The sequence below is a fragment of the Rhodoluna sp. genome (genome assembly GCF_044239955.1).
In the GTDB taxonomy this organism is placed as follows: domain Bacteria; phylum Actinomycetota; class Actinomycetes; order Actinomycetales; family Microbacteriaceae; genus Rhodoluna.
On sequence record NZ_JBIIAL010000003.1, the window covers coordinates 1 to 57,671 of the forward strand.

A 57,671-nucleotide genomic window follows, 5' to 3' on the forward strand; every position below is an offset into this window, starting at 1 on the left:
GCACGAGCTTGCAGCAAGCTACCGCAAGCAAGCGTGGGACTTATCCGCAGCTTTTGCAAAGCAGGTTCTGGCCTTCCATAGCCGGTAGCCCAGGATTCGTTGCACTGGATTCCGTATGAACAGAAAAGCTCCAGTTAATGAGAAAATCCAGCTCTCGTGAGAAGTAGCTGGATTTTCCGTGCACCCCCCGGGACTTGAACCCGGAACCCACTGATTAAGAGTCATGTCTGCCGAAAATCAGTATTTCTTACTTAAATATTACTCAGTGAGTCTGACATGTTGGTTGCCAGATTCAGAATCCCCAGCTTTTATTAGATGTCCATTCAGTTCTAGAGCTGACCACCAAAATCCATATTTTTGAAACCACCCGTTGTTCGCAATTGATCTCAAGGAGAACTCTCTCGGGTAATCCTATCTAGCAGTCTGGAAAGGTAGTGACTTGGGTTTGTGCGAGATTGGCCAGTTCATTAATGGTTTCAAGATCGTCAGAAGTTAGCATCCAGTTGTTGCTCTTGATAAATTTAAAATCTGTTGCAGTTCCGTTGCAGCTGAAGTTAGTGCCCTTCGCAGCCTCGTCTGTTCCACTGGCGTTTTCAAAAATAAATACTCCAATCTCTCCAGTATTTGGTGTGGGGTAACACCAGCTCATCGAATTCAAGCCATACAACTCGGAATCTTCTTGAAAGTCCCCGCTGGGCCTTTCTTCAAAGATGTCGCACTCAAATCCTTCGCTCGAAAGAGCAGCCAGCAGGGCGTCTGCAGAAGCAAAATCTCGATTGATTCCATCCTGAGGGCCACATCCCGTTAGCGACGCAGCCAGAATTGCAGTCAGTGATAATGACAAAATAGTTTTTGATGCTGTATTCAATGTGTCCCCCTTTTAAAGAATTTAATGAAAGTTGTAATTCTTTTGAGATTCAGCTTACGGCCATCTCTCTTCGATGCTATGCATGAAATCTACACAACCCTGAACCCATGCATCCCGGGCGGAACCGGCTGGAAATTCATCCTCGAAGTTGGACTCCACAACCGTTCTGCATCCAGACTCGAAAGTGCCATACAGCTCTTTCATGACGGTAGCCGCTTCGACATGTCCTTCTTCTCGAGAGTTTGCCGATCCTGAAGCTTCTGCTTCTTCTGCTAATTGAAAGGCCAGAGACCCTGCCCACATGAATCCAGATTCATAGTCAATTCGGTTAGGTGATTCGGAATCGCTGTAATCAGATGAACACCCACTCAGCGAAAGGCTTAGAGATGCGGAAACTAATAAAACTGTTGTTTTCTTCAAACTTCCCCCTTGGAATCATTAATCATTGTACAGACGATGCCAAAAGTGCCTTCTTGTTGAAAGTGATGTCTGACGAAAATCAATATTTCTTGGCGCAGTGAGACTGGCAATTCAGCTTTACCCTAGGGCAAAAATTTTAGAATGCGAAATCTCTAATGTAAAATTGGGAATCCCACCACTGAACATCTAGTCCTGGGCAGAGCGCCTTTGCCTGATCTACTGCCTCTTCTTTCTTTGAATCCTCAACAAAGTCTTGAATTTTTACCGCATCATTTGTTTGGGATTCTGGATCATAAGTTATTACTCTCCCAAGGGCTGGTGGCTCGTACAAGTTTTGGGAGTATTCGATTCGTCGTAATTCCATTAGAGCGTTAAAGCTGGGTTCATCAGCGTTCGATAGCTTTGTCCACAACCCCTGTTCAAGGTATTCGTAGAACTCGTAAGTATTCCAACTATTTTGAACGTGCAGCATGTTTGGGTCTGATTCAAAAAAGCTCTCGAGTGTTGAGCAATTAACAGATCTAGCACTCAAATCTTCACCCTCCGCTGAGCAGCCCGACACGATTAGGACAACCCCAAGTGTTATGGCAGCAATACCAAGTCTTTTCATTATTCCCCCTAAATTGAGATTCCAATTGACTTAAATTTTAGTGAAAAAAGACATTTTTCTCAGAAGAACACCGACTCATTAAGAGTCATGTCTGCCGAAAATCAGTATTTCTTACTTATATACTACTCAGTGAGTCTGACATTCTCTGTGCATCTGTTTCAAAGTCCCTAGTGGGTAGAAGCTAATCGGGAGGTTTGAGAAGTTGACTGCCCAGACCCAAATGTTTTGACACTCTCGAGTCTGAGCCTCAAATCACAAAAGAACTCTCTTGGGCAAAGGTATCTAGCAGTTAGGAACAGCTACCACTTGGGTTTGTGCGAGATTGGCAAGCTCCACTACCTGCTCTATATCACTAGAAGTTAAAAGCCAATTACCTTCCTGAATAAACATCTCATCTAGCCCAGAAGCATTGCATGATGCAGTGCGGGACCTGGCAGATTCCTCCGCTCCACTGGAACTCTCGAATATATGGATGCCAATTTCTCTAAAAGTTATCTGCGGGGTAGCACCAGCTAAGGGACCTGTATCCAAAAGATTGCGACTCTTCCGGTAAGTCCGAAATAGGCCTCTCTTCAAAGATGCTGCACTCAAAACCCTCGCTTGAGAGAGCAGCAATCAAGTCATCTGCAGAAGCAAAATCTCGATTGAGTCCATCCTGAGGGCCACATCCAGAAAGACCCAAAATTACCAAAGCCGAAGCCAATAACCCTATGATTTTTTTCAATTTTCCCCTAATTTCAATTTTCTCAATTCTAGTGGCTGACGGTTAAGTTCTAAGTCACTGATTCCGTATCAATCAGATGGTCTGACAATTATTGCCTTGAAAGATATGTTGGCCTCAGGATGTTTTCTTACGAAATTTGCTCATAATTTTTCCAGCTATAGCCCTTGATGACGACTCCCTCAAAGTCAGTTGATTTCAGTTCTTTAGTGGATAGTTTTTCCCCGAAGGATCCATGGCGAACCCCCCTTAGAACTTGGAGAAAGTACTTCCTAGATTGCAAGTATTCATTGATCTTTAATTCAAGGGATTCACTCACTTAGCGGCCACGAGTCCTTTTTGCACCAGAATCCTTGCAGGTCTCACTTGAACTCCCCCTGCTTTGGAATTTTGCAATCTAGGAAAACTATAGGTTCTAGAGGCGACATTGATCTCCAATTTTAGGTCACTACTGAAATTGGAGACCAGATCTATAGGTGGGAAGGCCCGATATGTAAGAAAATCCAGCTCTCGTGAGAAGTAGCTGGATTTTCCGTGCACCCCCCGGGACTTGAACCCGGAACCCACTGATTAAGAGTCAGTTGCTCTGCCGATTGAGCTAGAGGTGCTTGTTTGTGACCTAAGTGGCAACAGTTCTAAACAATACCACTTGCGCTAAATGGTTCAAAACCTAGCGAAGGTGTGGTTAGGGGGAGGTAATGGCGCTGGACATTCAAGAAAACTGGGCTTCAGGAAAGACTTAGACTTAACTCATGAAGACACTCAAATCCAACCAAAACACCATTCTTACTGTTGCTCTAGTTGCACTTGCCGTAGCTTTTGGAGGTTGGGGTTACTCATTAGGCGAGCCAGCTTCCTCACATACCAACCTCACTGAAGAAGTGGTGGTGTTGGGGATCTTGGGTGCAATAGTGCTTTCCTTGCTGGTGGGTCTTGGAATCAAAGGCAAGCCAACTGCGCTGATCAACCTCAATAGATTGCTTGCTTGGCCGATGGCCTTTGGATATATCTTTGTGCACTTCGCCTATCACATGGAGCATGGTCAAGCAGGCGGGCTTATGGCGCTAGATATTGTCCCTAGGGTGTTTTTCCTAGTTTCATTTGTTTGGATTGCCTTCCACGCTGGTGTTGCATATAAAACCTATGGGGCTCCTTGGAAGCTAAAACTAAGAACAGCTAACGACTACTACATTGCCTCCGCGTGGCTAGTGCTAGTAATCACCATTCCAGTTTTCTCGATACCAGCACTTGGTGCCATGCCAATCGCAATGGCGTTGGCCTGGGTGGTTTTTGCACCCCATCTATCAGTAAACGTTTTTCACATGTCCAAACGAGTTCCAATTTCCAGTATCTCTGAGGGCGTTGGTCCCTGGGTAGTAAGCGGTGTCTATTTGATTGCGATCGTAAGCTCCGCAATCAATAGCTTTCCAAAGAGCTAGAATTCACTAGCTCGCTAGATAGAACTAGCTCAGGATGCTTGGTTTAGAAGAAGTGAGTCAAGATCTGTTGATTCGTTACCGATGCGCTTTAGAAGCTTCTCGGTAGCAATTAGTGATCCACCAAGTACGGCAGGGATACCTCCGCCGGGGTGAGTTGATGCCCCCACTCGCCAAAGCCATGGTCGAAGAATCGATGCATGCTTGGGTTGGTGTAGCGGTCCTGACTGCCAAATCTTTCTTGCTTCACCGTATAGCGCTCCCCCGGTTGCTCCCCAACCAGAGAAGTACTCAGGATCTAAAATCTGGAATTCACCAAAAAACTCTTTGATGTTCTTTGGTAATCCCATAACTTTGCTTACGCGCTCTAGCTCTCGCATAGCGAATTCACTATCTATTCCGTAGTGCTTGCCATCGGCTGGAGCGGTAATCAAGACAGCCACCGTTGATTTCTTGTTGGGGTAGATGTGCCCGGCCTTGTAGTAATTCACAAAGACCATGGATTGCTCAGGTAGTTCTTTGTTGCCCAGAGACTTATGGAGCTTGGCTGGGTCATCGGGCATGATCACCGAGTGGGTCTTGGTTTGCTCCGGAAGGTCTTGATCTAGCACGGCATAGATCGCCACACCGCTGCACGACATCTTGCGGTTTTGTTCCTGGGTTTTCTTGCCAAGTAAACGATCTGTGACTTTAGCGTCCAGGCTGGAAATCACAATATCGGCCTGGTAACTAGCGGAGCTAGTTTTTACCTCTTTCTTGGATATGGAAACCACTTTCTGGTTCAAGATGATCTCCGCTCCGGCGTGACGAGCTAGCTTTTCCAAAGTAAGAGGAATCTCGTTCACGCCGCCCTTTGGAACAAGCACCTGTTGGGTTGCCATTACGGCTGGCATGGTTGCGAACAGTGCAAGTGTGGATTCGGGGGCAACACCTGCATTCAAAGTGTGAATCGAGATGACTTCTTTCAGGCCTTCCGGTAACCACTTCAAGCCATCGAGGTAGCTTTTGGTGGTGAGCCTAAGTCCGTAGTTGGAAACAAGCTTGCTAACAGCGGGCACTGCCTTAGGGCTCATGGAGGTGTTAGTTAGCAGGGTTGTGATCTCTTTATCGAGCTTGCCGTGAACAGCTTCGAACCTAGTCCAGCTATCGTGCCACTTATTGCCTGGTTCAACAGGGAGCAGGCACTTATCCCCTTTATAGAAGTACTCGCCCACCTCCGATAGCGGTTCGAACTCTATTGGAGCTATTTCAGATGCAGGTATAGAGGTATCGCCAAGATTGTCGTACCTGCGAAGAAACTCTTTCCAGACCCCTGGAAAAGTTACCAGCGCAGGACCGGTGTCCATCCGTTGGCCATCAACGATGATTCGCCTCGACTTGCCACCGATCCAATCGGATCCTTCGATGATCTTTACCTTGTGTCCGGCTTTTGCAAGTAGGGCCGCGGTTGCCAGGCCACTGATACCAGCACCGATTACAACAATAGATTTCTGGCTCAAGGGTAAAGACCTAAGACCATGGCAGAAACAAGCTGCACTCCAGCAACCGCTCCTGCAATATATGGGAAGGCAATCGAAAGCCGGTATAGCTTTCGACCGGTTTCAGGAACTGGCTTTCTAAAGATTGCAACAGTTAGGTATCCGGCGATAACGGCGTTGACTATTGCTACCGGGATGTTCACCAGCGCAAACAAGACCGTGGAGATAAGCCACCCGAAACCAACCCAGTAAGCACTGCCTTTGGTGCCAAGCCACACAGCGGTTGTCTTGATGCCAACGAAGCTATCTTGGGGGATGTCTTGCACGGCATCAAAGGTGTGCTTTGCCATGGACCAGACCATAAGGCCGATAGCTGCAAACCAAAGGGGCTCATGTCCAAAAGCCAATGGGATGAAAACTAATGGGAAGGCGTAGTCGGTATTTGATACCGAGTCCCAAACCGGTCTGGCCTTGAACCTAAATGGCGGCGACGAATAGAAGTAGAAAAAGAGTCCATAGGCCAGTATCCAGGCCATTGCGGCCGGCGGCACAGTGAAGGCGAAGTAGATCAAGAATGGAATGTTGGTAACAGCTACCGCCACAAATATTGGCACCACTTCGCGGGAGCTAATCTTGGCGCCTTCCATGCCACCCTTGCGGGCATTTATATTGTCGGTTTCCTGATCAAAGATGTCGTTGATTCCATAAATCAACAGGTTGAAGGGGAAAGTGACCCAAATAAGGAAAGGAATAATGTCCCAGCGCCATAAGTCTCCGCCCAGCCACATGGCAATGACCGAGGTGCCTATGGTGTTGATCCAAAGCACTGGACGAGAGATTTGAATCAACCGCAGCAACATTCTTCAAGCATAATCGCTGGTCACCAAACCCCATTTGGGTGTGGTTTAGACTTTAGTCAAACCCCGAATTCACCCCACTGGAGGATAAATGGCTGAGGCAAAGAGGCTAGAGGTTGGCAACAAGGCCCCTGATTTCACACTCGTCAATCACGACGGAACCAAGGTAAAACTCTCCTCGTTCAAGGGCAAAAAAGTCATTGTTTACTTCTTTCCAGCTGCACTGACACCTGGTTGCACCAAGGAAGCAGAAGACTTTAACGAGAACCTAAAGGCTCTAAACAAAGCCGGCTACGAGGTGCTTGGAGTCTCGCCAGACAGCGTCGAAAAGATGCAGAAGTTCCAGAAGGCTCACAAACTCAAGTTCGCTCTGCTGGCAGATCCTGACCTGACTATTCACAAAAAGTACGGGGCTTATGGAACCAAGAGTATGTATGGCAGGGCTTATGAGGGCGTGCTGCGATCAACTTTTGCAGTGGATGAGACTGGAAAGCTAGAGCTAGCCCTTTATAACGTAAAGGCAACCGGTCACGTCGACAGCCTTCGTAAGCAACTAGATATCTAGAAACTTATATCTAGTTCGGTAGATCGCCTTCTGTTTCCTCATTGGTGGCGGCAACCACTTTTGAATTAAACAAAAGTACAACTGTTATTCCTGAGATTAGAACAAGTATTGCTCCGATTATTCGACTGGTCCCGGTTTCTGCAATTGCACCAGCGCCGACAACAGCTTGAAGTAATTGCCAAAAGAATGCTGCGCTTCTTGCCCAGCGTTTTTTGTTCAATAGGCCTCGAGAAAAAGTCAATACCCAGACCGTCGCACCTGCTGCTAGCACCAGTAGGAAAACTTCTGCGTAAACACTTTGAAATTGACCGGAGAATAATTCAAAAAGTAGTGTGAAAAAAACAGCCGCTAAAACTAAGGCTTCGACAACCAGCATAATAAGCACAATTTGCACCAGGGCTGGGGCCTTGCTAAAGGGTGTCATTTTGGGCTCCAAAGTTGGGTATTTACAAACCGCTACCAGTATGGAACGATTAGATACAGAACACGAGTTACGCACATAAGCGTAAATCACAATTTTCGACCTCACCAACCTAAGTGAGAGTTTGTATTGCCCGTCTTGGCTATGGGGGCCAACTGATAAAGGATTATTCGCATGGATATGCAGTGGCTAAACCAGTCTCGATGCCTAAATGAAGACCCAGAACTGTTTTTTCCAGTTGGAAACACAGGTCCTGCGGTAGATCAGATCGAGCAGGCTAAGGCAGTTTGCCGCCAGTGCACCGTGACAACCGAATGTCTAGAGTACGCAATCAAGGAAAACCAGGACACCGGAGTTTGGGGTGGCTTGAGTGAAGACGAGCGTAAGTCTCTAAAGCGCAAGTACGCCAGGGCTCGTCGCGCTAGCTAAATTGGAATACTTATGGCGACCTTTGTGCCGCCATCTTTGGGTGAAAACCAACTAATCTTTCCCCGCAATTCACCTTCTATAAGGGTCCTTATAATCTGAGTTCCAAGGCCTTTGCCGATGGCACCTTTTTCAAATCCCACCCCGTTATCTTCGACCTCAATAGTCAGCTGCTTGGCTGTTTGCCTAGGAGTTATAAGGATGCTTCCGCCGTGCTCACCCAGTCCGTGACTGGCAGCATTGGTGACAACCTCGGTTAAAGCAACTGCCAGCGGCGTGGCAAATTTGCTGTCCAGCTGGCCAAACTTGCCATCAATTCGAAGCTTGATCTCTCTCGATGAGTCGGTAGCCAGCTCCCCAACTAGTCGCATGCTGGATTCAAATATCTCGTCAAAGTTCACTTCGTCGGAGAATCCTTCAGCCAGTGTGTTGTGCACGAGAGCTATCGCGGAAACCCTTCGGATTGCTTGATCGAGCGCCTCTTTAGCTTCGTCGCTTGTTGTTCTACGCATTTGAATCCGCATCAAACTTGCAACGGTTTGAAGGTTGTTTTTCACACGGTGATGGATTTCCCGAATGGTGGCGTCTTTGGTTAGTAGCTGCTGCTCTTGCCTTCTCAGTTCTGTAATTTCACGACACAGCACGATTGCTCCGGTTCGAGCTCCACTTTTCATAAGTGGAATGGCTCGAACCGATAGTGTCACGTCAGTTGATTCGAGGTCTGCTCGCCAGGGAGCTTTGCCGGTAAGAACCAAAGGTAGAGACTCATCAACTGTGGATTGCTCTTTTACGATCTTTGTCGCAACCTCAGCTAGTGACTTACCTTCGATTTCACCTTCGATGCCTAGGCGGCTAAATGCCGATAATCCGTTAGGGCTAGCGAAGGTAACTTTTCCATCTACATCGAGTCTGAGTAAGCCATCGTTGGCTCTTGGGGCACCACGCCTTCTACCGGTGGGCGATGAGTAGTCGGGGAAGGTTCCTTCGGTAATCATCGTGAGTAATTCTTTGCCACAACTCACGTAGTTGAGCTGTATCTTATTTGGGGTTCTGCTTTCAGAGAGATTAGTGTGCCTAGTGATTACCGCAATTGGGGCATTTGTATCCGCTGCAACCGCGCTTTCTTTTTGCACCGGAATGGCACTAAATCTTGTTGGTAGGCCGGCTACAGTGTCTGCGCTTTTTTGCTCAACTATTTGACCTGATTCGAAGGCTTGCTTGACCGTTGCCAGCCACTCTTTGCGAATGGCTTCACCACTGATGTCCCGATAAAAAACCGTCGCCGCACTCGAGGGTCTAGCGTGACCTGCAGCAACGAAGCTTCCATCTTTAGTGGGGACCCAAAGAACTAGGTCTGCAAACAATAGGTCTGCAACTAATTGCCATTCCGATTGCAATCTGGTTAGCCAGTCGATATTCGCCTTATTCGGAACACCGTAATCGCTGATTAGTTGAGAAAGTGTGGACACCTAACCGAGTTTAGCCACCCTGGAATCAAGAGCGCCCTGCCTACCAAGGATTGAAACCCTGGTAAAGATTCCAACCGCGGAGCGAAAGCTTCCCGATCGAGCGCCAGTTATCATCCCCAGTCTCGTCGCCTGATCAACGGACGCCTGATCGTCAGGCAAGAAAGCTGCTGCCTCGATTTCACTAAGACCTGCAAGGGTCGTCTTGATTTCAGTCTTGGCTTGCGAAATAACTGTATTTCGCAGGCGATTTATCACCAGCATGGGACGCTCGGTCAGTGACAAAAGATTTGTCTCAAACCTGAGCAGCCTAAAGATTCCGATGGGGTCCGCAAGCGCCACCACAACAATTTGGTCACTTGCGCGAACCACCTCCCGGGTTAGGTCAAATTCCTGACTTGGCTTTAGTGGGCCAAGGTCCACAAGCACAAAGTCAAAGCTTGCTTTGGCAATTTCTAGAATTGCAACAATGCTCTGACTCGTCGGCTCCAAACTTTGGTCTGAGATAACGCCAGGGAGCAAAGTGATGGAGCTTTTAGGAATCTGAATACTAAGCCTTTCAAGCTGTGCTTGATCAAAGCGGTTCTGGCTCGCAATACGTATTGGCGCCACCAATCCTGCAGGTAACTCCGATAGGCAGAGGTAGTTGGCGACACTGGGGCCATCGAGGTCCGCGTCAATTATTAGCACTCGAAACTTTTCTGCAGCTAGCTCTAAAGCGATGTTTATCGCAACTGTTGTTTTGCCAGTTGAGCCATGGGGGCTGGTGACTGCAATAATCTGCGGTTCGGGTTTGGTGTTTTGTTTTTTAACGGCTTGGATTGATCGAACAATTGATTCCAGCATTATCTGGATCCCCCAGTTGATGTGAGGGCAATCAAAGACTGACTTGAAATTGCTCCCAGTAGGTACTGAATCGATTCAGTTGGAACCCGAAGTTCTAAAGATTGCTGTTGGCCAGCAAAGCCGCCAACGGGTTCGATAATGGCTACCACCTCGACATCAACTGCCAATAAAACCGGTTCGCCGTAGGTTTGGAACTCAAGCAAGGGAGAGGCCCAGACGCTAACCCGGGAACCAACTCCGACCTGGCTGCTTACCGGCACTTCTGGTGTGAGAACCAAGTTAGACCAGTTGTTTTGATCCCGGGTTGTAATTGCTGAAAGTGGAATAGCTTCTCCAGAGCCAATGGGTCTTTGTAGATATGCGCCTTCCAAAAGGGACTCTGGCTGAAGGTAAGCGCCAGCTAACCCAAAGAGGGAAAGCTCGACCCTGTCGAGATTTGCTATGTCTAAAGGTGCGCCAGAGGCAAGGTCTTGCTGGGTGACAAGAAAGACTTCGGTGGTTCTGTTGCTTTCAATAAAGAGCCAGCCGCCAACTACTGAACTAACCACCACAACAGCGGAAACTGCAATTGACAACGGGCTCCTGGAACCCGACTTGGGTCTAGGGATTTTCATTAGATGTCCTTTCGTTTGGGTTAGCGGGGGGAAATCTCGAGGGAGCTAATTGCCTGGAGGGGTACAAATGCCAGTAGCGCACTATCGGTTGCAACTAGCCCCCTTGTTACACCCAAGACAACCAACCCCACTTTTTTGTGAGGTTCTTTTTGAAACCAGAGGTTGGCTGGAGCGGGAAGCGGAAGTAAGGCAAGCAGCTCACCGGCGCTCTTGCGGGTCCAGATAACCGCGGGTGAGGCTTCTGGATCTTGTCTTTGAAACTTTAGGGCCAAGACATGACTTAGCTGGATTAAGCTCCAGGTCGACTTGTCTTCAAGCAGGCCAAACGCAAACGACCGGCTGATTCTTACCTGTGTCAGCTCGCGAGTAAGGCCATCGGCTAACTCGAGCTGAAGGCAGGTGGCACCTTCTGGGATCAGATCCGACTGTAATTGGCGGGTTTGAAAATGAGGTTCGTGGTTGGTGAGTGTGGTCATGGCAACATCATTTCGCACCGGCCGACATTCCTAAATAGTTATACACAAGTGACTAATGGCAGCTAAAAGCGAAAGGATATTCAATTACCCTGAAGCAACTCAAATTGAGCCTGGCTACTAAAGGGAGTGAAGTGAAGAAACCAGACATGCGAATCGATAGCACTATTCACTCGAGGGGGTATGAGAACCAACGACACCTGGAATTTGGTCCTGATTTACCAAGGACCCAGCCGCTTCGTCGGCCGCAGCTGTTTATCGCGGCAATTGCTACTGCTGTGAACGAAGTGATCTACGGGGTTCGATCGGTAGATCAACTACAAGATGTCCTAAACGAACACGTCTATGAGTCCTTGAAAAGAAGGGCTGTTTCAAGAGCCCAGTACCGCTTGGCGCATGGAAGAAAGGCTCAGATTCAACCAACCGATGTGGTGCGGGTTAGATACCAATACCCAGCAGAGGGTGTCATTGAATCGGTGGTTGTTCTAAGTTCAGGCAGAAGATCGAAGGCAGTTGCTATCCGGCTTGAAGGGACCCATAACATCTGGCGTGCTACGAATATTGGATTTATCTGAGCTTCGCGTACCTCACCTTTTCTTGCGGGGCAGCACTGGGAGTTGTCACTCTCGCACCTCTCTAATAGAGGCAGGCCTAAACCCCAGCAGCATCCTTGATTCGATGAAGGAAATTCGTTTGGATTTGGGTCTATGATAAAACTGTCAATTTTAACTTAGGGGAAGTAAATGCCAGAAAAGTCATCCAAAAGCGATAAATTTTGCCCAGCCTGCGGAAATGGCTTGATAGTCACAGCCGTTATATGCCCAAAGTGTGGATCGCCTGTAGCGGGTGTTGCCACTAAGGGTAGTCGCGAGAAGTCGATAGCGGTTATCATGGCCGTGTTCCTGTCTTCATGGGCGTACCTATATACATACAAATACGATGCCAAGAAATTCTGGATTTCAACAATTGCCGGAACTGCTCCATTGATTATTTCCGTTATCGCCTTTACGGTGTACGAGATCTCATATGACGAGGACGTCTACATACCAGCAGAAGCGATAGGTGAGCTGTTCTCTGTTGTTTGGTTCTTTGCGGCTCTCGCGATATGGATAACTGCGATCGTAGTGACGGCAACGCGGGATGACAGCCAGTACAAGAACTACTAACGGATGCCAGTCAGATTACTTCAATAGATGCAAGGGGGAATTAAATGATTTGTAATAACTGTGGCAGCAAAAGTAAGGCTAGTGCTTTGTTCTGCGTTGGTTGCGGGACATCACTTGCCCTCAAGTCTCAACAAAAATTCAAGGGCGGAGTGGCCGATCCATTATTAATGCCGGCTAGTGCCATGCCACGTAAGTCTCTGAAAACAGGACAGATTATTGCAATCTCCGCCGCAGGCTTCGTTGCTCTTGCTGGGCTTGTCGTGGGGTCAATTTTCCTTCTCTCCAGTCTTTCGGGCGGCGACAGCCAGGTTTCCCAGCAAGATTCTCCAGAGCAGTTCGTTCCTGATGGGGACTATGGCAGTAACGCCTATCTTGACGCTCTTTGGGACAATTGTGCGGACGGTAACTTCGAGGCTTGCGACACACTCTTTATGGATTCTCCAGTGGGCTCGGAATACCAAGACTTTGGCGACTCATGCGGAAATCGAAATGAGCCAGCCGGGTATTGTGTAGACATATACGACTCGTCAAGCGGTTCCTCCTCTGCGGCTTATGGATCGTACGGAAGCGATTCTTACCTTGATGCTCTTTGGGACAATTGTGCGGACGGTAACTTCGAGGCTTGCGACACACTCTTTTTGGATTCTCCCTCTAGCTCGGAATACCAAGACTTTGGCGACTCATGCGGAAATCGAAATGAGCCAGCCGGGTATTGTGTAGACATTTACTCGTCATCTGGAGGTTCTAGCTCCTACGGGAATTATGGATCTGACTCTTATCTGGATTCCCTTTGGGATAGTTGCTCAAATGGCGACTTCAGCGCTTGCGACGACCTGTTCTTAGAATCGCCTTCAGGTTCAGAGTATGAGGAATTTGGAGACACTTGTGGGTACCGAAATGAGCCCTCAGCGTATTGTGTGGACCTTTACAACTAGCTAGGAATCACAAGTTCCTATATTTAGCTCCGCAAAGAAATCAGCAGTGGATATCAGTAAGTCGTTTCGAGTAAGTCAGTAACGTCGCTACGCTAATTTCCGGCGCGCCACCAATATTTGACTTATCTAGCCTTTGAAAAACGAGCTTCCTTTTTCAGGCTTACCTGTTTTTTTCGCCTGAGCTTGCTTTCTAGCTGCTGCACGGTTTAGTGGAGCTCGTTCGATAACTGCTTCCGCGTCCTCTTTTGGAGCGCCCGGTGCGCTGTAGCTCAGGTTGGCCTGGGGCCTAATCTGATCCACAGGTGACTGGTTCACGCTTACTTCAACATTGAATAGGTAAGTTATAACTTCCTCGCGAATCGATCCCATCATCTGCTGGAACATTACGAAGCCTTCGCGCTGGTACTCAACCAGTGGGTCGCGCTGAGCCATGGCGCGAAGTCCAATACCTTCTTTTAGGTAGTCCATCTCGTAAAGGTGATCGCGCCACTTTCTATCAATTACCGATAACACTACGCGCCGCTCTAGCTCGCGCATACCCTGCTCGCCAATTGACTCACTGCGCTTTTGGTAGGCAATCTTGGCGTCGCTAATGATTTCCTTGGCAAGGAAGTTAGAGGTTAGTCTCGATACGCTTCCAGCTTCTGCCAAAACCTCGTCTATCTCAAGCGAGATCGGGTAAACACCCTTTAGGTCTGTCCACAAAGTCTTCAGGCTTTGGGTTACGTCTTCCTTGGTGGCAAGGGCTGATTCAACCAGGTAGGTAATAGTTTCTTCTAAGAACTGGTCAACACGGGTCGCGATCTCATCGCCCTCTAGAATTCTGCGGCGGTCGCCATAAATGGCTTCACGCTGGCGATTCAAAACATCGTCGTATTTCAAAACGTTCTTACGAATCTCTGCGTTTCTTCCCTCAACTTGCGACTGAGCGCTGGCGATAGCTCTTGAAACAACTTTGGATTCGATTGCGGTATCGTCGGGCACACCAGATCGGTTCATCAATGCAGACGCTGCACCGGAATTGAACAGGCGCATCAAGTCATCGGTCAACGAGAGGTAGAACCTGGATTCTCCAACGTCACCTTGTCTACCGGAACGACCACGAAGCTGGTTGTCAATACGTCTGGACTCGTGGCGCTCAGTTCCCAAAACATACAAACCGCCAACAGATAGAACCTTTTCTGCCTCAACCGCTACTTCTTGCTTGATCTTCTCAAACTCAGCTGCCCAGGCAGTTTCATACTCTTCTGGATTTTCTTCAGAATTCAGACCCTTTTTAGCTAGCGCCTCAACAGTAAGGAACTCCGCGTTTCCTCCGAGCATGATGTCAGTTCCACGACCTGCCATGTTGGTGGCAACAGTTACCGAGCCAAATTGACCAGCCATGGCAATGATGGCCGCTTCGCGGGCATTGTTTTTAGCGTTTAGAACTTCGTGCCTTATTCCTCGCTTGGCTAGCAGCACCGAAAGATACTCGCTTTTTTCAACGCTGGTGGTTCCAACCAGTACTGGCTGACCTTTGGCGTGACGGTCGACAATATCTTCGACCACCATGTTGAATTTAACTTCTTCGTTTTTGTAAATAAGATCTGACTGATCTTTTCTGACCATCGGCTTATTGGTTGGAATCGGTATCACGCCGAGTTTGTAGGTAGCCATGAACTCGGCAGCCTCGGTAGCCGCGGTACCTGTCATACCCGCTAGCTTGCTGTAAAGACGGAAGAAGTTTTGAAGCGTTACGGTTGCCAGGGTCTGATTCTCGGCTTTGACCTCAACGCCTTCTTTGGCCTCAATTGCCTGGTGGATACCCTCGTTGTATCTTCTTCCCGACAAGATTCTTCCGGTGTGCTCGTCAACGATTAGCACTTCACCCTTAATAACTACGTAGTCCTTGTCTTTTTTGAAAAGAGCTTTGGCTCTAATTGAGTTATTCAAAAAGGAAATCAATGGGGTGTTAGTGGATTCATATAAATTGTCGATACCAAGGTAGTCCTCAACCTTGGTGATTCCTGGCTCCAAGATTCCAACGGTGCGCTTTTTCTCGTCCACTTCGTAATCAATTACAGGCTGAAGCTTCTGTGCAATTTTGGAAAACTCGGTGAACCAACGATTCGCCTCTCCTGACGAAGGTCCAGAAATAATCAACGGAGTTCTTGCCTCGTCAATCAAGATCGAGTCAACCTCGTCCACCACGGCAAAGAAGTGACCGCGCTGAACTAGATCAGCTTTTTGCCACGCCATGTTATCGCGCAGGTAGTCAAAACCAAACTCGTTGTTGGTTCCATAGGTGATATCTGCTAGATACTGCTCGCGACGAACGGCAGGTTCTTGTCCGGAGATAATGCAACCGGTGGTCATACCAAGAGCCCTAAAGACACGGCTCATTAGCTCACTCTGGTAGCTGGCCAGATAATCGTTTACGGTAACAACGTGAACCCCGCGACCTGCGATTGCGTTTAGGTAAGCCGGCAAAGTTGCAACCAGGGTTTTACCTTCACCGGTTTTCATCTCGGCAATATTGCCAAGGTGTAGAGCTGCTCCACCCATGATCTGAACATCAAATGGTCGCAAACCGATAGTTCTGCTAGCTGCCTCGCGAACGGCAGCGAAAGCCTCTGGCAAGAGATCATCTAGGGTCTCGCCCTTGGCAAAGCGCTCTCGCAGAGAAGCTGTCTCGTGTTTTAGTTCCTCGTCGCTGAGCTGCTGAAAATCTGGCTCTAGGGCGTTGACGGCATTGGTCAGGGACCTAAGTTTTGCCAGGGTCTTACCCTCGCCGGCACGAAGAACTTTGTCAAAAATAGACGCCAAAATGCGCTCCAAATCAATTGGGAAGTAATTACCTTCAATCTTAGAGCCTTGGGTAGGGCCTCGCCCAGGGACGCTAGTTAGCCCTTCGAATAGCTAAGAGCCAGCACTCCTGGCACAGTGGCGCCCCCAATTCTTAGCACTCTGGCTGCTTCTAGAGCGGTTGCACCGGTTGTGACAACGTCATCAAGTAGGTAGCAAATCTTGCCTGCCACCTGCTGATTTAGCCTCATACTCTCTGCAAGATTTGCTAACCGCTCATTGGCAGTTAGCCCCACCTGGTCTTTGACATCGCGAGAAAAGTTCAGAGCGTTGAGAACTTTTAGGCTTGGGTTTCGATTAGAGATTGCTTGAGCAAGTAACAGCGTGGGTGTAAATCCTCTATTTGCAAAGTTTGCAGGTCTACTTGGTGCGGGCACTAGGAACACTGTCGATTCACTGCTTGGAATCTTCTTGAGAATTGGTTCAAGCATGATTGCTAGCTCGGAGACAAGCGCGGACTGCCCCTTTTCTTTTAGTGCCACCAGTAACTTGGAAGTTTCCTCTTTGTAATTGGTGACAGTGAAGACAGCTAACCCTGACAGGTTGAACTCTTTAGGTTCTATCCAAATCAATTCCCGACAGGGATCGCAAAGATTTTTGCCGGAGCTATCACAAATCGCACAGCGGGACGGAAAAATAAGATCAATCAGAGATTGTGTTGGCACGATTACAATCGTGCCGGTTTACCAATCTACTTTAAGAATCTAAACACAACTTGTTGAAAACTATCTTGCTAGTGCTATCGCAGAGATTGAAGATTTCAGCGAGCTCCAGAATGATCCCCGATAAATCACTAGCTCTCCAGATTCCTTTAGGGCATAAAGATTTGTTCCGTCTCCCAGCGCGACCAGAGAGCTTACCTCGGCGACACCTTGGATAAGTCTGGTCGTGCCACCAATTGAGACCAGGGCCATGCTCGACACGTCAGGTTCATCGTTGACAACGGCCACCGTTACGCTATCGAACCAGCTCAGCCTGACCGGATTATCGATCTCTGACCCAATAGATATTGGAGCCCCCAGTTCAATCGGGACACCGTTGTCTTTTCGAATAACAGGTGCTATCAGTACCTGATTGCCCTCACCGCTACTTACAACCAGGGCGACTCTCGACCCCTCGGGAGATAGCGAGAAGTCAACAATCGATAAGCCAGCCAGCCAAGAAGCCTGAAGTGGCAAGGAATTCACTGACACTTTAGAGCCTGCTGCTAGCCACAGATAGGAAAGCGAGTCATACTCGAGCCCAGCCAATGTGGATCTAGGGTCGACTTCCTCAACACTGGAGCCTGGAGCCGAAAGAGCGGTTTCGAATACTCCCGACTCTGTTAGGGCAGCTAATGTATCGCCAGTTTTCGAAGCGGCAAGCTTGGAAACTGATCGAGAACTAAAAAATGACAACCCTTGGGCAAAGGAGTCTGGATTAGCACCCGATAGTGCCTCAAGACCATTTTCTCCAACGGCCAGAAGGGTCCCAGAAGTTGTCACGGCGGGTGCTACTTGAGAATCTGGGATGTCTTGCGCTGATCGTTCAATTGAGATTGCAACTTCAGTGATTGTTGGAAGTTGAGACAAAGTTGCAACAAGCTGAGCTTTCATTAACGAGCGGTCTGATAATCCAGCCACTAGTGCTCTTGCACTTAGATCAACCAGTGCAGTTTCTTGCTGCACAGTCACAGCGTCAGTTGACAAAACGGTTCCGGTTGGAATTGCAGAAATAACAGCCGGTTCCAACCAACTCGAAGGACCGGCCAATAAAGCGTTAACTAGCTTTGTACCCGTAGCCGGGTTGGACGGGAACCAGCGCAGCTCAGGTACCAGAGTCCTTCTTGGCTTATCCAAGAAGTAAACCGAATAGCTTCTAAAAACTACATCAAAAACCGGACGAATCACCATCGTCACATCCGGCGCACTATCTATACGAACTTGTCCTGCCTGCTCAGTGAACTCATACTCGAGCACCCTGGTTGATCCAGCTGGTAAGGTTTCATACCTTCCGTTAGCATCAATTCGTGCTGAAACCTCAACTTCAACAAGAGCTGTGCCCGCGTCGGTAAAAGTAATCTTTGGCGTGCTTCTTTGAATTAGCAGCTCTTGATTCGGATTCCAGGTTGCACGAATTGATTCATCTAAGAACTCCCTGGCAATGGCGTAGTCATTCTGAGGTGCGGTGCCAGCGGAAATGAACCCTGAAAGAATTTCAGTTTCGGTGGCACCATCAACCGGTGAGGCAGGTGAATAGTAAAAAGAGTTCCCGTCAGTGGGTGTTGCCAAATCGGGACCAATTCGAACCGGTCCTGAAACTGGAAGGGTCGCGCAGCCGGTTAGGGTTGCAAGCATCGCCATCGCGATTAGGGCTCTCATTACTGCCCCTCGCCAGGTAATGAAAGCGGTGAAGAACTGATTGTTCCGCCTTGAACCTTGGGCAAAGTGAGTCTAAAACTAGCTCCGGCATTGGGTTTTGCCCAGACATCAAGGGAGCCTCCGTGTAACAAAGTGTCTTCCAGGGAAATTGCCAAACCTAAACCGGTGCCTCCGGTAGTTCGCTTTCTGGCAGGGTCTGCTCGCCAGAACCTATCAAACACTCGTGCTAACTCGATCTCATTCATACCAACACCGTTATCGGTAACCCTCACGGCTACCGCTTCTTCGTTGTGCCCGACGGCAACGTGAATTGGTTTACCTTCGCCGTGCTCAATTGCATTGGCAAGTAAGTTTCTAAGTAGCCTCTCGATTCTGCGGTAGTCAAACTCCGCCAAGACTTCAGCCTTTGGAAGCTCTACCTCTATTGCACTTCCTCGCTTGCTGGCCAGCGGGTCAATTGAAGCAATGGCGGATGAGGCCACTTGGTTCAGATCATGAATCTCAAGTTCTGGGCGAACCGCTCCGGCGTCGTATCTCGAGATTTCCAATAGATCATTTAGCAAAACCTCGAAACGCTCGATTTGACCTTGCATAATCTCAGCTGAGCGCTTTAGCGATGGATCTAGGTTCTCTCTGCCTTCAAATATTAAGTCACCAGCCAGTTTGATGGTGGTTAGCGGTGTTCTAAGCTCATGGGAAACATCAGAAACAAAGCGCTGCTGCATCTTGGAAACAGATGCCAGTTTTGTAATTTGCTGCTGCAATGAATCAGCCATTCGGTTGAAAGATCTTGCCAATGAAGAAACGGCATCTTCACCTTTTTCTAGCAAGCGAACATCTAGTGCGCCATCAGCAATTTCTTCCGAAACTTCCGCAGCTATTCTCACCGGTCTTACGATCCAGCCGGTTACCAGATAGGCAACACCACCGATGATTAAAATAATCGCTAATCCACCAGCAAACAGGGTCTGCTGCACAAAGTTCAAAGTTTGCTGGTCGCTAGAAAGATCAAACACTAGGTAGAGCTCATGCGCTCCAGCAAGCGGTATCTGGATTGGAGAGCCAACAACAATACCTGGGCTGGTTGTTGTGATCCCATCGGTAGTGCTTGAAAGCTGAATCGATTGGTAGAGCAATCTTCCTTCGCTAAGTCGCACCTCAGCTCGGAAGCTTGGTGAGATAAGAGCGGTATCCAGACCAGAAGAAATTGGGCTCTGTAGCAGCTGAACACCCAATTGCCCAGGAGTTCGAAGGAGGGCAATTCTTCGGGTGTCAGCCACCTCGGTGGCTTCGAGCTTAGGAACCACCGAATTCATGAGGGTCTGAAGCGCTATTTCATCGCTCACAGTTGCAGCAGCAAAGGTGTTTTGAACATCCAGAACGGCCACCTCCGACTCGGCCAATACCTGCTGCAGCCGCTCTTCGAATAGTCCGTTTCCAATTGAGAACGAAAGGAACCCACCGAGGGCAACAAGCAGCACAGAGCTAAGCGCAACGGTGGTCGCAACCGCTCGAGCCTGAACCGAGCGTCTAAGCAAGCTAAACATCGAGCCTATCCAGCCCTGTAACCAATGCCTCGAACGGTTTTGATAATCGTTGGGTTATCGGGGTCGGTTTCAATCTTGGAACGAAGACGCTGCACGTGCACATTAACCAACCTGGTATCTGCCTTGTATTGGTAACCCCAAACTTGCTCGAGTAAAAGTTCCCGTGTAAAAACTTGGTTTGGTTTTTGAGCCAAGGTCAGCAATAAGTTAAATTCCAGTGGCGTCAAAGAAACAATTTTTCCATCACGCAAGACCTGGTGACCTTCGACATCCAAAACCAAAGGTCCGATGCTAACTCTTGCTTCCGAACTAGTGATTGGTCTTAGTCTTGCTTTGATTCGTGCGGTAAGTTCACTCGGCTCAAAAGGTTTGACCATGTAATCATCGGCCCCGGCTTCTAGGCCTAGAACCACATCGTTGGTTTCAGACTTAGCGGTCAGCATGATGATTGGGGTGCCAGAGACAGCTCGAATCTCTTTGCAAACAGCAATCCCGCTTTGCCCAGGAAGCATCACATCTAAAAGAACTAGATCTGGTTGTTCAGCTTCAAATATTGCGAGCGCTTGATTACCGTCTGGACAATAGGTCGGAGTGAAACCGGCTGCTGTTAGAACAATTCCGACCATTTCCCTTAGCGCATTGTCGTCATCTACGACAAGAATCTTAGGGGTCATGTTGGGTCCTAGTAGCGGTAGTGGTCCACCTTGTATGGTCCATTGACTGGAACACCAATATACCGCGCCTGGTCTGCGTTCATTTCTGTCAGTTTTACCCCAAGAGCGTCAAGGTGCATTCTGGCAACCTTCTCGTCTAGGTGCTTCGGCAGAATGTGAACGCCTAGTGGGTAAGCGGCCAAGTTGGTGAACAACTCAATCTGAGCCAGAACCTGGTTTGAGAACGAGGTGCTCATCACAAAGCTTGGGTGGCCAGTGGCGTTTCCAAGGTTCATGAGTCTTCCCTCGCTCAAGATCAGAACGCTTCTGTTGTTTGGAAGCAACCACTCGTGAACCTGAGGCTTGATCTCGATCTTGCTGATGTCTTTGATCTTGGCAATTCCTGCCATGTCGATCTCGTCATCGAAATGACCGATGTTTGCAATTACAGCAAGGTGCTTCATTTGCATTACGTGATCAGGTGTAATCACTCCGGTGTTACCGGTAGCGGTTACAAAGATGTCAACGTCTTCGATAACTGATTCCAAAGTTGTTACCTGATAACCATCCATCACTGCCTGCAGCGCACAGATCGGATCGATCTCGCTCACGATAACCCTGGCACCCTGACCAACAAGAGCTTCAGCTGCGCCCTTACCTACGTCACCGTAGCCACCAACCCAAACAGTCTTGCCACCAATCAAAACATCGGTTGCGCGGTTTAGACCATCTGGAAGTGAGTGTCTGATTCCATACTTGTTGTCGAACTTGGTCTTAGTTACCGAGTCGTTCACGTTGATCGCAGGGAACAATAGCTCTCCGCGCTTGAAGAACTCGTAGAGTCTGTGAACACCGGTAGTGGTTTCTTCGCTAACACCGATGATTTCAGAAGCAATAGTTGTGAAACGCTTTGGGTCTTCCTTTAAAGAATCGCGAAGTAGCTCAAGAATTACGCCATACTCTTCGCTGTCATCTGCACCGGTTGGAGGAACTGATCCTGCGAGCTCAAACTCGCGCCCCTTGTGGACAAGCAATGTTGCGTCTCCGCCGTCATCCAAAATCATGTTTGGTCCGGTGTAAGAAGCACCTTCGGCTTCGGCCTCTGTGGACCAATCGAAGATTCTTGAGGTTGCCCACCAGTACTCGTCTAGGGTTTCGCCCTTCCAAGCAAACACCGGAATACCAGCAACGTGCTCTGGGGAACCACTACCAACGACAACAGCAGCTGCTGCCTCGTCCTGGGTGGAGAAAATGTTACAGCTGGCCCAGCGAACCTGTGCACCAAGTGCAGCTAGGGTCTCGATAAGAACAGCGGTCTGAACAGTCATGTGAAGTGAGCCGGCGATGCGGGCACCCTTGAGTGGCTGAGCTGCGGCAAACTCTTGGCGCAGAGCCATTAGACCAGGCATTTCGTTCTCAGCCAGGCGGATTTGGTGTCGTCCAGCCTCGGCAAGAGCTAGGTCGGCTACTTTAAATTCGATAGTTGTTTTTGATTTCAGCATTATCCAAGCATAGCTTGGGAGCTAGCTTTTCATTAGACCCAAAACCATTGAAGTTAGAGCTTCACAGCGCTTTTGGTCCTCAGATTCCACGTTCAGCCTCAATAGCGGCTCGGTATTGGAGCTTCGAACGTTGAACCACCACCAGGGGCTCTCTCCATTAGGCGAACTTAGGGTAATCCCGTCCAGGTCGTCAAAATCCGCTCCTTGGAATTCACTCTTGATTTGGGCCATCTTCGCTGCCGCATCCAAAACGGTGGAGTTGATCTCCCCGCTAGCAAAATAGGGGTCGAACTTGGCTGCAAATTCCGAAAGCGGAAGATGCTGAGAGCCAAACTCTCGCATGACGTGCATCGCCGCGAGCATTCCACTATCAGCGCCATAAAATTCCTTGAAGTAATAGTGCGCGGAGTGCTCGCCTCCAAATATGGCTCCGGTTCTAGCCATCTCGTCCTTAATCAACGAGTGCCCAACCCGGGTGCGGGTAGCTGTGGCGCCAGCGGCTTCAACAAATTCCTTCACTGCGCGCGAGGTAAGCAAGTTGTGCAGGATGTGAATCTTGGTTTCACCAAGTGCCTTGGCTCTGGCTATCTCGCTTACCGCAACTATCGCTGCAACAGCCGAAGGAGAAACTGCGTTCCCCTTTTCGTCAATCACAAAGCAGCGGTCTGCGTCGCCATCAAAGGCCAAACCTATGTCTGCTTTTTCCTGGATGACTCTTCTTTGTAAGTCGACGAGGTTTTTAGGATCCAGCGGGTTGGCCTCGTGATTTGGAAAACTGCCATCTAGTTCAAAATACATGGGGATGATCTCAACTGGCAGCTCTGACAACCCAGCATCGGTTCCCAAAACTGATGGCACAGTGAGCCCACCCATTCCGTTGGCAGCGTCAACAACTACTTTCAAAGGACGAATTGCATCAAGTGAAACAAGCTCACGAAGATTTGCCGCGTACTCGCCCATGATGTCGTGTTCGCTTCCGTAACCAGGCTCTGCTACCTCTTTGATTCCTGAAGCGAGGTACTTATTTGCACGCTCGAGAATTTGACTCAAGCCGGTTTCCATCGAGATACCCCTGGCTCCAGCTCGAGAGAACTTGATGCCGTTGTAACTCGAGGGGTTGTGGCTCGCGGTAAACATCGCAGCTGCTGCATCCAGGTGACCTGAGGCAAAGTAGCACTCATCGGTTGAACACAGGCCGATATTGATAACGTCAGCTCCCCTGGCGGTAGCACCTTCAATGAAAGCATCGACAAAGCCAACTGAGGAATCTCGCATGTCATGCCCCACCACTACGGACTTACCAACAAGCTCAAGCTCGTCAACAAAGGCGGCAGCGATAGCTGCGACCTTCTCTGGGGTGATTTCTGTGCCGACTAATCCACGGATGTCGTATTTTTTGAAAATTGCATCAAGTGTGCTCACTGTCCCAATAATACAATGGGGCCATGGCTAAACCTTCGAAATCGCGCAACGCCCACCGCGATCGCCATGGCCGCGGTGTACGAAGGCCGCTGCTAAGCAGACTCTTCAAATTCGGCCAAACTCGTTCACACAGTTTTGAGCAGTATGTCGACACCGCAATGGAGTATTTGAAAGGCATTTGGGCCGAAGATCTCGAAGGGCTAACTTGGTCGGTTAGATCTGAGCCCTCCGCTTCTGATAGTGAAACTGATATTCCGAGATGGAAAGTAGATGGCGATCGGAATCACATTACGATTTATAGAATTCCCACCGAACGCTTTGGTTCGCACTCTAGAAAATCAATGCTCGAGGAAAGACTCAAGGTAGAGCAGCAGGTATTTGAGGCAATAGCAGACCTACTGGATATAGACCCGTGGGACTTGGTTCCGGATTACTACAACCGCTAGCGGAAGCGAACCAGGAATGAGTTACCGATATTTGTCGGATCAGTAATCGCTAATGAAGAAATTTGACCGCCAGACAAAAGCGCCACTGAAGCAAAAATCTCGCTGTCGCTAGAAATAGCCACCGCGCCGGTAATACCAAGCGACGAAGACCCAAGAGCTGGCACTGCAATAACCGTTTTGACGCCGGTTTCCAAACTGGTGACTGTGGCGCTTCGTGTTTCATTAAGCGGGTTGCCTAAAACGATATAAGACGCCCCATCTGGTGGGACAATGCCAGATGTCATTAAAGCTCGTGAACTAGTGATTGGCTCTGCAGCGCTGAGCCAAGTGAAGTCGATTCGTGGTGTGCCTTCATCGTTACCCATAGCAGCCTTCGCGGTTGCATAGACCGGTTGGTCAGAGGTCACAAACACCGAATAGTTTCCATCTAGCAAATCGGTTATTGGGAAATCTCTCACTGTTCCAGGTTCAATAACTCCCGTTATAACCGCGCCAAAAACATCTGGGCTAGTTGAAACAATCTGAACAATCACGTTTGCTCCCGTTGGAGCAAACACGCGAAGCGAGTGCCCCGCATCGGAAACGGCCTCGGTCACAGCAACTTGGTTGATTGCTTCTGTGCCACGAACCACAAAACCAGGGATTACCGAAACCAGCTGAGGCGGTGGTGAAGGCACAACAAAATCAACACCTAGGGACTCGGTTCCGTTCATTACTCGGTGTTGAATCCAGCCCGCGAGCTTGGCACCGGATGCTTGAACGTGGACCGCCAAGGTCGCCACGGTTGGTGCAAAACTTGCAAGAGATAGCACCGTGGTGGAATTTGCAAGCACTGAAATTCCAGAAAGACCAGCCACTTCTATTTCACCGAGGTCTGTGTAAATCTTGAGATCCGCTGTTGCATCATTGGGTGTTGGGTTTGTGAGAATTAGCAACGCTTCACGACCGGGAGCGGTTGATCCACCTACTAACCAGATATCGTTGCTTGGCTGTTGGCAGCTAGCGGCGGCCAAGCCTCGCATGGTATCAATTGCCACTAGCTGCGTGGTGCTACCGGTAACCACCATCGAGCCTTGCGGCGAACCCGCGGCTGTTCCAGTGTTTTTTAGCTCGGTAGCATTTGCTATTTCACTTATCGAAGAAATACGGCCGGATCCAAGTGATACGACGCCAGGATCTCCGGCCGCAATTGACTTAACTTCTAGCAATCCTGTTCCATCGGCTGAGTATCGAAGGGTTGTGGAGCCAGTTCTATCAAAAGCCCCAAGATCTGTTCCGCTAGCGCCACCGGATACAAAAAGTGGCCCAGGGCAAACAACACTCTGGTCGGCAGGTTTGACATCGAAACTTCCACTAGCGGAACCCAGATCAATCGACACAGTTACCGGAGGAGCAAAAACCAAACCAGTTGCCAACAAAAGTGAGGTTGCAATAAGCGCTATCGCTCGACTAATCATCAGCTGGCCTCCTCGGAGTCAATGAAAATTTCGCTGTCCTTGTCTTTGCGTCTTTTTCTGCGCCTTGTTGGGATTGCAAACCAGACTAAGAAAACCAAAATCGCGAGCTGACCTAGCTTTACGTATCCAAAGTCAAGAGGCTGGGCTTGGCTCCCAGGTGTAATGTTTTCCACCTTCCACAGCTGACCAAAGTCTGTAACTCCAATTGATTCAAGTTCTCTAGTTGAATCAAGAGCAAGCTGAAGATTTCTATCAACTGGATTCACAAGAATATATCCAATGCCAAACTTTTCAAGAGTTGGAAAAATCTCTGCTCCGTTAGCCGAGGCTAAGTTGGCAACTAATTGGCCAAGCTCTTGATAGTCCGGATTAACGGCTGGGTTCGTAGTGCTGGAAATTTTGTAACCGCTCGAAATGTGATTGAGCTTTACTCCGTCTCCAGTGAAAACTTGCGCAACCAGACCACCCTCGGCTGTGGATTCGAGCTTTAGGGTTCGCCAGTAACTATCGGCCATAACGTCGGCTTGAATAATTGAAGGAACTACTCGACCATCTGAGTAAGAAACGTCTGGCGGATTAGTAACCATTTGGAAAGCTGCGGGTAGCAAACCCAAGAGCGCGACCGTTGCCAGCGAGCTAATTCGAAGCACCACGGAAGTGTCGGCAAGGTGTGCCAACAGTAAAGCTAGCGCGAGGCCAAACAAGCCAAGAAGAGCGGTTACATCGATTCCGATTCTTGAGCCATTTCCTAAATCAAAATCAATGCCGACTGCCACCCAACTGGCAGCCAAAGCCACCAGCGCAATTGCCCAAAGCGGCAGGGTGGTTGAAAGCTTGGGGGCTAGCAGAGCCAGCAACGCGAAGACAAGCACTGGGACCGTTATGAATAACCCCCAGCTGAGTGAATCAAACCCGAACCCAAAAAAGGCAAGTTTCCAGTTAGCTTCCAAGCCATCCGAGACACTTAGGCCAGGATCAAGCAGCAAACTAATCCAGTTGCCAGCAACTGCTCGTTCAATCACCAGGGGCAGGAACCAAGCCCAAGCGAGCAAGGTTGAGGCCACTAGGGGCACGATCTTGGTTGGGCGCAATACTGCGGTTATTACCACCAGGGCTAGTAATACAACCCCGAGCACTGGAGAGCTCGCTGCGATCAAGGCCAGCAAAATTGCCGCCGTCCCCACATGAGTTCTTGGGAATCTTGTGGAGTCTTTCTGTCCGATTCTTGCAACTCGAGCAAGCGAATAAAGCAGCCAAGGTAGCAGTGCAATTGCTAGCACCTGAGAAAACTTAGCTTGCGATAAAGCTCCGGTGAGCGCCGGCCATAACGCAAAGCTTAAAGAAGTAACAATTCGAACTATGTTTTTGGACGAGACCAATTCCGAAAGCTTAAATGCACCAACAAAAGCAATTGGTGTTGCTAGGAACATAAACAAAGTGAGGGCTAGAGGGGGTAGGAAAAACAGTGGAACACTTAGCAAGCTAAGGGCCCACACCAAAGGGTCTGCTGCACCAACAAAACCCAAGCCGATGGAGTGCGAGGTTGAACCAGCTTGGCCGAATATTTCTAACCAGTTTGAAGAGATTGGAAGAACACCTGGACCGGAAACCGATACATTTGTGGGAACCCAAGGGAGGTTTAGCGCAACTAATCCAAGCGCCCACCAGATTGCACCCGAAGCCACTAATCCCGAATTTGGTGCAACCTGAAGTTGTTCGGTTTCGCCCATTGCATGAGAGGTAAGTAATCTCTTTGAGTCTTCTTCATCTCTGGCTTTTTTATTGTCGTTTCTAACTTCCTGCGTTGTGGCCCGAAGTCCAGACAGACTTCCAAGTTTTGCTGACGTGGTTTGGCGAATCTTTGATCTTGATAGCAAGACCTTTTTCAGGCCTAGGAAAACCAAAAAGGAAGCTGTGATCTCAGGGATTATTGCATAGGCTCGTGACCTAAGCACCAGTAGCAGTGAATTCACCACTGCCGCAGGAAGAAGCAGTAGCCAGCCAAGCAAAAGTAAAACTGGGTTCGCGTAGCTCAAGGCCAGATGAAGCTCGGCTTGCCTAATTGCAGTTGCTGGTCTTGTGCCCAGCCAGCTAAGTGGGCGGGCTCCCTGCATCGATAGCATCTTGTGGGAAACTCTGGCGTTTGGGGCAACCGCGACTCTAAACCCTGAGAGCCTGGCGCGAATTGAAAAGTCGACATCGCTTGCGTATACCGGGGCATTTTTATCAAACCCTCCAAGGGACTTGTAAACCCCGGCGTTTACCAGCGCTCCGGCAGTGCCAACTGCCATCACGTCTTCAGCGTGGTCGTGCTGCCCTTGGTCGAATTCACCTCTGACGCGACTAAACAACCTGCCGGTTCGGGTCAAGGTCAAACCGAGTTGTTTGATTATCTTGGGGTTTTCCCAATCGACTTGTTTTGGTCCAACAATTGCCAGTGACGGGCTTAGCTCAACCTCACGAAGTAGCTGCTCTAAGGCTCTTTGCTCTGGTGCACTGTCATCGTGGAGTATCCACAAATAACCTTCCGCCGACATGTGCTGCACGGCGGCGTCAATTGCCGCAGCAAATCTAGTTTTGGAATCAAGCTTGAGAACCTCAAAACCTAAGTTGGAGCTTGACGATTTTTTTGATGTGTCGACAACCAATACTTTTGATGGTGCTATTGATTGGTTTCTAACATCAGCCAGAACTCGTTCTAGATATTGAGGTTGATCGTGTGTTAGAACTATCGCGCAAACATTGGCTGTCATGAAATAACTTTCAGCTCTATTTGCGAACTAGGCACGCTTTTTGAGTTTGCGTCTTTCTCTTTCGGAAAGCCCGCCCCAGATTCCAAATCTCTCGTCGTTAGCAAGTGCGTACTCGAGGCACTGCGCCTTTACGTCACAACCGGTGCAAATTCTTTTCGCGTCTCTGGTGGATCCACCTTTTTCAGGAAAGAAAGCCTCTGGATCAGTCTGTGCACAAAGTGCATCTGCTTGCCAAGAAAGTGGGTCTTGTTCAAAGTCTGTATAGGCACCTGCGACGCCTAGAAGTAGTGGGTCGATAAACCAGTTATCGGGAACCTTTCCACGATTTTCCATTTAGTGCTGTCCCCTTCGATTGGTTGCCAGGCGGTGGAATCTGGCAAATAGTTTCATCCGTGTAATTACATCGCTGTTATTGCCCTCTTGTCAAGTTGAATTCCACAGGTTTACTGGCCTGTCTAGGTCATTTGAGCCAAGTATCCTTGGAACATGAGCGTTCTGGTCACTGGCGGTGCAGGCTATATCGGGTCCCATGTGGCCCGGTTGCTTAACGAGTCAGGCACCGAGGTAATAGTGGTCGATGACCTCTCTACCGGCAAAGAATCAAGGGTTTCGGGCTTAACAAGCTATCGAATCGACCTGGCTGAGCCCTCCGCGGTGGGAGCTGTTGAAGGGCTAATGACCAAACACAAGGTTGACTCCGTGATCCATTTAGCAGCTCTTAAGCAGGTTGGAGCCTCGGTGGAAAACCCTGAGGAATATTTCAACAAGAACCTTGGTGGCCAGGCAAATCTCCTTCTAGCCATGAGAGGCGCTGGGGTCAAGAAACTAGTTTTCTCATCCAGCGCAGCTGCCTACGGAGTTCCAGATGTTGACTTGGTTTCTGAAGACGAGACCGCCTCACCGATTAACCCTTACGGTCAAACCAAGCTAATCGGCGAGTGGATGGCTGCTAACGCCGAAACGTCTTGGGGTCTTCGTCATGTTAATCTTCGGTACTTCAACGTTGCAGGAGCAGGCTGGGACGACCTAGCAGACACTGAAGTGCTGAACCTGATTCCAATTTTCTTTGAAGCCATCAGCAAAAACAACAAGCCAAAAGTTTATGGTGCTGATTACGACACTCCAGACGGCAGTTGCATTCGCGACTATGTCCACGTTCTAGATCTAGCGCAGGCTCACATCCAGGCACTGGACTACCTAGAACTAGGCCAGCGCGAGTTCAAAACCTTCAATGTTGGAACTGGCACTGGCTCAACTGTCTTAGAGGTTATTCACCAGATTCAAAAAGCCACTGGTATTGATTTCGAATACGAAATTGTTGCTAGAAGGGCGGGAGACCCAGCAAGGTTGATTGCTGACGCGTCAAGAATTGAAGCAACCATGGGCTGGAAAGCCAAGAACTCTTTAGTTGAAATAGTTGAAAGCGCCTGGAAGGCGCTTAGCTAGTCCCCCAGGACTACAAAAACCGTTCCACTGCCACTAAGGCTTAGCTTCTTAGCCGCTGATGCAAAAACCACCTGGGACTTAGTGAGCACTTCCCGCTCTTCCAAGCTGGTGCTAACAGCAACCTCACCTGCGGTGCAAACCACCATTGCGCTAGCTGGCAAGTCCAGATCCGCCAGCAGGTTCTTTCCCGAGACCTCGGCGCGATAGACCCGAAACTCCGAACAATCAACCGGATACTCAATCAACCCTTCGGCAAGTTTCCTAGGTCTTACCTTTGGCTCTGCTAGCTCTGTGAAATCAGCAAGCTTTACTAACTCGGCAACATCAATGTGCTTTGAAGTTAGCCCGCTTCGCAAGACATTGTCAGAGGCGGCCATAACCTCGAGTCCAAGTCCCGATAGGTAGGCGTGGATGTTTCCTGCTGGAAGGTAAATGGCTTCGCCTGGCTCTAGAGAAACCTCGTTGAGCATCAAAGCAACTAGCGCTCCGGTGTCATCGGGGAATTGAGTTAGCAATCTCTCAACAAGTGCCCTGGACTTGTTGGCAACTGAGTCTGGTTGAGAAGAATCAACAGACCTGGTGAATCGCTTAGCAAGCTCAGTGTTTGCAATCAGAGACTGGAAAATCTCCTCTAGAGATCCGCCTTTGTTAAGGCTTTTGGCAAGTACGTCAAACTCTGGTTCGGATTTTCCAAAGGCACTAAAGACATGAATCAGATCTGCCTTGGGGCGAAAACCACAAAGGGCTTCAAAGGAGGTCAAGGCAATAAGTGCTTCGGGTTTGTGTGAAGCGTCCTTGTAGTTTCTCTTTGGATCATCTAGGTCTATCCCGAGAGATTGCTCAAAGTGAAAGCCATCTTTAGCCTGCTGAGCGTTTGGGTGGACCTGAATGGATAACGCGCGCTCAGCCGAAAGGAACTTCACCAAAAAGCTAAGTTTCTTGCCAAGACTTTCTGAAAGAGATTTGCTGTCCCCGATGGTCTCGCTTTCACCAAGCGGGTGCGTACCAAACCAGATTTCAGCAATTGGTTTACTTGATCTTTCTAGCCCGAAGAAATTTGGCCCTAAGTCCTTAGAGCCCCAGTCATAGTTTTTGGTGACACCAGAAATTCGACTAAGCATCAATTAGATCCTGTTCCATAAAGCCAAGGTACCTTCTCTGGATCAAACCAGACCTAAACCAGTTTCTAGGCGAGCCTTAGAACCTGTCCGACCTTGAGCATGTTGGCATTGGTTATCCCGTTAAGGGCCATTAGATTCCTGGTCGTGGTGCCAAAACGAGCGGCAATGCCACTCAAGGTGTCACGTGCCACAACTGTGTAAGTGGTGCTTGGCGTTGATGTGGAAGCTGGGGCTGCGGGAGCGGCGGCGGTTGGGGTTCCCACAATCGTTAGTACCTGGCCAATTCGAATTGAGTTCGCGTTTGTTAACCCGTTCAGGCTCATCAAGTTCCTGGTGGTGGTGCCAAATCTAGCGGCAATGCCGCTCAGAGTGTCCCTGGCAACTACTTTGTAGGTTGTTGTTCCGCTCGCATTTGGGGCCGGTGCGGCTGGAGCCGGAGTCGTCGGTGCCGGTGCTGCCGGCGCAGGTGCGGCTGGCGCAGCGGCACCAACAATTGTTAGTACCTGGCCAATTCTTAGGCGATTGGCGTTAGTGATTCCATTGAGTGACATCAAGTTTCTAGAAGTGGTCCCAAAGCGTGATGCGATACCACTCAGGGTGTCACGGGCTACAACAGTGTAAGTGGTTGGCGCAGCGGTAGCCGTCGGTGCTGGAGCTGCTGGAGCTGAAGGTGCTGGAGCTGAAGGTGCGGGCGCAGCTGGAGCGGCGTCACCAGAAAGCTTTATAACCTGGCCAACGCGAATCAAGTTGGCGTTTGTGATCCCGTTGATGGTCATCAGGTTTCTAGACGTGGTTCCAAAGCGTGATGCAATTCCACTTAGTGAGTCACCACTAGCAACTGTGTAAGTAGAAACCGGAGCGGGCGCTGCCGGAGCCGGAGCCGCCGGGGCAGCTTCTGGAGCCGGGGCCGCCGGATCAGTTTCTGGAGCAGGAGTTACCGGAGCCGCTACATCGCGCAGGTTGCCATTTTCCAAAACAAATCTTCCAACCAGGGCAGACATCGCCTCGCCAGCAACGAGCGCACTGACTTGAGAACCAGTCATTGTTATTGCGTTTGCGCAGTTCAAACCCCAAGCTGCGACTTCGTCACAGTTTGCAAAGGGTAGGCGTGATCCGTTGTGGATAAAGAAGTAACTGCCGTCAACAGCGTTTCGTCCAAGCGCATTCATGTCGCCGATGGTGGTGAAACGATCCAAGTGGGCATTTGGCACTGTTGCAAGTGGTCCAAGGGGAGCCAAAGATGTTAGTAACTCGGGAGACGGAATTCTGTACTTGGTCTCGTCAACAATCATGAACACATCAGGGCCATCGCCCTTCATTAGGAAGCTACCGCCAATTGTGGATCCGAACCAGTCGGTGTAATCGCGGAAGAAGTTTCGGTTTCCGTATGCGCTACAAACATCTCCCACACCGTAAAGGTTTCCTAAGGCAGTTTGGTTTGGAACGTAAGGGGTGTAGTAGTACAAAGCTGCGGTTGCTCTGTTTTCTAGAACGAATGACTGTGCTCCACAACCAGGGTTATTTGCCTGGTAAGGACGACTAATTGTTGCTCCGGGTCTTAGCCAGGTGAACGAACCAGCTGGGTTGCTGTACCAATTCAATTGACCAGCACCTTTGTATAGCTGCCAAAAGAATCCTGCAGAAGCTGCGCTACAACCCGAAGGCGTGTCTGGACAGTCCATTCCAAGTGCGAATTCATATGCGCGAGGACTTGGGTTGGTTGAGGTTACTAGTCCCTGCTCTTTTTGCAACTTCACAAGAAGAACCTTTGGGCTGATTCCACAAGCAATGGAAACGTCATAAATAAGTTCAGCTGCGCTGATGTTTGTTTTTGCTGGTAGTGATGAACATCTTCCAGCGACACCTGCCACTTCAGGTGTGCTTAGTCGATAGTCCTTCAAGCAGCCTGGCCTTGTTGGATCTGCTCTACAAACCGCAACTTTTCCATTTAAGAATCTTTGGATGTCCGCGGCGGACATGGTTCCTGGAGTATAAAAAGCGCTGTCGCTAATAATCTGCCCCGGGTTAAACCAAGCGGCATTAGCAGCTTCCGCTGGAGTGCTTTTGCTCTCCAACGCAACAACTCCAACTGCCGACATCGCGGCAATCAATAACATCGACCAGAATTTTCCGATTATCTTAGCCATTAAGGAACAGTCACCTCAAATTTTTCAGATTCACCAAAGTGATTTGCGGACTCATACTTAACAGTTAGCTCGAGAGCACCCTTCGGTACCGCTGAGAAATCTACGTTGAATGGAAAGCACTGGGTTGAAGTTACGTTGCGCTCTGCCTTAACGGTTACAACGGCGGTGGCAGTGGTTCCCGTGTAGTAACTAAGGGTGCAACTTCCACCATCCTCGGCAAAATTCATAACCTCTGCAACCACGTTCAATACGCCAGCCGAGGTATCTGTGTAGAGGATCTGCAACTGGGCTACTGCCATGGTTGGTGAGACAGAAGGTGAAGGCGATGGCGAGGCGGATTGCCCGGTGCTGGTTTCTTCAGCCGGGGCTTCGCTCGATGAAACAGAGGGTTCGATAAGGTCCTCTTGGCTCCCAGAGTTTGGGTAAAAGAGGGTGCAGCCGGTGAGCACTAGGGCTGTAGCTAGGCCAAGCGCGACAATAAAGGCTTTTTTCATAACGCACTCCTCACGTACCTTCAAGCCTAGGTTGAACTTTGTAAAATGGCAATGCAAAACGCAAGGGGTGCCAATTTTGGCAAGAAAGACCTGCGATTTCTATTTTCAAAAAATCCCCAGAATTTAGCTCGTTGTAAAGGATTTTTCCGGTAATTCAAGAAAGAAATATGCCGCTCTCAGGAAATTGACAGCTAAAAATCAACCAAACTCTTATCGAAAACGTGCTGTATAAAAAGTTGCTCTAGCTATTTCTAATTTGATTCTGCAGCTGAGTATTTTTCTCTGCAACTAGATCTGAAAGAGATACGCCGTAGTCAACTAACTTTTGTTCCAATTGCTTATTTCCGGTTGACAAGATTCTCACGGCAAGTATTCCAGCATTTTTTGCACCACCAATAGAAACAGTTGCAACCGGAATGCCAGCGGGCATTTGAACTATCGAGAGCAAAGAATCCATGCCATCAAGTTTTCCGAGTGGAACCGGAACACCAACGACAGGAAGGGTGGTTACAGAAGCAAGCATTCCAGGAAGATGCGCGGCGCCTCCGGCGCCAGCAATGATTACCTTTATACCTCGCGAAGCAGCACTTTTTCCCCACTCAATCATTCGTTCTGGAGTGCGGTGCGCTGAAAGAACTTCGACTTCATACTCGATTCCAAAATCCTTTAACGCCTGAGCGGCATCAGACATGACTGGCCAGTCTGAATCGGAACCCATTACAACTGCTACTAGTGGATTTGAAATTGGAAACCCTCTCGATTCATCTACTAATCAAATATTACTTGTTTAGTTGGTTCCTGGCAGCTTCGGCTGTCTTTAGACAAGCCTCAAGGTTGTCGCCAACGACGGTTATGTGCCCGAGCTTTCTGCCCAGTCGCGGAGACTTTCCGTAGGAGTGAATCTGTATCTCTGGGAAATTGGAGATCACTTGGGGGTAGTTATCCATAAAGTTCTTCGAGTCCGAGACCCCAAGAAGGTTTGCCATTACCGCTACCTTCTTTACTGAATCCGTTTTGCCAAGAGGAAGATTCGAAACAGCTCTCAGGTGTTGTTCGAATTGTGACGTGACTGAACCCTCAATGGTGAAGTGACCGGAGTTGTGTGGTCGCATGGCTAGTTCATTCACAAGCAGTTCCCCTGCTTCAGTTTCAAACATTTCCACTGCCAAATTTCCGGTGACCCCAAGGGATTCTGAAATCAACTTGGCGATCTGGACAGCTTTTGCGGAAAGTGCGGCCGTTGTGTTTGGCGCTGGCGATAACACTTCGGAGCAGACTCCGTTTTGTTGTCTTGTCTCCACAACTTGCCAGCTTGCGAATTCACCATTTGGATTTCTAGCACTGAGCTGAGCAAGTTCTCTTTTGAATTGAACTTTCTGCTCAACCAGTAACTGCCCTCCGAGGGAAGAGATCGTGGGTTCTGCTAGCCAATCTGAAACTTGTTCCGAAGAACTCACTACTCGAACGCCTTTACCGTCATATCCGCCGATGGGTGTCTTGACAATAACTTCTGGTCCGTGTTCTTTGATGAACTGATCCAACTGCGAGGCTGTGGACACAGCCTCCCAAATTGGATTTGGGGCGCCGATTTTTTCTAACGCTTTACGCATCAGAAGTTTGTTTTGTGCATGAGCTAGGGCTTTGGATGGTGGTTGAACCGAGATGCCCTGCTTTTCTAGCTGCTCCAAGACTGAAATTGGTACGTGTTCGTGATCGAAGGTGATTACATCAACAGTCTTGGCAAAATTGGTAACTGTTTCAAGGTCAGTGAAGTCTCCAACGAGTGTGGCTGCGGCAGCGGCGGAAGAGTTTTCGGTTTCGGCCAGAACCTTTAGTTCAATGCCTAAGTCGATGGCGGGGGCAATCATCATCCGGGCAAGTTGACCACCGCCAATTACTCCAACGCGGTAGCTAGTCAACGCAGTGATCCTTAAACTAAAGAGTTTTGCTTGCCTCAGCTTCGATGGTTGCGGCTAGCAGCTTGGTTCTAGAGTAGCCGCTGATAGTAATCTCTTGGCCATCGACTTTGAGTAGCGAAATCACTTTGCCGCGAATCAGATTAGGCCGCTGCAACGCAATCGAAGAAAGCTCCGAAAGTTGGACCACCTTCCTACGTAATCCAAACAGCCCTGAGCGATTAATGACTCTCTGATCGGTTACAACCAAAGACGAAGCCAGCCAATTTAATAGCGGGAGTAGCCAAAATAAAGCGGCGACAACTATCGCTGACCAAAATACAATTTGATACAAATCGGCGGAAACCAGTTCCGAAAAATACATGAGTGAAAACAAGCTGGCGGCCAATACCAATGTCGGCACAAACAAATTGGCTGCTCTTGGACGAAGTCGAACCAGCTTGGTTTCGGAATTTTGATTCATTGTCTAATCTTCTCGCTTGGCGGTTCTTAGGTGCAGGATGTCACCAGCAGATACCGAAAGTGTCTTGGTGGAAGTCAAAACTTGCACCCTGCCCCCCTCGTCAATACTGATTGCCTCCCCGACAGCGGACGTCCCATCGGGGAATGAAACCTCAACGAGCTCTCCGATGGTTGCTGATGATGCAGTTATTCTTGCTCGCAAGCCGCTAGCTACCGCATCACCGCCAGCATCCAGAAGCTCTAGGTAAAGAACCTTGAAACAACTAAGGGCCTCGGCCAGTAAAGCATCTCGATCAACAGAGCTCGCTCCGGCTATCAATAAAGAAGTAGCCAAGCTAGTGGGAAGCTCCTCGACGCTTTGATTCACGTTTATTCCAAATCCGACCACTACAGCAGACAGATCTGAGTTCGCTTCCGCCAATACTCCGCTGACTTTTAGACCACCTACCAATACATCGTTTGGCCACTTGATTTTGGAATCAATATCCAATTCGGCGAGCGCGGTTCTGATTGCCTCGGCCATCATCAAACTAAGCCAGCCGATACCGGCTGGGTCTTTGAAGCGCGGTCGAAGCAAAACCGAAGCCATCACTGAACTGCCAGGATTTGCTTGCCACTTTCTATCCAGGCGGCCACGGCCGGCAGTTTGATACTCCGTTATTAGGGTAAAAAACTCTGGATGGTTCTTAGAGTCCGCTAGAGCCAGAAGATCCTGGTTGGTTGATCCGGTTTCTGGCACCGCCAACAAGCCATTGGCGACTAAAGAAGTCTTGGGGTAGTCCATGGGTAAAGCCTAGGCCAGGGCTGGTTTGTAGGAATCCTAATCAATATGGAAATAATCTCTGCGTAAAGCTGCAATAACATCAACTTATACCTCCTATAAAGTTGGTCCGATACTGCCGAGAAAGCACATGGAGAGACATTGACTGAAAAGCGTTTAGAACCAGACCTTTCCACAACTGCCGGCAAAATCGAAGACCTCAGGCATCGCTACAACGAAGCAGTTCACACCAATGGTAATGCTGCGGTAGAAAAGCAGCACGCCAAGGGAAAAAAGACCGCTCGCGAAAGAATCGACATCCTCTTGGATAAGGGCTCTTTTGTTGAAGTAGACGAGTTTGTTCGCCATCGTTCCAATGCGTTTGGCATGGATGTCAATCGCCCCTACGGCGACTCAGTAGTAACTGGATTTGGAACTATTCACGGCAGACAAGTTGCTGTTTACTCCCAGGACTTCACAGTATTTGGTGGATCGCTTGGTGAAGCTGCAGGAAACAAGATCATCAAGATTATGGATCTAGCCATTTCAACAGGGGTACCAATCATTGGCATTTTGGATTCTGGTGGAGCCAGAATCCAAGAGGGTGTGGTGGCTCTTGGTAAGTACGGAGAGATCTTTAGAAAAAACACCATGGCTTCTGGAGTCATTCCTCAGATTTCGATCATCATGGGTCCTGCCGCCGGCGGAGCTGTTTACTCCCCCGCGTTGACCGACTTTGTGATCATGGTTGATAAAACCTCAAACATGTTTGTTACCGGTCCCGATGTTATTTTGACCGTAACCGGTGAAGAAGTTGGTATGGAGGAGCTCGGCGGAGCCAGGGCTCACAACGAAACATCCGGTGTCGCGCACTACCTGGCCAACGACGAGGATGACGCTCTCGACTACGCGCGCAACATGCTTAGCTTCCTGCCACAAAACAACTTGGCAGAAACAGTTGTCTATGACTCCAACTCCGAGCTTGAAATTACCGAGTTTGATAAGAAACTAAACACGCTTATTCCTGACTCACCAAATCAGCCCTATGACATGCGCACCGTAATAGAGCACCTGGTGGACGAGGCAAACTTTTTGGAAGTTCAGCCACTGTTCGCGCCAAACATCTTGATTGGCTTTGCCAGGGTAGATGGCAGAAGCGTTGGAATAATTGCCAACCAGCCCTCGGCGATGGCAGGAACACTGAACATTGACGCCGGTGAAAAAGCTGCAAGATTTGTTCGCTTCTGCGATGCGTTTTCTATTCCGATTGTCACCCTGGTGGATGTTCCAGGATATCTTCCTGGCACCGATCAGGAATGGGCCGGAGTTATCCGCCGCGGGGCAAAGCTGTTGTATGCCTACGCAGAAGCTACCGTTCCGCTAGTCACTGTCATCACCCGGAAGGCCTACGGTGGTGCATACATCGTTATGGGATCAAAGCAACTTGGTGCTGACATCAACTTGGCTTGGCCAAGCGCTGAAATTGCAGTTATGGGCGGGCAAGGTGCGGTGAACATTTTGTTCCGCGACAAGATCAAGGAAGCAGAAGCAGCCGGTAAAGACATAGCCAAAGTTCGTGCCGAGCTCGCTGCTGAATACACCTATAACGTTGCTTCACCGTTTTTGGCCGCTGAGCGAGGTGAGCTCGATGGAGTAATTGAACCAGCAGCCACCAGAATCTCAATCATCAAAGCTCTCCGAGCTCTGCGCACTAAGCGAGCATCGCTACCGCCTAAAAAGCACGGAAACATCCCGCTCTAATGCCACATTCTGACAACGAAGACCTGGCTGCTGAGCTGGAAGTGATTTCTGGAAATCCAACTGCGAACGAGCTAGCAGCTGTGGTTGCCGTCTTGAGCGAAAACGCCAGCACCATGACTAAAGCCACGCAAGCCGAGCCCAATTGGGCAAGAGGGCCACAGATACTTCGAGATGGCAACAACACCGGAGACTTGGAGTGGCGCTCCGATTTCAAGGGTGAGATTTAGTCCCCCAAAGTGGGGACGGACCAAAATGAGTATTTAGCTGTGGCTGGCTTGGACTTTAACTAGGTTAAGAGAAGAACCATTCGGTAGTAGCTATCAGGGGAAAGCTTGAATGGTTTGGGGGTTGAGACCCGGGCCTGTATACAGCCCGGGTTCTCCAATTTAATTAAAGCTTCAAAAACACATCTGGTGTTGCGGCCCCTGGTCTGGAGGCAACAAAGGTTGCATTTATCTTTCCGCCGCGAGGTGAACGAATTGTTACTCTTCCAGTAGAAACTTGATCAAGTTCAGCTGCGAACCTTTGGCGGATTTCTACTTTGTAATTCTCAGCCAGCGATGAAAGCCCTCCTTCATCCAAGACGACCACTTCAATCCCTCGTAGGCGAGCGGCCCTGATAGCTTGCTGCAAATTTGCATCGATAAGTTCTCGACCTCTAATACTGTCTCGTAACCGCGCCTCCAATAGTTTTGCCTCTTGTTTGGATTCTTCATCCAATGGACCAGCTGCAATTTTCTGCAGCAGTGGATACGAGACTCTTAGGGTCTCAGCTAGTCTTATTGATCTCTCCATGCGAGTTGCAGACTCAATAGCTGCGGCAGCTTCAATCTCGATTGATTTATCCAGGTATGTTTTTGTTTCGCGCTCAATGCTAGAAAGTGCGTAAGAGAGCACATTGGCTGCCACTACTAAGCTCATGGCTCCAGCTAGCCCGCTGTTGAAAAGAGCTCCAGTTCCTCCCCAGACCAAAACTTCTAGCGACAAAACTGAAGCACCTATCCAAGAAACTGCCTGCTGGCCCCTGATGGCAGTAACGGCTAATAGAGCACCTAGCCCGGATACGTACCAGCTTGTTTGAGAGTCCACGGTTACCACATCGATGGCTTCGTGGATTAGCTGGGGAACGATCACAACAACTAAGAGATTTATCCATGCCATAAGAGCCGGCATCTCTCGGTTTACATAGTAAAAAACTGAAATCAAAGCCACAAATACATAGATAACGATAGCCACCGAGGCAAACACCCAGTTGTCGTAGCGATTAAATCCAATTAGGGCGCTAACGGCAGGGTTGAGAACCAATAACGCACCGATAACTTGGACTAGCGGCAGTGGAAGCCTAAACACTCGGGCTCCACTCCAGTACCACGTCTGTACCTTTGCCAGGTTCGGATCTAATGAATACTCGACCGCCCACAAATTTCACCCGACCAATTATGGATAGCTGAATTCCTAGACGGTCCTTGGGGATCTTTGAGGGTCGAAACCCCTTGCCGGTATCGCTGATAACAATCTTCAAACCTTTTCCCTGGCCTTGAAGCGAAACGCTTCTTTTTGCAAAGCCACCTCCGTGTTTATTTGAGTTGTCAACTGCTTGAAGTGTTGCTTCGGTTAGTGCCTCTGAAACAAGTTGCGGAAGTAGTGAGTTGTTAGTTTGCTGAAGTGACACTTCAAAACTTGGATAAACTTCGCGAATTCTATTTCGAAGTGCCTCAAAGAAACTGACCTGCGTAATCGCAGAACCAATTTCGGTTGAAGCGTTATCGGAGTCCAACTTTCTGAGTGCCACAGTTGCCGACTCGCTCGCAAGAAGTATTTCTTCGGGGGTTTGGGTTTTAGAGGCAACCAACAGAGTTGTTAGAACGCTGTCGTGAACCAGAGCGTCCAATCTTGATTGCTCTAACTCCACCGCCTGACTCTGGGCACTTTTAACGCTGCTGGCAATCAATTCTTCATTAGCAAAGTCTGTTTTAGCTGCCTGCCACCTCACAGCTGCTGCCATTACTGTGGCGATTGCAGCCAAAACAAACAAGTGCAACGAGTCCTGGATTGCCAGCAGTAACTCGCCCGAACCTGCACTCGGGGAAACCCTCAACGCTATCCAACCCAGGGAAACAACAACAATGTACGAAACGCCTAGCCAAAAACGAAACGAGGTTCCCGCGGCAACTGACGCTATTCCTAGAAGCCACCAAATCCATGGCTTGAAAGAATCGGGTAATTCAGTTGACGCATCGTAATGAAGTGGCCAAGTTACTAACAGCACAAGAGTTAAAACTGGGATAGCTCGAAACCAAAAATTTGACGCTCGAAAAGAAAAGTGACTAATCAAGAATCCAATAACTAAGGAAACTACCAGCGCAACAGATATTGCGAATACCAAGGGGTTTAGATGCTCCAGCTGACTAAAGCCATTTACCAAAGCTTCAGAAACTACAGCAACGAGCAAAAATGAATAAATGCTTGCGATTAGCTGGTTTACTCGATTTACTGAATAGCTTTTTGTCGGAACGGGTCTTTTGAGGTCCAATTACAGGTTTCCTTCCTCAATCAAGCCATCCTCAATTGCCCTAAGTAACAGTTCGGTCTTATTCACTGCCGGTCTTCCGATAGTTGCGTACTTGTTGCGAACTCTATCTATGTGTTCCTTGGCGGTGCTGACAGTGATGTTGAGGCTGTATGCCACTTGCTTCAAAGCTAGTCCGGAGGCGTAAAGCGAAAGCACTTCTTGCTCTCTTGGAGAGAGCTTTGCGCTGGTGAAATCTTGATCTGCATCAATGGCGGCAGTAGTTTGTAGATTGTTAACAAGCATCCCGGCTGCCACCATACGTATTGCCTCCACCAACTCACTCATGCTGTGAGACTTAGGAACAAGGGCCGCAGCACCGGCTTTGAGTGCAGCTCGAACAAGCTGAGCTTTGTCTGCGATGCTAAAAACTAGAACCGCGATACCTTTTTCAACCAGGTGCTTTACGTTTTCTTCAACTTTCGACCCATCCGCAAGCGAGAGATCTAGCACTGCAACATCAGGGGATTTGCCTGTTGTTGAGCTAAGAGCCTCTCCTACCGACTCGGTTGACGCAAGAAGTTTGAAATTGTTCTGCTCGCAAACTGTGGCCAGGGCTAGACGAATTGCTTCGTGATCATCGATGATGATCACGCTTACTTCTTGATTTCCCGTAATAGAGGAAACGCTAGAAACTTTTGTCATTCCAGAACCAGACTAGCCACGGTTTCGAAATGGTGGGTGTGAGGAAAGAGGTCAAAAGCGCGAATAGTTTCGACCCTGTATCCAGAATTTGTAAATGTTTTTAGATCCCTGGCCAATGACACCGGGTCGCAAGCGACGTAGATGACTTTCTTAGGCTTCAAGAATGTCAGCTGGTCAACTACCTGTTTGCCCGCACCTGCTCTTGGTGGATCGAGAATCACGGTTGCTCCAGACAGCTCTAAACCCTGTTTGATTTGCAGTTTCAAGAAGCCCTCTACCGGAGCAGCTACCGCTTTATGTTTAGCAAGGTCCACCAGATTGGCAGAAGCGTCACTGGTTGCCACCTTTGATGACTCGACGGTTGTGATGTTTAGCTTTTTACCGTACTTGGTCGCGAGCGCCCCAGAAAATAAACCCACACCTCCATAGAGATCCAAGTTGTTTGCTTCGAGGTCAAGGCCTTCAGACAGCTCAACGATTTCGGAGGCGAGCAGTTCGGCGGCTCCCCTGTGTACTTGCCAGAAACCTCCGCTTGAGATTCTGAAACTTCTACCAAGAGCCCGCTCAGTGAGTCTCTTGTCTCCCTTGATTTTCTTATCTATAAACCACTGAATTCCGCCGGTTGATGCAGTGGAGATTTCAATGCGCTTCACGTCTTGCCAATTCTTTAGATGAACACCCAGTTCGTTTATTTCGGCTACCGCCAGAGGCAGTGACTTCACTGGAACAACAGTGTGCGATCTCTCCCTGTAAGGCCCCGCCACACCCTCGTCGGAAACGTGCAGTTGAATTCTGGTTCGATAGCCCAGCCCATTAGTCAGATCGTCACCTGGAACGGGCATGACTTGAATTCGCTGGTTGATTCCCGCCATTCGAGATAGCGACTCTTCCAGAACATCCGTTTTTAGCTGCCTCTGGAATTCCAGTGCTAGGTGTCCAAACTCAGCGCCGCCGGCGCCAAGTCGGTCGGCTTCTTTCCAGATGTGTGGGACTCGTTTGTCAGAGGCAGTTAGAACCTCAATTGTCTCTGCGCGGCAGAAAGATCCGCTTTTGTCTTCAAAAACCTTGGCGCGTACTTTTTCCCCAGGGGCGGTGTGAGAAACAAAGACCACTCGACCCTCGTGCCTTGCAACGAAAATACCGCCGTGGGCGACCTTTTCGATATCCAGCTCAATTTCTCGGTCTAGCCAATTCTCAGTTTTACTCATTCGACAAGTGTTCCACAGCTCCAAGTAGTCTTTATCCGTGACCCGATTAGTCCTGGCTTCTAGCTCCCCCGCTAGGTATTCCCTACTCAAGGCTGCAGGGATTGATCCAGTGGTAGTTGTCCCAACCGCTGATGAAAAAGCACTCTCGGATCAGTTCAAAGCCGGTAATCCAAATCACTCCACGGCTCAGCTGGTTCAGTATCTTGCAGATGCCAAGGCTAAATCAGTAGTTGGCTTATCGGAAACTTTTGGAGCCTTGGTGCTCGGGGGTGACTCGGCCCTTGAGTTCCAAGGGTCCACACTTGGTAAGCCGCACCTACCGGAGGTTGCTATCGAGCGCTGGAAGCAACTTCGAGGAAACTATGGTGTGCTGCATAGCGGGCATTGCTTGATTGATAATCGAGACCCAGCTTCGGCAACTGTTGTTTCGAAAACCAGCTCGACCAAGGTTTATTTTGCCAACATCACTGACGCGGAAATTGAAGCTTACGTTGCAACGAGTGAGCCTTTGAAGGTTGCGGGAGCCTTCACTATCGATGGAATCGGTGGGGCGTTTATAGAACGTATCGAAGGTGATGCTCATACCGTGGTTGGCTTATCGCTTGGCGTTTTGAGAGCGCTAACCCGCGAACTTGGAGTTGAATACACCGGTCTTTGGCGCTAACCACAGGGTTTCAGGCGTTTGTTTGTCGCCAAGGGCCAATTTTGAGGCATCAATAGCCAATAGGATTCTGTCTTATGAGCGGATTGATTAAAAAAGTACTCATCGCCAACCGTGGCGAGATCGCCGTTCGCATCGCCAGAGCTGCAAAGGACAGCGGAATAACATCCGTTGCAGTCTATGCAGATCAAGATCGCGACAGCTTACATGTTCGAGTATCTGACGAGGCCTACGCCCTAAACGGAACAACCTCCGCTGAAACATATTTAGTCATTGAGAAGCTTCTTTCAATTGCAAAAAGATCTAATTGCGACGCTGTTCATCCCGGATATGGTTTTTTGGCAGAAAATGCAGAATTTGCAAGGGCGGTTAGCAAAGCTGGTCTGACTTGGATTGGTCCAACCCCGGAAGCTATTGAACGGCTTGGAGATAAAGTCTCAGCAAGGCATGTCGCCGAAAAAGTTGGTGCACCGCTAGCCCCTGGAACTTTGAACCCAGTTGAAAACGCCCAAGAAGTACTTGACTTCGTTGCCAAGCACGGTTTACCGGTTGCTATCAAGGCAGCCTATGGTGGAGGTGGCCGAGGCATCAAAGTCGCCTATCAAGAGTCTGAAGTCGCCGAGCTATTTGAATCAGCCACCAGAGAAGCCGTTGCTGCTTTTGGTAGGGGTGAGTGCTTTGTCGAGAAATATCTCGAAAAGCCTCGCCATGTTGAAACGCAGTGCCTAGCTGACAGCGCAGGCAATGTTGTGGTTGTGTCAACCAGGGACTGCTCCTTACAGCGCAGGCACCAGAAGCTAGTTGAAGAAGCTCCTGCGCCATTTCTAACTGCCGAGCAAACCAAGAAGCTCTACGAATCTTCTAAGGCAATTCTTAAGGAAGTTGGTTACATCGGAGCTGGCACTTGCGAGTTCTTGGTAGCCCAAGACGGAACTATTTCTTTTCTTGAAGTAAATACCAGACTGCAGGTAGAGCACCCGGTGTCAGAGGAAGTAACCGGGCTGGATCTAGTGCGGGAGCAATTCCGCATGGCCGAGGGCGGACTAATCGATTACCCAGACCCTGAGGTAGTCGGCCACAGTTTCGAATTTCGAATCAACGGCGAGGACCCGGGGCAAAACTTTATGCCGGCTCCTGGTTCAGTCCACGTGTTCAGAGCTCCTGGTGGTCCAGGGGTTCGAGTCGACAGCGGTGTTGAATCAGGCGATTCAATTTCTGGAAACTTTGACTCGATGATTGCAAAACTAATTGTCACCGGAAAAGACCGCACTCAAGCACTTGAGCGATCAAGGAGAGCGCTTGCCGAGTTGCAGGTTCTAGGTTTGCCGACAGTTATTCCTTTCCATCGCAAAATAGTTAATGACCCGGCTTTTATTGCAAGTGATGGAAAATTTGGTGTTTATACCCGCTGGATAGAAACAGAATGGATAAACGATTTAGAGCCATGGGGTGGTCAGGCGGATCCAATCGATCAGCTTTCAAACTCTCGTAAGAGTGTGGTCGTTGAAGTTGACGGTAAGCGAATTGAAGTGAGCCTTCCTGCCAGAGTGCTGCAAGGCGCTAGCGGTGGCGCAACCGGGGGCCGCGCACCAAAAAGAAAGATCTCTTCACATCACGGATCAAGTGGTGCCGGTGACAAATTGATTAAGGCACCCATGCAATCAACCGTGGTGAAGCTAGCTGTTAGTGCCGGCGACAAAGTGGTTGAAGGTGAGCAGCTTCTGGTGCTTGAAGCCATGAAGATGGAGCAGTCAATTTCCTCGCCACGCGATGGCGTAATCAAGACCGTGAAGATAGCCGTTGGTGAGACTGTTCCCTCTGGAACAGTATTGATCGAGTTCGAGGACTAATCGAAGTTTGGGTTGTTCATGCCATGTATTTAGGGCCTCATTACCCTTCAGCCCTCGACAGCTAGACTGAAAACCATGACTAATCCACTAGAAATGCCAAGCAATAATCCTTTTGAAATCGCCAAGCAGGCTGCCGATCAGATTCGTGAAGCATCTGGAATCGAAACTCACGACATCGCACTCACTCTCGGTTCTGGCTGGGCAAAAGCTGCCGACCTAATCGGTGAAGAAGTTGCCAGCGTTCCCGCTAAGGACATCATTGGCTTTTCGGCTCCGGTTGTAGAGGGCCACGTGGCCTCGATACGTTCAATCAAACTTCCTAGTGGAAAATACGCTTTGGTTCTTGGAGCAAGAACTCACTTCTATGAAGGTCACGGGGTTCGTCGGGTCGTGCACGGGGTTAGAACCGCAGCTGCTACCGGTGCAAAGACAATGATTTTGACAAATGGCTGTGGTGGAATAAAAGACACTTGGAAGCCTGGGACACCAGTACTAATTAGCGATCACATCAACCTAACCGCTTCAAGTCCACTCGAGGGACCAACCTTTATTGACCTAACTGATCTTTACTCCAAGAGATTGCGTGAACTGGCAAGAACAGTAGACGCGAGTTTGGATGAAGGCGTCTATGCCCAGTTCACAGGTCCGCACTATGAGACACCGGCTGAGGTCCAAATGGTAAAGCACATGGGTGGTCACCTGGTTGGTATGTCAACAGCACTCGAGGCAATTGCGGCACGTCAAGCTGGAATGGAAATTCTGGGATTCTCTCTTATGACCAATCTCGCTGCTGGAATTCAGAAGACTCCCCTATCTCACGCTGAGGTGCTCGAGGCCGGACGCGATGCAGAGCCAAGAATTAGCGCTTTGCTTGCAGCAATCATCAAAAAGATATGACCCAGCTAGAAACTCTGATTCAACAAGCACGCAGCTGGATTGCTCAAGATCCTGATGCGGAAACCATTGCTGAGCTCGAAAAGCTCATATCCGCATCTGATGAAGCGGCCCTAGCGGACCGATTTGGTCAAAGAATTGGCTTTGGAACCGCGGGGCTTCGTGGTCTACTGGGCGCAGGACCAAACCGAATGAACCGAGTTTTGGTGGCTCAGGCCGCGGCCGGTATCTCCAAGTACCTCAAGGAAAACTTCGATGACCCGAGCGTAGTGATCGGCTACGACGCGAGAAAAAACTCAGACGTCTTTGCCAAGGATTCAGCCCAGATTTTTGCAGGCTTTGGAATAAGGGCTCACCTGTTTCCAGAACTTGCCGCAACCCCACTGGTTGCCTACGCTGTGAGAAGCTTAGGAGCTTCTGCTGGGGTGATGGTGACCGCTTCACATAATCCACCTGGCGATAACGGCTACAAGGTCTACGATTTCAGCGGATCACAGATTATCTCTCCAATGGATTTGGAAATTGCAAAACACATTGACGAGTTTGCCCAATCAGGGTCGGTGTTATCTCTTGCGCGTTCTGATTCTTTCGAGCAAGTTCCTGTAAGTGTTAGATCCGGTTACTTGCAGTCAGTCAGTGGGCTTTTGAATAAGCACTCAACAAGAAAAGACATCAAGATTGTTTACTCAGCCATGCACGGTGTTGGAGCAAGCTTTATTCAAGAGATCTTCAAGCTTTCGGGTTTAGCGCAGCCCGCACAGGTTCTTTCGCAGCAGCATCCTGATGGCAAGTTCCCAACCGTTTCGTTTCCAAATCCCGAAGAGCCTGGCGCGATGGATGCATCCTTAGCCACGGCGGAAGATCAGCATGCTGACCTAGTTTTAGTGAACGATCCAGACGCCGATCGTTTAGCCGTGGCTTTCAAAAAAGCTGATGGTGGTTACCAGCAGTTAACAGGAGATCAACTTGGTTTGATTCTTGGCGAGGAAATGGCTTCACGCGCTTCTCGTGAGGGTAGAACGGGCTCACTAGCGTGCTCGATTGTTTCTAGCTCTGCGTTGAGTAAAGTTGCAGAGCATTACGGTTTTGGATTCGAGCAGACCCTCACTGGATTCAAGTGGGTAAGCCGGGTTCCGAACCTGATCTTTGGTTACGAAGAAGCGCTTGGATACTGCGTTGACTGGGGTCAGGTTCGAGACAAAGACGGACTATCCGCTGCGCTGATTGTTGCCGACATCGCCTCCGCGCTGGCCAATCAGGGCTACACCCTTGGAGACCAGCTAGACAAACTAATGCAGCGCTATGGTTACTTCGCAACAGGACAGATATCCATTCGAGTAACTGACTTGACTGTTATTGCCAACCTGATGAATAAGCTTCGTACCAATCCCCCTGCACAAATAGCGGGAGTAGATGCGGTCTTTGAGGATATGAACAAGGGCTCTGGTTCGCTACCTGCAACCGATGCACTTAGGTTCAAGCTCCAAGATGGTAGAACTGTGATTGTTAGACCTTCTGGTACTGAAGCAAAGCTCAAGTGCTACCTGCAGGCCGTTTCAGATAACGAAGCTCAGTCCCAAAAACTTCTTGCTGAACTAGAAGCCGCCATGCGGCAAGTGTTGAACTAACCCTTTGGGTTAGCCCTAAATTCTTTTACACTTTGTGGAATCGGAAGCTTTTGTGATTCCTCGTCGGAGGGAATTGGCTCACCGGCAACTAGATGAAGTGGAATGACCCCAGACCATACACCCGTTCCACTTCCCTCGTCGTCGTGAGGCATGCCTGAGCGGATTTTAACCGAGGCCTCAGCAAGCGAAATCGAAAGCAAAGTTGTGGCTGCTAGTTCCTTGTTGGTTGACTTTCGAACCTCTAGGGTTCTACCTGGCACTAGTCCGTCGCTTACCTTTTCAAGAAGTTCATTCTTGTCATCTCCGGTGACTTCTTCTGCGGTTCCCAAAATCACAACTGATCGATAGTTCATGCTCGAATCGAAAGTTGTCCTGGCAAGCACGAGGCCATCTAGTTTTGTAACCGTGATGCAAGTGGGTGCACCTCTAGCCAGTTCGCGCATGAACCTGGCTCCAGATGAACCATGGATGAGAATTCTGTCGCCATCACGCACGAATGCGTATGGCAAAACATAGGGTTGTCCGCTTTCCACGTATCCGATGTGGCACAAGATAGTCGAATCCAAAATCTGGTACATCGCATCGCGATCTGAAACAGAGCGCTGCTTTAGGCGATTTATCTCAGTTCTTGGGCTTTCACCAGGATTTGGAAGTGACATTTATCTAGCCTATACCTCTAGAGCATTACCAAAAAAGTCCCGCTAAGCGTTAGCGAAACCCTCGCTAATCATGTCGATGAGTTCTTCACGGTCATCAAGTGCTTGGAAAGATGCCTCAGCAGCATTTAGCTGGAACTGCTCTAGATCAGCCAGAGAGTAACCAAAAGTGCTCATGAGAAGTTCAAGCTCACGGGTGAGTGTGGTTCTAGACATAAGGCGGTTATCGGTGTTGACCGTGACCTTGAAACCAAGTTCATACAAGATATCAAATGGGTGATCTGACATGGTTTCTCCAAGCATAGAAATAGCTCCAGTTTGCAGGTTCGATGAAGGCGAAAGCTCTAAAGCAATTCCTCGATCGTGCACCCACTCGGCTACCTCGCCAAGGACAACAACATCGGTGTCGCCCTCTGCGCGAGAGAACATAACGTCCTCAATCAACCTGACGCCGTGACCTAGTCGAAGCGCCCTGCCGGAAACGATTGCATCCCTGATGCTCTCAACTCCATCGCCTTCTCCAGCGTGAACTGTTATTGGAAACAGTTGCTCCGCAAGATACTCGAAGGCTGCTTTGTGATTGACCGGAAGGAATCCCTTTTCAGGTCCTGCAATGTCGAAACCAACCACTCCGTTGTCGCGGTGGCGGACAGCTAGCTCCGCAATTTCCATACCGCGATTGTTTTGACGCATGGCGGTGACCAGCTGTCCGGTTCTAATGAAACCTCCGGCTGCTTCAACTTCCGACATTCCCTGCTCAAGGCCATCTTGAACGGCCTCGACTGTTTCATCTAGAGTTAGGCCCTTTGATAGGTGCTGCTCTGGTGCCCAGCGAACTTCACCGTAGATCACACCGTCGTCATGTAAATCAAGTACAAACTCTTTTGCCACGCGAGAAAGACCTTCGGCGGTCTGCATAACGGCAGTGGTGTGATCAAAAGTTTCTAGGTAGCGCTCTAGTGAACCCGAGTCAGCGGATTCGAAGAACCAGTTTCCTAGTTCGGTTGCATCCGTTGCTGGAAGTTTGTGGCCAATCTTGTCAGCCAAATCAATCATGGTCTGTGGTCTTAGACCACCATCTAGATGATCGTGAAGAGAGATTTTAGGCAGTGCCTTGATGTTTGTGGCCATTGTGGTTTTTCCTTGTCAAAGCAACTAGTTAGATATTCGATCAAGTATCAGCTTTCGCGTCACTTGAGCTTGAGCCTCAATTTTATAAGCTTTCGCGATGGTCTCGGCGGCCCGGGTAAAGCGGCCTGGTTCATCGGTATGCAAGGTGTATAGCGGAGCGCCTTTTTTGACTGTGTCTCCAAGTTGTGCATGCAAGGTAACTCCGGCTCCAAACTGAACCGGGTCTTCCTTTCTTGCCCTTCCGGCACCAAGCCTCCAGGAAGCAAGTCCGACAGCTAGTGCATCTAGTTCTGAAATCACTCCGTCAGACTGTGCCACCACCGTTTGGGTTTCTTTCGCTACTGGCAACTTGGCGTCTGGATCTCCACCTTGCGCGCTAATCATTGCGCGCCACTTATCCATCGCACGACCATCATTCAAAGCAGCCGCAACATCAACATCTTTGACTCCCGCAAGATTGAGCATCTCGGTGGCCAGAGCAACTGTTATCTCGATTACATCCGATGGTCCACCGCCAGCCAGCACATCAACAGATTCTTCAACCTCAAGCGCATTGCCAACTTTTAGTCCAAGAGGTGTTGACATGTCAGTCAGTAGCGCTGACGTGTTCACACCAGCGTCTTTACCGAGCTGAACTAGAACCTCCGCGAGCTGCCTGGCTCTTGCAAAATCCTTCATGAATGCGCCAGAACCGACCTTCACATCCAAGACAAGTGAGCCAGTTCCTTCAGCAATTTTTTTGCTCATGATTGAAGAGGCAATCAGCGGAATTGCCTCCACGGTTCCGGTCACATCCCGCAGCGCGTAAAGCTTCTTGTCCGCAGGAGCTAAACCTGATCCAGCGGCGCAGATAACCGCGCCTACCTCAGCAAGCTGCTTGGTCATTTCCTGATTGGATAGGTTTGCTCTCCAGCCAGGGATTGATTCGAGCTTGTCTAGAGTTCCGCCAGTGTGACCTAATCCTCGACCAGATAGTTGCGGCACAGCAACACCGAATACTGCTACCAGTGGTGCCAGTGGCAATGTGATCTTGTCACCAACTCCACCGGTTGAGTGCTTATCGGTGGTTGGAACACCAAGGGATTCGAAGTTGAGTCTTTCACCGGATGCAATCATGGCCATCGTGAGATCTTTGATCTCGCGGCCATTCATGCCATTTAGCAAGATGGCCATAGCCATCGCTGACATTTGCTCGTCCGCCACCACACCTGCGGTGTAATTCGCAATTAGCCAATCAATAGCTTCTGTTGAAAGTTCCTGCTTCTCGCGTTTAGCAATAATCAGGTCAACGGCATCAAAAGTGCTCAAGCTCTAGCATCCAGATCTCTAGGCCCAAAAGCGTCTGGAATAACTTCATCGATGGTTTTGATGCCTGAAACAGTTTCCAGCAACATTCCAGGCGCCGAGTGTTCGTAGAGTAGCTGACGGCATCTGCCACACGGCATCAAGATGTTGTTGTGCTTGTCGACGCAGTAAAAAGCAACTAGCCTGCCTCCGCCAGTTCTAAATAGGTCGCTGACCATGGAGCACTCCGCACACAAGGTGACACCGTAGGAAGCATTCTCGATGTTGCAGCCCGAAACTATTCGACCGTCTTCTGTTAGAGCTGCAACGCCAACTGGAAACTTCGAGTACGGAACGTACGCTTTTTGCATTGCTGCAATAGCCTCGGTGCGAAGTAGCTCCCAGTCGATTTGCATCTTCTAACCCTTCACATAAGGAATACCGTCAGCGGCGGGCGGTCTAGATCGACCAACGAATCCAACTACGGCAATTATTGTCACAAGATACGGGACCATGGTGATGAAGTTAGTAGGAATTCCTGGGCTAACTTGGTTAGCCCAGATTCTCAAAATAATTGAGAAGCCAAATAGGAGCGCTGCTGCCGTGGCATATCCTGGGTGCCAGCGTCCCAAGATAACAACGGCCAAAGCGATAAATCCTAATCCGCCGGACATTTCACGCCCGAAGGATCCTGAGCTGCCAACGGTTAGGGCTGCGCCTCCAAGTCCAGCCAAAAGCCCGCCAAGTGTTACCCACCAGAATCTAGTGCGAGAGACGTTGATGCCAACTGTGTCTGCAGCTAAAGGGTTCTCTCCAACGGCTCTGGCTCGCAGACCCAATTTGGTCTTGAAAAGCACAAACCACAAAACGATCACAATTCCAATCGCAAGAAAAACTGTGATTCTGTTTTGAAATAGAACTGGTCCGATAACAGGAATATCTCCAAGAAACGGAACGTGAATAATCGGAAGAGTACCTGGGCTATTCGTTGCGGACTCATCCTCAGTTACCCATTGCTGATAAAGGAAGTTAGTTATTCCAATCGCCAGAACGTTTAGAACCACACCAACAATGATTTGTTGAGCCAAAAAGCGCACTGCAAATACTGCCAGCACTGCTGAAAATAGAGCTGCGGTAACCATGGCGGAGAGAATGCCGATAATTTGGTTGCCGGTGAGTGTGCTGACCACGGAAGCAACGAAAGCCCCAGTTAGTAGCTGACCCTCAATTGCAATGTTCACAACGCCGACTCGCTCACTCATTACTCCGGCCATTGCCCCAAGCATGATTGGCACTGCCAAGACCAAGGCTGATCCCAATATGAAAGCCACTGGAACCACAGAACCTGCTGCCAGCCAGCCCAAAAGCGCCACCAGCGCTATAGCGCCAAAGAGCATTGAGAACCAAATCGATGCTCGTATGTTTCTACTGACCTGCCAAGCCACATATCCAGTTATGGCAAGCAAGAAAATCCCAGCCACAGTTCCCAGGACGCTGGAAGGAATGTCCAAGTAAGGCAGCTGGATCGCTTCCCTGACTCCAGTTAGTTCGAATGAAACAATTTCAGATTTACCGAGGATTCCAAAGAAAACAAAAATTACTGCGGCTATGGAGCCCATGACAGTTGGTGTCTTCCAGGACTCGCGAACTTCCTTTTTAGTCTCAGTGGCCATTATTTTCCTCCTCGACTAAAAAACTTCGACTTTAGGGCACTCAGCATCGTCGTAGTCTGCGGCGGCGGAAGACGGAAGATTGCCCTAATCAAAGGTGGGGCAGCAATGAACAAAACAATCGCACCTTGGACAATGCCGAGCACGTCAGGAGAAATTCCTTCAATCTGAATAGCCGATGATCCAGCTTTAAAGGCACCGAATAACAGCCCAGCCAGTAACACACCCGAAGCAGTTGATCCACCAAGAAGCGCAACAGTTATGGCATCAAAACCAATACCAGCGTGAGTGGTTGGTGTGACTCCACCGGTTGAAGATAAAGCTTGATTAGCGGCGGCTATTCCAACAAACGCTGCCGATAGACCTAGGGCAAGAATATAGGTTCCCTCGACGTTAATGCCTGCGGTTTTTGCAGCCGAAGCATTGAAGCCAACAGCTCGGAGCCTAAATCCAATTGTTGATCTCTCCATGAGCCACCAGTAGACAACCACGGCCACAATGGACAAGACAAATCCCAGGTTGAGCGCGAAATTCTCACCGAGTAGTCCTGGAAGTTTTGCCGTCTCGAATGCAGGATCAGACTTGGTGTGCCCACCAGCTGTAGCACCTTGCAGCAAGTTGTTATCCAAAAGCAAAAAGTTGAAGAAGCTAATGATTATGTAATTCAACATAATCGTCGTGATTACTTCATTAGCCCCTGTTCGCGCTCTAAGAAAACCAACAAAGGCACCTACAATCGCTGAGCCAACTATTGCAGCCACAATCGCGACCACAAAGTGTATGACTGGAGGAAGCTCTATTCGAGTCGCGACAAACGTTGCCCAAACTAGACCAGAGACAAGCTGACCAGTTCCACCAATGTTGAATAGACCAACTCGGAAACCAAGGCCAATACCAAGTCCGGCAGCGATCAGTGGGCCTGCGAGCCTTAGAGTTTCGGTCAGCGGTCTAATTGCACCTTCAAAGGTTGCAGCGCTGGCGTTATAAATTGAACCCTTGAATAACGCCCCGTACCCTGCGCCAACAACATCTCCCGCTGCACGCAAGCTAGCTAATGGGTCTGCGAAGAAATAGCCCACGCTCTGGAGAAATTCTTTGTTTGAAATAATCATGAAAAACGCTCCAACGGCAAAGCCCAGAATTACAGACATTACCGTTCGTGTTATTCCACCGGAAAGAATTTCCTTCAGTGCTGCGTTCCAGTTGATTGGTTCTTTTCTTGTCTTCTCACTCATGCCGCTACACCCGCCATCATCTGGCCAAGCTTTGCTCTATCAGTATTGGCATCAACAATTCCAACAATTTTTCCTCGATACATCACGGCAATTCGATCGGCGAGAGCCAAAACTTCATCCAGTTCCGTAGAGATAAGAAGGACTGCCTTACCGCTGTTTCTTTCATCAACCAGCCGTTCATGGATGAATTCCACAGAGCCAACATCCACTCCACGAGTTGGCTGAGAAACAACTAACAACTCCACTTCCCGAGAAAGCTCCCTGGCCAAAACAACCTTTTGCTGGTTTCCTCCGGAAAGTTTTCCAGCAGCACTTTGAGCAGATGTTGTCCTAACGTCAAATTCTTTGACTAGTTCATCGGCTATTTTGTTTCTGGTGGCAAAGGCAATTCCCAACCCCTTGGCAAATGGCTTTGTGAAAGAGCCGTTGAGCATAAGGTTTTCAGCTATTGAAAACTCTGAGATGAGTCCGTTTTTTTGCCGATCTTCTGGGACGTAGCCGACACCCTTTTCAAGAATTGTTCTAACCGACTTTCCTCGAACGCTTGATCCTGAAATTGAGATATCTCCGGCGGAAGAGTGCAGCCCTCGAAGGCCCAGAATTGCCTCGGCCAGTTCTGTTTGGCCGTTTCCTTGGACGCCCGCGATAGCGAGTATCTCGCCAGCCCTGACTTCAAAACTTACGTGATCAACCGCCCGCTGTTCACGATCATCCAGAACTGACAAATCTTGAACATTCAGCACTACCTTGCCAGGCGCGGCAGACTTCTTTTCGACAGTAAGTCCAACATCGCGCCCGACCATCATGCTGGCAAGTTCTTTTGTTTCAGCACTAGGTTTGGCCTCTCCAACAACGCGACCCTGTCGAATAACGGTTATCTTGTCGGCCACCGCTTTTACTTCTCGCAGTTTATGAGTGATGAAGACTATCGAAGTTCCCGATTTGGCTAGGCCGCGCATGATTTCCATTAGCTCGTCAGTTTCCTGGGGAGTCAAAACAGCTGTCGGTTCATCAAGTACTAGTACTTTGGCATCGCGAGCCAAAGACTTAATGATTTCAACTCTCTGCTGAACACCCACAGGTAAATCCTCAACCAAGGCGTCTGGGTCAACATCAAATCCAAAGCGATCAGAAATCTTTTTTACAAGTGCTCTCGCGGCATCCAGGTTTAGAACTCCAAGCTTGTTGGTTGGCTCGTGACCTAGCGCAACATTTTCAGCCACTGTGAAAACTGGGATGAGCATAAAGTGTTGGTGGACCATGCCTATGCCCGCCGCCATTGCGTCTCCGGGGCCTGAGAATTTTGCGACCTTGCCATCCAGGAGAATCTGACCTTCATCGGCTTGGTAAAGACCATAGAGCACATTCATAAGGGTTGATTTGCCAGCTCCGTTTTCACCCAGCAAGCTGTGGATTTCTCCAGACTCAACTACCAAGTTGATGGAGTCGTTAGCTACGAGGGCACCAAAGCGCTTTGTTATTCCCTTTAGCTCTAGTCTCATCCAGCACTCCTATGTGCAAATTGTTTTGGTCAGACTTTATTCTGCCACATAAAAAATTGAAGACCGGATGCCCCAAAAGGAGCATCCGGTCTTCAACAGTGATTTAGCTACTAGCCCTTTGGCTTGTAGGTGCCATCAATGATTCCAGCCTCAAGTTCGGCTAGCTTGTCTGCTAGGCCCGAGCTTACCTTTGAAGCGAAGTCAGAGAATGGAGTGATTGCAACACCCTTGTTAGCAAGAGTTCCAACGTAAGGAGTTGCATCGAATGCAGCTCCCTCAACTAGGCCCTTGATTACATCGAATGTAGCGATGGTCATTCTCTTCTCAATGGAGGTGAAAATGTATGGCGCTAGATCTGGGTTACCAGCAGCAATGTCAACGTCAACACCCAACATAACTGCGTCTGGGTTCAACTCATCAATTGCGGACTGAGCAGCGGTGAACTGGTTTCCACCAACTGGCAATAGAACATCTGCACCAGCCTGTAGCTGAGTCTTTGCAATTGCTAGACCCTCTGGGTTGTTTGGAGCGAATCCACCCATGAAGTCTCCGCCGTCTGGGTTAGCTGGATCCCAACCTAGAACAGTAACTTCGGTGTCGTTGTCGATACCCCACTGCATTGCACCGTAGTAGTAACCGGTCATGAAGTCAGTAACTGAAGGGAAAGGAAGTCCTCCGTAGGTACCGATTGTCTTGGAGGTTGAGTAGTCAGCCGAAGCGTAACCAGCTAGGAAGCCTGCCTCAGCAGTTTCGAATAGCAATGGCTTTACGTTGGCGCTCTCAGAAGTTGAGTCAACCAAAGCAAAGTTTAGGTCTGGGTTCTCAGCAGAGATCTTGGTGATTGCATCTCCTAGAGCAAATCCAACACCAATGATTAGGTCGCAACCTGCGTCAACGCTTGCCTGTAGGTTTGGCTCGAAGTCTTCAGGTGTTGCAGACTCAAGAGCATTGATTGTTACTCCTAGTTCAGCTTCTGCCTGGGTTAGACCTGTGTAAACAGCTTCGTTGAAGGACTTGTCGTTCCAGTTTCCTTCGTCAGAAACTGCACACGCAAGAAAATCAACTGCTGCTGCATCTGTAGCTTCATCTTCTGGTGCAGCTGCGCAACCAGAAAGCACTAGTGCTGAAACAGCAGCCAGTGTTAGTGCCTTAGCAGCACTTGAGCGTGAAAATAGCTTCACTTAGTTCCTCCTATTTGGGTACGAGCCGTGGCGTTCACAACTCGAGGTATGGGACAAGAATAACTGGCAAACAGGCGGTAAATTTCCGCAACGCCGAGGCTATATCGTTTCGAGATGAAATTGATACAAATGGGCTGGGTTTAGAGAATTTCGTCGTGGCCGGTTGCCTTTAAAGAGTCAACCAAAGCTTTAACCTTTTGGGCGTTTGCCTTATTGGTAACCAAAAGCGCATCTGGGGTGTCCACGATGATTACGTCCTCGAGGCCGATGATCGCAATCATGCGATTGGTTTCGCTAACCAAGATGCCGCTCGAGTCATCAGATAAAACCCTGGCTGCGCCTAAAACGGCAAGGTTGTTTTTCCTGCCCTGAGATTGCAATTCGGCGATAGCCGCAAAGTCTCCAACGTCATGCCAACTGAACTTTCCAGGAATCAAACCAACGAGTCCTGCTTCGGCGGCTGGTTCGGCAATCGAGTAATCGATTGCAACTTTTTTGAGCCCTGGCCAGAGCTTGGCAATAGTGGCATCTTTTTTGTCGGTGTCCCAGGCAGCCGCTAGTTCCAAAATTGCGGCATGTAGCTCGGGTTCGCTCTTGGCGAGCTGTCTTAGCAAAAGAGCGGCTGGGGCAATGAACATTCCGGCGTTCCAGAGATACTTGCCCGATTCAACGTACTTCTTGGCTCTTTCAAACTTTGGCTTCTCAACGAACTTTTCAACCTCTAGTGCCGACGGTGCCCCAGACATCTCTATTGGGTCACCGGACTTGATGTATCCAAAGCCAACTGATGGTTCGGTTGGGGTTATACCTATTACTACGATTCGATCGTGGGCAGCTAGCTCGATGGCCTGGTTCACCGCGTCTTGGAAGGCCTTGCTGTCTGTGATCACGTGATCGGCGGCGAAGGCGCCGATGATAACATCCGGCTCACGCCTGGCCAAAATGGCAGCCGCGAGCGCGATGGCTGCTGTTGAGTCCTTTGGGCTGGCTTCAATAACTAGATTCTTTGGGTCAAGATCTGGAATCTGGGCCATAACGGCCTGTTCGTGAGCTTCACCCGTGACAATCATGGTTCTAGAGGCGGAAGCTATTGGCGCGATTCGGTCCCAGGTGTCTTGCAACAGGGTCTGACCAGAGCCAGTTAGGTCGTGCAGGAATTTG

Annotated in this window: 55 protein-coding genes and 1 tRNA gene (1 of these 56 running past the window's edge); 14 read left to right on the forward strand and 42 right to left on the reverse strand. The window is 49.3% G+C overall.

Going from position 1 to position 57,671, the window contains the following annotated elements; translation table 11 throughout:
* Positions 1-415: 415 nt before the first annotated feature.
* The 5 genes from AC9UFE_RS02045 to AC9UFE_RS02065 form a co-directional block, all read right to left on the reverse strand.
* Positions 416-868: a hypothetical protein gene (locus AC9UFE_RS02045; protein ID WP_509545316.1), complete on the reverse strand. Its 453-nt coding sequence runs from the start codon at positions 866-868 to the stop codon at positions 416-418.
* Positions 869-922: 54 nt separating this feature from the next.
* Entirely contained in the window at positions 923-1,288 is a 366-nt protein-coding gene (locus tag AC9UFE_RS02050; RefSeq protein WP_509545317.1) for a hypothetical protein, read from the reverse strand.
* A gap of 136 nt (positions 1,289-1,424) precedes the next feature.
* Positions 1,425-1,898: a hypothetical protein gene (locus AC9UFE_RS02055; protein ID WP_509545319.1), complete on the reverse strand. Its 474-nt coding sequence runs from the start codon at positions 1,896-1,898 to the stop codon at positions 1,425-1,427.
* Positions 1,899-2,382: 484 nt separating this feature from the next.
* Entirely contained in the window at positions 2,383-2,622 is a 240-nt protein-coding gene (locus AC9UFE_RS02060) for a hypothetical protein (RefSeq protein WP_509545321.1), read from the reverse strand.
* 532 nt (positions 2,623-3,154) lie between these two features.
* A tRNA-Lys gene (locus AC9UFE_RS02065) sits at positions 3,155-3,227 on the reverse strand.
* Between the two features lie 144 nt (positions 3,228-3,371).
* Between AC9UFE_RS02065 and AC9UFE_RS02070 the strand changes: the two genes are divergently transcribed.
* Positions 3,372-4,058 carry a hypothetical protein gene (locus AC9UFE_RS02070; RefSeq protein ID WP_509545322.1) on the forward strand — a complete coding sequence of 229 codons (687 nt, stop codon included), beginning with the start codon at positions 3,372-3,374 and terminating at the stop codon, positions 4,056-4,058.
* Between the two features lie 29 nt (positions 4,059-4,087).
* On the opposite strand, the gene AC9UFE_RS02075 is transcribed toward AC9UFE_RS02070, so the two are convergent.
* On the reverse strand, positions 4,088-5,554 hold the full coding sequence (locus AC9UFE_RS02075) for a phytoene desaturase family protein (RefSeq protein WP_509545323.1): 1,467 nt from the start codon (positions 5,552-5,554) through the stop codon (positions 4,088-4,090).
* Entirely contained in the window at positions 5,551-6,381 is an 831-nt protein-coding gene (locus AC9UFE_RS02080) for a UbiA family prenyltransferase (protein WP_509545324.1), read from the reverse strand. Before AC9UFE_RS02080 ends, AC9UFE_RS02075 begins: the two co-directional genes overlap by 4 nt.
* Before the next feature lie 100 nt (positions 6,382-6,481).
* Here AC9UFE_RS02080 and bcp point away from each other — a divergent pair, with 100 nt between their 5' ends.
* Positions 6,482-6,955: a thioredoxin-dependent thiol peroxidase gene (bcp, locus tag AC9UFE_RS02085; RefSeq protein ID WP_509545326.1), complete on the forward strand. Its 474-nt coding sequence runs from the start codon at positions 6,482-6,484 to the stop codon at positions 6,953-6,955.
* Positions 6,956-6,965: 10 nt separating this feature from the next.
* Here the strand turns inward: bcp and AC9UFE_RS02090 are convergent, their stop codons facing one another.
* Complete coding sequence (locus tag AC9UFE_RS02090; RefSeq protein WP_509545327.1) at positions 6,966-7,379, reverse strand: hypothetical protein; 414 nt, start codon at positions 7,377-7,379, stop codon at positions 6,966-6,968.
* A 177-nt stretch (positions 7,380-7,556) separates the two neighbouring features.
* On the opposite strand from AC9UFE_RS02090, the gene AC9UFE_RS02095 reads away from it, so the two are divergent.
* Complete coding sequence (locus AC9UFE_RS02095; RefSeq protein WP_509545421.1) at positions 7,557-7,805, forward strand: WhiB family transcriptional regulator; 249 nt, start codon at positions 7,557-7,559, stop codon at positions 7,803-7,805.
* Here AC9UFE_RS02095 and AC9UFE_RS02100 read toward each other — a convergent pair.
* Genes AC9UFE_RS02100 through AC9UFE_RS02115 form a run of 4 tightly spaced genes read right to left on the reverse strand, consistent with a single transcriptional unit; the run spans position 7,802 to position 11,222 of the window.
* Positions 7,802-9,271 carry a sensor histidine kinase gene (locus tag AC9UFE_RS02100; RefSeq protein WP_509545328.1) on the reverse strand — a complete coding sequence of 490 codons (1,470 nt, stop codon included), beginning with the start codon at positions 9,269-9,271 and terminating at the stop codon, positions 7,802-7,804. The genes AC9UFE_RS02095 and AC9UFE_RS02100 overlap by 4 nt on opposite strands.
* Entirely contained in the window at positions 9,272-10,114 is an 843-nt protein-coding gene (locus tag AC9UFE_RS02105) for a CpaE/TadZ family protein (RefSeq protein ID WP_509545329.1), read from the reverse strand.
* Positions 10,114-10,689: a hypothetical protein gene (locus AC9UFE_RS02110; RefSeq protein WP_509545330.1), complete on the reverse strand. Its 576-nt coding sequence runs from the start codon at positions 10,687-10,689 to the stop codon at positions 10,114-10,116. The genes AC9UFE_RS02105 and AC9UFE_RS02110 overlap by 1 nt, the downstream gene beginning before the upstream one ends.
* Positions 10,690-10,748: 59 nt before the next feature.
* Entirely contained in the window at positions 10,749-11,222 is a 474-nt protein-coding gene (locus AC9UFE_RS02115; protein WP_509545331.1) for a hypothetical protein, read from the reverse strand.
* 113 nt (positions 11,223-11,335) lie between these two features.
* On the opposite strand from AC9UFE_RS02115, the gene AC9UFE_RS02120 reads away from it, so the two are divergent.
* From AC9UFE_RS02120 to AC9UFE_RS02130, 3 genes are all read left to right on the forward strand, one after another.
* A complete protein-coding gene (locus tag AC9UFE_RS02120; RefSeq protein ID WP_509545332.1) occupies positions 11,336-11,776 on the forward strand; it encodes an Rv3235 family protein in 441 nt (146 codons plus the stop codon).
* A gap of 168 nt (positions 11,777-11,944) precedes the next feature.
* Positions 11,945-12,367: a hypothetical protein gene (locus tag AC9UFE_RS02125; RefSeq protein ID WP_509545333.1), complete on the forward strand. Its 423-nt coding sequence runs from the start codon at positions 11,945-11,947 to the stop codon at positions 12,365-12,367.
* Positions 12,368-12,411: 44 nt separating this feature from the next.
* Positions 12,412-13,302 (forward strand): hypothetical protein, encoded by an 891-nt coding sequence (locus AC9UFE_RS02130; RefSeq protein WP_509545334.1) that lies wholly within the window; start codon positions 12,412-12,414, stop codon positions 13,300-13,302.
* 126 nt (positions 13,303-13,428) lie between these two features.
* On the opposite strand, the gene secA is transcribed toward AC9UFE_RS02130, so the two are convergent.
* From secA to AC9UFE_RS02165, 7 genes are all read right to left on the reverse strand, one after another.
* Positions 13,429-16,110 (reverse strand): preprotein translocase subunit SecA, encoded by a 2,682-nt coding sequence (gene secA / locus AC9UFE_RS02135; RefSeq protein WP_509545335.1) that lies wholly within the window; start codon positions 16,108-16,110, stop codon positions 13,429-13,431.
* A 77-nt stretch (positions 16,111-16,187) separates the two neighbouring features.
* Positions 16,188-16,721 carry a ComF family protein gene (locus tag AC9UFE_RS02140; RefSeq protein WP_509545336.1) on the reverse strand — a complete coding sequence of 178 codons (534 nt, stop codon included), beginning with the start codon at positions 16,719-16,721 and terminating at the stop codon, positions 16,188-16,190.
* Between the two features lie 153 nt (positions 16,722-16,874).
* Positions 16,875-18,509: an LpqB family beta-propeller domain-containing protein gene (locus AC9UFE_RS02145; protein WP_509545337.1), complete on the reverse strand. Its 1,635-nt coding sequence runs from the start codon at positions 18,507-18,509 to the stop codon at positions 16,875-16,877.
* On the reverse strand, positions 18,509-20,047 hold the full coding sequence (mtrB, locus tag AC9UFE_RS02150; RefSeq protein WP_509545338.1) for an MtrAB system histidine kinase MtrB: 1,539 nt from the start codon (positions 20,045-20,047) through the stop codon (positions 18,509-18,511). Before mtrB ends, AC9UFE_RS02145 begins: the two co-directional genes overlap by 1 nt.
* Before the next feature lie 14 nt (positions 20,048-20,061).
* Positions 20,062-20,730 carry an MtrAB system response regulator MtrA gene (mtrA, locus tag AC9UFE_RS02155; protein ID WP_509545339.1) on the reverse strand — a complete coding sequence of 223 codons (669 nt, stop codon included), beginning with the start codon at positions 20,728-20,730 and terminating at the stop codon, positions 20,062-20,064.
* A gap of 8 nt (positions 20,731-20,738) precedes the next feature.
* Positions 20,739-22,211 carry an adenosylhomocysteinase gene (gene ahcY, locus AC9UFE_RS02160; protein ID WP_509545340.1) on the reverse strand — a complete coding sequence of 491 codons (1,473 nt, stop codon included), beginning with the start codon at positions 22,209-22,211 and terminating at the stop codon, positions 20,739-20,741.
* Positions 22,212-22,232: 21 nt separating this feature from the next.
* Entirely contained in the window at positions 22,233-23,633 is a 1,401-nt protein-coding gene (locus AC9UFE_RS02165; protein ID WP_509545341.1) for a phosphomannomutase/phosphoglucomutase, read from the reverse strand.
* A 23-nt stretch (positions 23,634-23,656) separates the two neighbouring features.
* Here AC9UFE_RS02165 and AC9UFE_RS02170 point away from each other — a divergent pair, with 23 nt between their 5' ends.
* A complete protein-coding gene (locus AC9UFE_RS02170) occupies positions 23,657-24,079 on the forward strand; it encodes a hypothetical protein (RefSeq protein WP_509545342.1) in 423 nt (140 codons plus the stop codon).
* On the opposite strand, the gene AC9UFE_RS02175 is transcribed toward AC9UFE_RS02170, so the two are convergent.
* The 3 genes from AC9UFE_RS02175 to AC9UFE_RS02185 are packed head-to-tail and all read right to left on the reverse strand — an operon-like array spanning position 24,076 to position 28,622.
* Positions 24,076-25,536, reverse strand: a complete 1,461-nt coding sequence (locus AC9UFE_RS02175) for a DUF5719 family protein (RefSeq protein WP_509545343.1) — start codon at positions 25,534-25,536, stop codon at positions 24,076-24,078. The genes AC9UFE_RS02170 and AC9UFE_RS02175 overlap by 4 nt on opposite strands.
* The gene (locus AC9UFE_RS02180) at positions 25,536-28,289 is read right to left on the reverse strand and encodes a glycosyltransferase family 2 protein (protein ID WP_509545344.1); all 2,754 of its coding nucleotides are present in this window, start codon (positions 28,287-28,289) and stop codon (positions 25,536-25,538) included. The genes AC9UFE_RS02175 and AC9UFE_RS02180 overlap by 1 nt, the downstream gene beginning before the upstream one ends.
* A gap of 27 nt (positions 28,290-28,316) precedes the next feature.
* A complete protein-coding gene (locus tag AC9UFE_RS02185; RefSeq protein WP_509545345.1) occupies positions 28,317-28,622 on the reverse strand; it encodes a WhiB family transcriptional regulator in 306 nt (101 codons plus the stop codon).
* 153 nt (positions 28,623-28,775) lie between these two features.
* Here AC9UFE_RS02185 and galE point away from each other — a divergent pair, with 153 nt between their 5' ends.
* Positions 28,776-29,735: a UDP-glucose 4-epimerase GalE gene (gene galE, locus AC9UFE_RS02190; RefSeq protein ID WP_509545346.1), complete on the forward strand. Its 960-nt coding sequence runs from the start codon at positions 28,776-28,778 to the stop codon at positions 29,733-29,735.
* Here galE and manA read toward each other — a convergent pair.
* The 7 genes from manA to AC9UFE_RS02225 all read right to left on the reverse strand — a co-directional run bounded on the left by manA (position 29,732) and on the right by AC9UFE_RS02225 (position 36,659).
* Entirely contained in the window at positions 29,732-30,856 is a 1,125-nt protein-coding gene (manA, locus tag AC9UFE_RS02195) for a mannose-6-phosphate isomerase, class I (RefSeq protein WP_509545347.1), read from the reverse strand. The two genes, galE and manA, sit on opposite strands and share 4 nt — an antisense overlap.
* A gap of 65 nt (positions 30,857-30,921) precedes the next feature.
* Positions 30,922-33,003, reverse strand: a complete 2,082-nt coding sequence (locus tag AC9UFE_RS02200) for a LysM peptidoglycan-binding domain-containing protein (RefSeq protein WP_509545348.1) — start codon at positions 33,001-33,003, stop codon at positions 30,922-30,924.
* Positions 33,003-33,497 (reverse strand): hypothetical protein, encoded by a 495-nt coding sequence (locus tag AC9UFE_RS02205; RefSeq protein ID WP_509545349.1) that lies wholly within the window; start codon positions 33,495-33,497, stop codon positions 33,003-33,005. Before AC9UFE_RS02205 ends, AC9UFE_RS02200 begins: the two co-directional genes overlap by 1 nt.
* 241 nt (positions 33,498-33,738) lie before the next feature.
* On the reverse strand, positions 33,739-34,215 hold the full coding sequence (gene purE / locus AC9UFE_RS02210; RefSeq protein WP_509545350.1) for a 5-(carboxyamino)imidazole ribonucleotide mutase: 477 nt from the start codon (positions 34,213-34,215) through the stop codon (positions 33,739-33,741).
* Between the two features lie 61 nt (positions 34,216-34,276).
* A complete protein-coding gene (locus AC9UFE_RS02215; RefSeq protein WP_509545351.1) occupies positions 34,277-35,416 on the reverse strand; it encodes a 5-(carboxyamino)imidazole ribonucleotide synthase in 1,140 nt (379 codons plus the stop codon).
* A gap of 16 nt (positions 35,417-35,432) precedes the next feature.
* Positions 35,433-35,876, reverse strand: coding sequence for a PH domain-containing protein (locus AC9UFE_RS02220; protein WP_509545352.1), 444 nt, complete (start codon positions 35,874-35,876; stop codon positions 35,433-35,435).
* 3 nt (positions 35,877-35,879) lie between these two features.
* On the reverse strand, positions 35,880-36,659 hold the full coding sequence (locus tag AC9UFE_RS02225) for a biotin--[acetyl-CoA-carboxylase] ligase (protein ID WP_509545353.1): 780 nt from the start codon (positions 36,657-36,659) through the stop codon (positions 35,880-35,882).
* A gap of 138 nt (positions 36,660-36,797) precedes the next feature.
* On the opposite strand from AC9UFE_RS02225, the gene AC9UFE_RS02230 reads away from it, so the two are divergent.
* Together AC9UFE_RS02230 and AC9UFE_RS02235 are read left to right on the forward strand one after the other, a co-directional pair.
* Complete coding sequence (locus tag AC9UFE_RS02230) at positions 36,798-38,396, forward strand: acyl-CoA carboxylase subunit beta (RefSeq protein WP_509545354.1); 1,599 nt, start codon at positions 36,798-36,800, stop codon at positions 38,394-38,396.
* Positions 38,396-38,623, forward strand: a complete 228-nt coding sequence (locus tag AC9UFE_RS02235) for an acyl-CoA carboxylase subunit epsilon (protein ID WP_509545355.1) — start codon at positions 38,396-38,398, stop codon at positions 38,621-38,623. Before AC9UFE_RS02230 ends, AC9UFE_RS02235 begins: the two co-directional genes overlap by 1 nt.
* Positions 38,624-38,786: 163 nt before the next feature.
* Here the strand turns inward: AC9UFE_RS02235 and AC9UFE_RS02240 are convergent, their stop codons facing one another.
* The 4 genes from AC9UFE_RS02240 to AC9UFE_RS02255 are packed head-to-tail and all read right to left on the reverse strand — an operon-like array spanning position 38,787 to position 42,818.
* Positions 38,787-39,746 carry a hypothetical protein gene (locus AC9UFE_RS02240; protein ID WP_509545356.1) on the reverse strand — a complete coding sequence of 320 codons (960 nt, stop codon included), beginning with the start codon at positions 39,744-39,746 and terminating at the stop codon, positions 38,787-38,789.
* Positions 39,739-40,929, reverse strand: coding sequence for a sensor histidine kinase (locus tag AC9UFE_RS02245; protein WP_509545357.1), 1,191 nt, complete (start codon positions 40,927-40,929; stop codon positions 39,739-39,741). Before AC9UFE_RS02245 ends, AC9UFE_RS02240 begins: the two co-directional genes overlap by 8 nt.
* Complete coding sequence (locus tag AC9UFE_RS02250; protein ID WP_509545358.1) at positions 40,930-41,610, reverse strand: response regulator transcription factor; 681 nt, start codon at positions 41,608-41,610, stop codon at positions 40,930-40,932.
* On the reverse strand, positions 41,607-42,818 hold the full coding sequence (locus AC9UFE_RS02255; protein WP_509545359.1) for a class I SAM-dependent RNA methyltransferase: 1,212 nt from the start codon (positions 42,816-42,818) through the stop codon (positions 41,607-41,609). Before AC9UFE_RS02255 ends, AC9UFE_RS02250 begins: the two co-directional genes overlap by 4 nt.
* Before the next feature lie 37 nt (positions 42,819-42,855).
* Between AC9UFE_RS02255 and AC9UFE_RS02260 the strand changes: the two genes are divergently transcribed.
* The 4 genes from AC9UFE_RS02260 (at position 42,856) to AC9UFE_RS02275 (ending at position 47,851) form a co-directional block, all read left to right on the forward strand.
* Positions 42,856-43,482, forward strand: a complete 627-nt coding sequence (locus AC9UFE_RS02260; protein ID WP_509545360.1) for a Maf family protein — start codon at positions 42,856-42,858, stop codon at positions 43,480-43,482.
* Between the two features lie 74 nt (positions 43,483-43,556).
* Entirely contained in the window at positions 43,557-45,329 is a 1,773-nt protein-coding gene (locus tag AC9UFE_RS02265; RefSeq protein WP_509545361.1) for an acetyl/propionyl/methylcrotonyl-CoA carboxylase subunit alpha, read from the forward strand.
* Between the two features lie 75 nt (positions 45,330-45,404).
* Positions 45,405-46,226 carry a purine-nucleoside phosphorylase gene (locus AC9UFE_RS02270; RefSeq protein ID WP_509545362.1) on the forward strand — a complete coding sequence of 274 codons (822 nt, stop codon included), beginning with the start codon at positions 45,405-45,407 and terminating at the stop codon, positions 46,224-46,226.
* Entirely contained in the window at positions 46,223-47,851 is a 1,629-nt protein-coding gene (locus AC9UFE_RS02275; protein ID WP_509545363.1) for a phospho-sugar mutase, read from the forward strand. Before AC9UFE_RS02270 ends, AC9UFE_RS02275 begins: the two co-directional genes overlap by 4 nt.
* Here the strand turns inward: AC9UFE_RS02275 and AC9UFE_RS02280 are convergent.
* The 9 genes from AC9UFE_RS02280 to AC9UFE_RS02320 form a co-directional block, all read right to left on the reverse strand.
* Positions 47,848-48,510 carry a pyridoxamine 5'-phosphate oxidase family protein gene (locus tag AC9UFE_RS02280; protein WP_509545364.1) on the reverse strand — a complete coding sequence of 221 codons (663 nt, stop codon included), beginning with the start codon at positions 48,508-48,510 and terminating at the stop codon, positions 47,848-47,850. The genes AC9UFE_RS02275 and AC9UFE_RS02280 overlap by 4 nt on opposite strands.
* 42 nt (positions 48,511-48,552) lie before the next feature.
* Positions 48,553-49,638, reverse strand: coding sequence for an adenosine deaminase (locus tag AC9UFE_RS02285; RefSeq protein ID WP_509523281.1), 1,086 nt, complete (start codon positions 49,636-49,638; stop codon positions 48,553-48,555).
* A 24-nt stretch (positions 49,639-49,662) separates the two neighbouring features.
* Positions 49,663-50,946 (reverse strand): thymidine phosphorylase, encoded by a 1,284-nt coding sequence (locus AC9UFE_RS02290; RefSeq protein WP_509545365.1) that lies wholly within the window; start codon positions 50,944-50,946, stop codon positions 49,663-49,665.
* Positions 50,943-51,338, reverse strand: a complete 396-nt coding sequence (locus AC9UFE_RS02295; protein ID WP_509523279.1) for a cytidine deaminase — start codon at positions 51,336-51,338, stop codon at positions 50,943-50,945. Before AC9UFE_RS02295 ends, AC9UFE_RS02290 begins: the two co-directional genes overlap by 4 nt.
* Before the next feature lie 3 nt (positions 51,339-51,341).
* A complete protein-coding gene (locus AC9UFE_RS02300) occupies positions 51,342-52,595 on the reverse strand; it encodes an ABC transporter permease (RefSeq protein WP_509545366.1) in 1,254 nt (417 codons plus the stop codon).
* A complete protein-coding gene (locus AC9UFE_RS02305; RefSeq protein ID WP_509545367.1) occupies positions 52,595-53,827 on the reverse strand; it encodes an ABC transporter permease in 1,233 nt (410 codons plus the stop codon). The genes AC9UFE_RS02300 and AC9UFE_RS02305 overlap by 1 nt, the downstream gene beginning before the upstream one ends.
* Positions 53,824-55,329: an ABC transporter ATP-binding protein gene (locus AC9UFE_RS02310; protein WP_509545368.1), complete on the reverse strand. Its 1,506-nt coding sequence runs from the start codon at positions 55,327-55,329 to the stop codon at positions 53,824-53,826. The genes AC9UFE_RS02305 and AC9UFE_RS02310 overlap by 4 nt, the downstream gene beginning before the upstream one ends.
* 110 nt (positions 55,330-55,439) lie before the next feature.
* Positions 55,440-56,510: a BMP family lipoprotein gene (locus tag AC9UFE_RS02315; protein ID WP_509523273.1), complete on the reverse strand. Its 1,071-nt coding sequence runs from the start codon at positions 56,508-56,510 to the stop codon at positions 55,440-55,442.
* Between the two features lie 140 nt (positions 56,511-56,650).
* A protein-coding gene (locus tag AC9UFE_RS02320; protein WP_509545369.1) for a mannose-1-phosphate guanylyltransferase crosses the window boundary here: on the reverse strand, positions 56,651-57,671 show its 3' portion. It continues 98 nt past the right edge of the window; the window shows 1,021 of its 1,119 coding nt (coding positions 99-1,119); its start codon lies beyond the right edge, outside the window; the stop codon is at positions 56,651-56,653.

Bases quoted from the DNA above. Each gene is read 5' to 3' on its own strand.
- AC9UFE_RS02095 (WP_509545421.1), top strand. From the start codon at position 7,557: ATGCAGTGGCTAAACCAGTCTCGATGCCTAAATGAAGACCCAGAACTG.
- AC9UFE_RS02145 (WP_509545337.1), bottom strand. From the start codon at position 18,509: ATGAGAGCCCTAATCGCGATGGCGATGCTTGCAACCCTAACCGGCTGC.
- AC9UFE_RS02070 (WP_509545322.1), top strand. From the start codon at position 3,372: ATGAAGACACTCAAATCCAACCAAAACACCATTCTTACTGTTGCTCTA.
- AC9UFE_RS02285 (WP_509523281.1), bottom strand. From the start codon at position 49,638: ATGGCCACAAACATCAAGGCACTGCCTAAAATCTCTCTTCACGATCAT.
- AC9UFE_RS02185 (WP_509545345.1), bottom strand. From the start codon at position 28,622: ATGGAAAATCGTGGAAAGGTTCCCGATAACTGGTTTATCGACCCACTA.
- galE (WP_509545346.1), top strand. From the start codon at position 28,776: ATGAGCGTTCTGGTCACTGGCGGTGCAGGCTATATCGGGTCCCATGTG.
- purE (WP_509545350.1), bottom strand. From the start codon at position 34,215: ATGGGTTCCGATTCAGACTGGCCAGTCATGTCTGATGCCGCTCAGGCG.
- AC9UFE_RS02130 (WP_509545334.1), top strand. From the start codon at position 12,412: ATGATTTGTAATAACTGTGGCAGCAAAAGTAAGGCTAGTGCTTTGTTC.
- AC9UFE_RS02125 (WP_509545333.1), top strand. From the start codon at position 11,945: ATGCCAGAAAAGTCATCCAAAAGCGATAAATTTTGCCCAGCCTGCGGA.
- mtrA (WP_509545339.1), bottom strand. From the start codon at position 20,730: ATGACCCCTAAGATTCTTGTCGTAGATGACGACAATGCGCTAAGGGAA.
- AC9UFE_RS02205 (WP_509545349.1), bottom strand. From the start codon at position 33,497: ATGAAAAAAGCCTTTATTGTCGCGCTTGGCCTAGCTACAGCCCTAGTG.
- AC9UFE_RS02310 (WP_509545368.1), bottom strand. From the start codon at position 55,329: ATGAGACTAGAGCTAAAGGGAATAACAAAGCGCTTTGGTGCCCTCGTA.
- AC9UFE_RS02105 (WP_509545329.1), bottom strand. From the start codon at position 10,114: ATGCTGGAATCAATTGTTCGATCAATCCAAGCCGTTAAAAAACAAAAC.
- bcp (WP_509545326.1), top strand. From the start codon at position 6,482: ATGGCTGAGGCAAAGAGGCTAGAGGTTGGCAACAAGGCCCCTGATTTC.
- ahcY (WP_509545340.1), bottom strand. From the start codon at position 22,211: ATGCTGAAATCAAAAACAACTATCGAATTTAAAGTAGCCGACCTAGCT.
- AC9UFE_RS02255 (WP_509545359.1), bottom strand. From the start codon at position 42,818: ATGAGTAAAACTGAGAATTGGCTAGACCGAGAAATTGAGCTGGATATC.
- AC9UFE_RS02175 (WP_509545343.1), bottom strand. From the start codon at position 25,536: ATGATTAGTCGAGCGATAGCGCTTATTGCAACCTCACTTTTGTTGGCA.
- AC9UFE_RS02235 (WP_509545355.1), top strand. From the start codon at position 38,396: ATGCCACATTCTGACAACGAAGACCTGGCTGCTGAGCTGGAAGTGATT.
- manA (WP_509545347.1), bottom strand. From the start codon at position 30,856: ATGCTTAGTCGAATTTCTGGTGTCACCAAAAACTATGACTGGGGCTCT.
- AC9UFE_RS02305 (WP_509545367.1), bottom strand. From the start codon at position 53,827: ATGAGTGAGAAGACAAGAAAAGAACCAATCAACTGGAACGCAGCACTG.
- AC9UFE_RS02170 (WP_509545342.1), top strand. From the start codon at position 23,657: ATGGCTAAACCTTCGAAATCGCGCAACGCCCACCGCGATCGCCATGGC.
- AC9UFE_RS02270 (WP_509545362.1), top strand. From the start codon at position 45,405: ATGACTAATCCACTAGAAATGCCAAGCAATAATCCTTTTGAAATCGCC.
- AC9UFE_RS02280 (WP_509545364.1), bottom strand. From the start codon at position 48,510: ATGTCACTTCCAAATCCTGGTGAAAGCCCAAGAACTGAGATAAATCGC.
- AC9UFE_RS02275 (WP_509545363.1), top strand. From the start codon at position 46,223: ATGACCCAGCTAGAAACTCTGATTCAACAAGCACGCAGCTGGATTGCT.
- AC9UFE_RS02250 (WP_509545358.1), bottom strand. From the start codon at position 41,610: ATGACAAAAGTTTCTAGCGTTTCCTCTATTACGGGAAATCAAGAAGTA.
- AC9UFE_RS02200 (WP_509545348.1), bottom strand. From the start codon at position 33,003: ATGGCTAAGATAATCGGAAAATTCTGGTCGATGTTATTGATTGCCGCG.
- AC9UFE_RS02220 (WP_509545352.1), bottom strand. From the start codon at position 35,876: ATGAATCAAAATTCCGAAACCAAGCTGGTTCGACTTCGTCCAAGAGCA.
- AC9UFE_RS02180 (WP_509545344.1), bottom strand. From the start codon at position 28,289: ATGACAGCCAATGTTTGCGCGATAGTTCTAACACACGATCAACCTCAA.
- AC9UFE_RS02055 (WP_509545319.1), bottom strand. From the start codon at position 1,898: ATGAAAAGACTTGGTATTGCTGCCATAACACTTGGGGTTGTCCTAATC.
- AC9UFE_RS02295 (WP_509523279.1), bottom strand. From the start codon at position 51,338: ATGCAAATCGACTGGGAGCTACTTCGCACCGAGGCTATTGCAGCAATG.
- AC9UFE_RS02265 (WP_509545361.1), top strand. From the start codon at position 43,557: ATGAGCGGATTGATTAAAAAAGTACTCATCGCCAACCGTGGCGAGATC.
- AC9UFE_RS02300 (WP_509545366.1), bottom strand. From the start codon at position 52,595: ATGGCCACTGAGACTAAAAAGGAAGTTCGCGAGTCCTGGAAGACACCA.
- AC9UFE_RS02225 (WP_509545353.1), bottom strand. From the start codon at position 36,659: ATGGACTACCCCAAGACTTCTTTAGTCGCCAATGGCTTGTTGGCGGTG.
- AC9UFE_RS02090 (WP_509545327.1), bottom strand. From the start codon at position 7,379: ATGACACCCTTTAGCAAGGCCCCAGCCCTGGTGCAAATTGTGCTTATT.